At 63.2% G+C, this 41,451-nt stretch carries 33 protein-coding genes and 1 other RNA gene; 12 read left to right on the top strand and 22 right to left on the bottom strand.

The window, feature by feature from the left end; all coding sequences use genetic code 11:
- Window positions 1–241 precede the first annotated feature (241 nt).
- From G3O01_RS45675 to G3O01_RS42060, 10 genes are all read right to left on the bottom strand, one after another.
- Window positions 242–373: a hypothetical protein gene (locus G3O01_RS45675; protein WP_277403088.1), complete on the bottom strand. Its 132-nt coding sequence runs from the start codon at window positions 371–373 to the stop codon at window positions 242–244.
- 135 nt (window positions 374–508) lie between these two features.
- Entirely contained in the window at window positions 509–970 is a 462-nt protein-coding gene (locus G3O01_RS42020) for a peroxiredoxin (RefSeq protein ID WP_205813382.1), read from the bottom strand.
- Window positions 971–1,124: 154 nt separating this feature from the next.
- Window positions 1,125–2,021, bottom strand: coding sequence for a polysaccharide deacetylase family protein (locus G3O01_RS42025; protein ID WP_205813383.1), 897 nt, complete (start codon window positions 2,019–2,021; stop codon window positions 1,125–1,127).
- A gap of 12 nt (window positions 2,022–2,033) precedes the next feature.
- Window positions 2,034–3,080 carry a bifunctional UDP-4-keto-pentose/UDP-xylose synthase gene (locus G3O01_RS42030; RefSeq protein ID WP_205813384.1) on the bottom strand — a complete coding sequence of 349 codons (1,047 nt, stop codon included), beginning with the start codon at window positions 3,078–3,080 and terminating at the stop codon, window positions 2,034–2,036.
- Window positions 3,077–4,024, bottom strand: a complete 948-nt coding sequence (locus G3O01_RS42035) for a formyltransferase (protein WP_205813385.1) — start codon at window positions 4,022–4,024, stop codon at window positions 3,077–3,079. Before G3O01_RS42035 ends, G3O01_RS42030 begins: the two co-directional genes overlap by 4 nt.
- Complete coding sequence (locus G3O01_RS42040; protein ID WP_205813386.1) at window positions 4,021–5,070, bottom strand: glycosyltransferase; 1,050 nt, start codon at window positions 5,068–5,070, stop codon at window positions 4,021–4,023. Before G3O01_RS42040 ends, G3O01_RS42035 begins: the two co-directional genes overlap by 4 nt.
- A 52-nt stretch (window positions 5,071–5,122) precedes the next feature.
- Window positions 5,123–6,274, bottom strand: coding sequence for a DegT/DnrJ/EryC1/StrS aminotransferase family protein (locus tag G3O01_RS42045; protein WP_205813387.1), 1,152 nt, complete (start codon window positions 6,272–6,274; stop codon window positions 5,123–5,125).
- Window positions 6,275–6,515: 241 nt separating this feature from the next.
- A complete protein-coding gene (locus G3O01_RS42050; protein WP_205813388.1) occupies window positions 6,516–6,887 on the bottom strand; it encodes an SMR family transporter in 372 nt (123 codons plus the stop codon).
- A gap of 28 nt (window positions 6,888–6,915) precedes the next feature.
- Window positions 6,916–8,712, bottom strand: a complete 1,797-nt coding sequence (locus tag G3O01_RS42055) for a glycosyltransferase family 39 protein (RefSeq protein ID WP_205813389.1) — start codon at window positions 8,710–8,712, stop codon at window positions 6,916–6,918.
- Between the two features lie 342 nt (window positions 8,713–9,054).
- A complete protein-coding gene (locus tag G3O01_RS42060; protein ID WP_205813390.1) occupies window positions 9,055–9,429 on the bottom strand; it encodes an Mth938-like domain-containing protein in 375 nt (124 codons plus the stop codon).
- A 545-nt stretch (window positions 9,430–9,974) separates the two neighbouring features.
- Here G3O01_RS42060 and G3O01_RS42065 point away from each other — a divergent pair.
- The 6 genes from G3O01_RS42065 (at window position 9,975) to moaE (ending at window position 16,945) form a co-directional block, all read left to right on the top strand.
- On the top strand, window positions 9,975–11,222 hold the full coding sequence (locus G3O01_RS42065; protein WP_346779266.1) for a pyridoxal phosphate-dependent aminotransferase: 1,248 nt from the start codon (window positions 9,975–9,977) through the stop codon (window positions 11,220–11,222).
- A 59-nt stretch (window positions 11,223–11,281) separates the two neighbouring features.
- Window positions 11,282–12,613: a homoserine dehydrogenase gene (locus G3O01_RS42070; protein WP_205813392.1), complete on the top strand. Its 1,332-nt coding sequence runs from the start codon at window positions 11,282–11,284 to the stop codon at window positions 12,611–12,613.
- 22 nt (window positions 12,614–12,635) lie between these two features.
- Window positions 12,636–14,084 carry a threonine synthase gene (gene thrC / locus G3O01_RS42075; protein WP_205813393.1) on the top strand — a complete coding sequence of 483 codons (1,449 nt, stop codon included), beginning with the start codon at window positions 12,636–12,638 and terminating at the stop codon, window positions 14,082–14,084.
- Window positions 14,085–14,892: 808 nt separating this feature from the next.
- The gene (gene glp / locus G3O01_RS42080; RefSeq protein ID WP_205813394.1) at window positions 14,893–16,164 is read left to right on the top strand and encodes a gephyrin-like molybdotransferase Glp; all 1,272 of its coding nucleotides are present in this window, start codon (window positions 14,893–14,895) and stop codon (window positions 16,162–16,164) included.
- 29 nt (window positions 16,165–16,193) lie between these two features.
- The gene (gene moaD, locus G3O01_RS42085; protein WP_205813395.1) at window positions 16,194–16,451 is read left to right on the top strand and encodes a molybdopterin converting factor subunit 1; all 258 of its coding nucleotides are present in this window, start codon (window positions 16,194–16,196) and stop codon (window positions 16,449–16,451) included.
- A gap of 17 nt (window positions 16,452–16,468) precedes the next feature.
- Window positions 16,469–16,945, top strand: a complete 477-nt coding sequence (moaE, locus tag G3O01_RS42090) for a molybdopterin synthase catalytic subunit MoaE (protein WP_205813396.1) — start codon at window positions 16,469–16,471, stop codon at window positions 16,943–16,945.
- Window positions 16,946–17,057: 112 nt separating this feature from the next.
- Here moaE and G3O01_RS42095 read toward each other — a convergent pair whose 3' ends face one another.
- Entirely contained in the window at window positions 17,058–17,618 is a 561-nt protein-coding gene (locus tag G3O01_RS42095) for a group III truncated hemoglobin (RefSeq protein WP_205813397.1), read from the bottom strand.
- A gap of 240 nt (window positions 17,619–17,858) precedes the next feature.
- On the opposite strand from G3O01_RS42095, the gene G3O01_RS42100 reads away from it, so the two are divergent.
- Both G3O01_RS42100 and clpB read left to right on the top strand, forming a co-directional pair.
- A complete protein-coding gene (locus G3O01_RS42100) occupies window positions 17,859–18,356 on the top strand; it encodes an Rrf2 family transcriptional regulator (RefSeq protein ID WP_205813398.1) in 498 nt (165 codons plus the stop codon).
- 367 nt (window positions 18,357–18,723) lie between these two features.
- The gene (gene clpB, locus G3O01_RS42105) at window positions 18,724–21,321 is read left to right on the top strand and encodes an ATP-dependent chaperone ClpB (RefSeq protein WP_205813399.1); all 2,598 of its coding nucleotides are present in this window, start codon (window positions 18,724–18,726) and stop codon (window positions 21,319–21,321) included.
- Between the two features lie 119 nt (window positions 21,322–21,440).
- Here the strand turns inward: clpB and G3O01_RS42110 are convergent, their stop codons facing one another.
- From G3O01_RS42110 to G3O01_RS42125, 4 genes are all read right to left on the bottom strand, one after another.
- Window positions 21,441–21,887: a YidB family protein gene (locus G3O01_RS42110; protein WP_205813400.1), complete on the bottom strand. Its 447-nt coding sequence runs from the start codon at window positions 21,885–21,887 to the stop codon at window positions 21,441–21,443.
- A gap of 160 nt (window positions 21,888–22,047) precedes the next feature.
- Window positions 22,048–22,605, bottom strand: a complete 558-nt coding sequence (locus G3O01_RS42115) for a helix-hairpin-helix domain-containing protein (protein ID WP_205813401.1) — start codon at window positions 22,603–22,605, stop codon at window positions 22,048–22,050.
- Window positions 22,606–22,797: 192 nt separating this feature from the next.
- Complete coding sequence (pbpC, locus tag G3O01_RS42120) at window positions 22,798–25,158, bottom strand: penicillin-binding protein 1C (protein WP_205813402.1); 2,361 nt, start codon at window positions 25,156–25,158, stop codon at window positions 22,798–22,800.
- A 13-nt stretch (window positions 25,159–25,171) separates the two neighbouring features.
- Window positions 25,172–31,228 (bottom strand): MG2 domain-containing protein, encoded by a 6,057-nt coding sequence (locus G3O01_RS42125; RefSeq protein ID WP_205813403.1) that lies wholly within the window; start codon window positions 31,226–31,228, stop codon window positions 25,172–25,174.
- A gap of 176 nt (window positions 31,229–31,404) precedes the next feature.
- Here G3O01_RS42125 and G3O01_RS42130 point away from each other — a divergent pair, with 176 nt between their 5' ends.
- The gene (locus tag G3O01_RS42130) at window positions 31,405–31,821 is read left to right on the top strand and encodes a MerR family transcriptional regulator (protein ID WP_205813404.1); all 417 of its coding nucleotides are present in this window, start codon (window positions 31,405–31,407) and stop codon (window positions 31,819–31,821) included.
- Window positions 31,818–32,228 carry a carboxymuconolactone decarboxylase family protein gene (locus tag G3O01_RS42135; protein WP_205813405.1) on the top strand — a complete coding sequence of 137 codons (411 nt, stop codon included), beginning with the start codon at window positions 31,818–31,820 and terminating at the stop codon, window positions 32,226–32,228. Before G3O01_RS42130 ends, G3O01_RS42135 begins: the two co-directional genes overlap by 4 nt.
- Window positions 32,229–32,432: 204 nt before the next feature.
- Here G3O01_RS42135 and G3O01_RS42140 read toward each other — a convergent pair whose 3' ends face one another.
- The 7 genes from G3O01_RS42140 to trxA form a co-directional block, all read right to left on the bottom strand.
- Window positions 32,433–33,812 (bottom strand): MATE family efflux transporter, encoded by a 1,380-nt coding sequence (locus tag G3O01_RS42140; RefSeq protein WP_205813406.1) that lies wholly within the window; start codon window positions 33,810–33,812, stop codon window positions 32,433–32,435.
- Between the two features lie 2 nt (window positions 33,813–33,814).
- Entirely contained in the window at window positions 33,815–35,572 is a 1,758-nt protein-coding gene (locus G3O01_RS42145; protein WP_205813407.1) for a glycosyltransferase family 39 protein, read from the bottom strand.
- A 287-nt stretch (window positions 35,573–35,859) separates the two neighbouring features.
- Complete coding sequence (locus G3O01_RS42150; protein WP_205813408.1) at window positions 35,860–36,123, bottom strand: type B 50S ribosomal protein L31; 264 nt, start codon at window positions 36,121–36,123, stop codon at window positions 35,860–35,862.
- 169 nt (window positions 36,124–36,292) lie between these two features.
- Entirely contained in the window at window positions 36,293–37,129 is an 837-nt protein-coding gene (locus G3O01_RS42155) for a M90 family metallopeptidase (protein ID WP_205813409.1), read from the bottom strand.
- Between the two features lie 42 nt (window positions 37,130–37,171).
- Entirely contained in the window at window positions 37,172–37,672 is a 501-nt protein-coding gene (locus G3O01_RS42160; protein WP_205813410.1) for a MerR family transcriptional regulator, read from the bottom strand.
- Between the two features lie 149 nt (window positions 37,673–37,821).
- A complete protein-coding gene (rho, locus tag G3O01_RS42165) occupies window positions 37,822–39,084 on the bottom strand; it encodes a transcription termination factor Rho (RefSeq protein ID WP_012400357.1) in 1,263 nt (420 codons plus the stop codon).
- Window positions 39,085–39,371: 287 nt separating this feature from the next.
- Window positions 39,372–39,698 (bottom strand): thioredoxin TrxA, encoded by a 327-nt coding sequence (gene trxA, locus G3O01_RS42170; RefSeq protein ID WP_007586494.1) that lies wholly within the window; start codon window positions 39,696–39,698, stop codon window positions 39,372–39,374.
- Between the two features lie 433 nt (window positions 39,699–40,131).
- Between trxA and ffs the strand changes: the two genes are divergently transcribed.
- Window positions 40,132–40,230: signal recognition particle sRNA small type (ffs, locus tag G3O01_RS42175), an RNA gene on the top strand.
- A gap of 192 nt (window positions 40,231–40,422) precedes the next feature.
- The coding region (dnaX, locus tag G3O01_RS42180; RefSeq protein ID WP_205813411.1) for a DNA polymerase III subunit gamma/tau at window positions 40,423–41,451 on the top strand (1,029 nt) is incomplete at its 3' end.

A 41,451-nucleotide genomic window follows, 5' to 3' on the forward strand; every position in this document is an offset into this window, starting at 1 on the left:
TCAACATTGGCGCGGCCATATTCGGCCGATGCGGCTTGCTCCCCTTCTTGCGCCTGTTTTCGACCAGGCTTTGCAGGCTTCGCCGTGTATTCATCAGGCGGCAACAGATTGCCGAGCTTGCTGGGTGGGGTAGGCAAAGGCATGGTTTCCCTCAAATAAAGCGGGTCACAATTCTTCGCCGCCTGCCGCAAACTGTCGTGCGTTGTGCGCTCGCAATTTGCGTCCGGTGGCGCGTGTCGGATTAGTAATGCCGGTTCGCCTGGTCTTCGATCGGCTCCTTGACGAAAGTGCGCTGCGAACGACGCGAACTGCTGCGCGCAATTAAAAAAGCCGCCGCCCCGGCAGACGGGGCAAGCGGCTCGACTTCGGTCATCGCATTGCGCCTGATGGCTCGCCTCATTGCCGGGATGACTGCCTTGCGGTCAGCGGCGACGAAGACGCGATCTGCAGCGCAACTGCGGAAAAAAGTATGTGAACAGGCACTCATTGCGGCCCAATATAACGCGCCTCAAAGCGCTTGTACAGCCTCCAGAATGTCATCGACGTGACCTGGCACCTTGACGCCGCGCCATTCCTGGCGGAGCACGCCTTCAGCGTCGATGACAAACGTGGAGCGCTCAATTCCCCGTACTTCTTTGCCATACATTTTCTTCAATTTCATGACGCCGAAGAGCGTGCACAGCGTTTCATCCGGGTCCGATACCAAGGTAAACGGCAGTTCGAGCTTGGCCTTGAAGTTATCGTGCGAACGCACGCTGTCGCGCGACACGCCGATGATCTCCGCGCCCGCCTTCTTGAACTTCGGATACAGGTCGCGGAACTGCAGACCTTCCGTCGTGCAGCCGGGCGTGTTGTCCTTCGGATAGAAATACACGACGACTTTCTTGCCGCGCAGGCTGGACAGCGTGAAGTCGCCGCCCGTAGCCGGGGCGGTGAAGTCGGGAACGGGTTGATCGACTGCGATGGGCACGAGGTCCTCCGGTTTGTTATCGACGCTTATCGGTGTCGGCGGCGGCGTGGGCCGCGCGCGTGATTGTCTTCGGGGTTGCTTGCGGGCGCTGCGAGATCTGTCGCGCGACGCATCGGACGAAGCATGTTCGGGAGATGCGCGCACCGCTGCACGGCTAGTCGGGCTGGACGATCAGTTCGCCGGAGCGGCCCGGAATCTCGCCCCACGTCACAGGGTACGACGGCAGGGTGTCGCGGTCTAGCGTGGCATGGTAGTCGCCCATCGTTGCGAACGTGTGGCCTTGCGCGCGCCAGCCGGCGAGCAGTTGCTCGAACACGGGCGCGAGCTTCTGGCCTTCGAGTTCCGCGTGCAACGTGAACACCTGGTCGTGCGGATTGTTCTCGGTGCGCTTGAGCATCCACTGCGCGACATTGTGCGTGTCGATGCCGTCGATCCCGAGCACTTCGTCAAGCGTGGGCAGCGTGGTCGGCATCTGCACATGCGACAGCGTGCGGCCGCCCACGACCGGAAAATACGGCGTATGCCCGCGCCCATCGGACGCGTACTGCATGCCCCAGGCGTCGATCTGCTCGAACGCATGGCCGTTCATCTGCCAGCCCGCCGCGCCGTGCGTGACGGGCGGCATGCCGAAGATGTCGGCGAAACGGTCGTGGCTCTTCTGCATCTGCGCGACGGTCCAGTCACGCGGACGTGAACGCACGTTGTCCTGCCAGTAGACGTGGTCCCACGTGTGGATGCCGCATTCGAAGCCGGCTTCGTGGATCGCGCGCATTTCCGAACGCGCGCGCGCGCCGATGTCGGGGCCGGGCAGCAGCACGCCGTACATCAGCTGCTTCACGCCGTAGTGCTCGACCACGGACGTGCGCGACACCTTCTTCAGAAAGCCGGGCCGCAGCACGCGCCGCATCGCCCAGCCGGTGTGATCCGGGCCGAGGCTGAACAGGAACGTGGCGCGTGCCTTGTAGCGATCGAAGATACGCGCGAGATTCGGCACGCCTTCACGCGTGCCGCGCAGCGTATCGACATCGATCTTCAGGACGATCAGAGCCAAGCGCGACAGCCCTTACTGTTGCTCGACGAGGGCGCGTGCCTCGGCGACATGACCACGGTACGCTTCGAAAATCTTGCGCAGCGCTTCGTCGAACGTCGAGGTCGGCGCCCAGTTGAGTTCCTGCTTCGTGTTGTCGATCTTCGGCACGCGGTTCTGCACGTCCTGATAGCCCGCGCCGTAGTAAGCGCCCGACGACGTTTCGACCAGTTGCACCTTCTTCGCCATCTCCGCGTATTCAGGGAACTCAGCCGCGAGCGCGAGCATCTTGTGCGCGAGTTCGCGCACCGAGAAGTTGTTGGTCGGGTTGCCGATGTTGTAGATCTTGCCCGTGGCGACGCCGTCCTTGTTCTCGATGATCTTCATCAGCGCGCTGATGCCGTCGTCGATATCCGTGAACGCGCGCTTTTGCGCACCGCCGTCGACGAGGCTGATGTTCTCGCCGCGCACGATATGGCCGAGGAACTGCGTCACGACGCGCGACGAACCTTCCTTCGGCGTGTAGATCGAGTCGAGGCCCGGGCCGATCCAGTTGAACGGACGGAACAGCGTGAAGTTCAGGCCTTCCATGCCGTAGCCCCAGATCACGCGGTCCATCAACTGCTTCGAGCACGCGTAGATCCAGCGCGGCTTGTTGATCGGGCCGTAGGTGAGGGCGGACGCGTCCGGGTCGAACTGCTCGTCCGAACACATGCCATAGACTTCCGACGTGGACGGGAAGACCAGATGCTTGCCGTACTTCACAGCCGAACGGACGATGGGCAGATTCGCCTCGAAGTCCAGTTCGAACACGCGCAACGGCTGCTGCACGTAGGTAGCGGGCGTGGCGATCGCGACCAGCGGCAGGATCACGTCGCACTTCTTCACGTGATACTCGACCCACTCCTTGTTGATCGTGATGTCGCCTTCGAAGAAGTGCATGCGCTCGTGGTTGACGAGGTCGCCGAGGCGTTCGGTCTGCATGTCCATGCCGAACACTTCCCAGTCGGTCGTCTCGAGAATGCGCTTGGACAGGTGATGGCCGATGAAGCCGTTCACACCCAGAATCAGGACTTTTTTCATGTGTTACGGGAAGATTGAGTGAGCTGGGTGAATTCGGCGGGGGTGACGACGCGCTCGCTTGTCTGGTGCTGATCGTCGCGCTGATGCCGCAATTCGTGGATCGCAATCACGCGGCCGTCGCCGCATGTCGCAAAAAAGCCATTATCGCCTACGTGGATGCCGGGCGGCAAATCCCCGCCGGGCGTGCCGGGCGAGGCGAGCCGCGCCCGCGCAACCACGAAACGTTCGCCGTCGATATCCGTAAACGCGCCCGGATACGGCGGCGCGACGGCGCGAATCAGGTTGTAGACCTGCTGGGCGCTCTGGCTGAAGTCCAGGCGCCCGTCTTCCGGCTTGCGTCCGCCGAAATAGCTGCCGTGCGCGAGATCGTTCGGCAGATGCGGCGCCTCGCCCTTGAGCAGCGCGGGCAGCACGCGCCATAGCGTCTGTTCGGCGGCGACCGTCACCTTGTCGAACACCTGCGCGGCCGTGTCGTCGGGCAGGATGGGCACGGGCGTCTGCGCGATGATCGCGCCGGCATCGGGCTTGGCCGCCATTTCATGCAGCGTTGCGCCCGTTTCCGTCTCGCCGTTCAGCACCGCCCAGTTGGTCGGCACCCGGCCACGGTACTTCGGCAGCAAGGACCCGTGCATGTTGAACGCGCCGCGCGGCGCGACAGCGAGCAGATCGACGGGCAGCATGTGCCGGTAATAGAACGAAAAGATGAAATCCGGCTGTGTCTTGACGACGAGCGCGCGCAATTCCGGACTTTTCGGATCGGCGGGCGTGACGACGGGAATGCCGTGTTCGGCCGCCACGGAAGCGACGCTGCCGAACCAGATGTTCTCCGTCGGGCTGTCTTCGTGCGTGACGACCAGCGCGACGTCGACGCCGCGCGCGAGCAGCACCTGCAGGCAGCGCACACCGACGTTGTGATACGCGAAGACGACGGCGCGTGGCTTCATCGCTCCATCCCCTGATCGTGTCCGATCACGGGCGCCGGCTGCACGCCTTGCACGACCGACTGGCGCGGCTGCGCGGCGACGGGTTCGCCGTTGCGCTCCTCGAGAATGGTCTGCACCAGATAGCGCGGACGCGCGCGCACCTGCTGATAAATGCGGCCGATGTATTCGCCCAGCAGCCCGAGCGCGAAGATGATCACGCCGAGCATGAAGAACGTGATCGCGAACAGCGTGAACACACCTTGCACTTCCGCGCCGATGATGAAGCGGCGAATCAGCAGCAGCACGAACAGCGCCGCCGAGCCCATCGACAGGATCACGCCGATGAACGACAGCCACTGCAGCGGCACGACCGAAAAGCCCGTCACGAGGTCGAAGTTCAGACGAATCAGGCTGTACAGCGAATATTTCGATTCGCCCGCGAAGCGCTCTTCATGCGCGACTTCGATTTCGACCGGGTTCTGCGCGAACGTGTAGGCGAGCGCGGGAATGAACGTGTTGATTTCGCCGCAGCGGTTGATCGTGTCGATGATGTGGCGGCTGTACGCGCGCAGCATGCAGCCCTGGTCAGTCATCTTGATGCGCGTGATGCGCTCGCGCAGGCGGTTCATCACGAGCGACGCCTTGCGCCGCCACAGGCTGTCCTGTCGCTGCATGCGGATCGTGCCGACGTAGTCGTAGCCTTCGCGCATCTTCGCGCACAGCTTGCCGATTTCTTCAGGCGGATTCTGCAGGTCGGCATCGAGCGTGATGACGATCTGGCCGCGCGACTGCTCGAAGCCCGCGAGAATCGCCATATGCTGCCCGTAATTGCCGTTCAGCAGGATCACGCGCGTGGTGTCGGGGCGGGCACGGAACTGCTCGGCGAGCAGCGCGGCCGATTTGTCGCGGCTGCCGTCGTTGATGAAGATCACCTCGTAGCTCGTGCCGAGCGCGTCGAGCGCCGGATACAGGCGCGAGAACAGCTGGCCGAGGCCCGCTTCCTCGTTGTACACGGGGATGATGATCGAGACTTCGGGCGCGACCGGGCGTGGGTCCGTTTGATTCATTTCCGCTGGGTTTCCGCTTGTTGACCGCTTGGTTGACTGCCTGTTTGGCCGATTATCGGCCGTATTGTTCGCAAATTTCGTTGACGGCGTGGCACACGCGCGCGACGTCGCTTTCATTCATCTGCGTGAAGAGCGGCAGCGTGAGCGTGGTCGCGCCGTAGTGCTCAGCATGCGGATACATGCCTTCCTTGTAGCCCATCGCGCGATACAGCGAGAACAGGTGGATGGCCGGGTAGTGCGTGCCCGTGCCGATGCCGCGTTCCTTCATCTGCTCCATGAACTGCGCGCGTGTCAGCGACAGGCGCGCGAGCGGCAGCGTCACGAGGAACATGTGCCAGTTGCTGTTTTCGAAATCCGCGAGCGGCAGGCCCATGCCGAGCTTGACCGCCGCGCCGCCTTCGAAACCGCCGAAATACGCGCGCGCGAGCTTCCTGCGCTGCGCGTTGAAGCGCTCGATATGCTGCAACTGGCCGAGCCCGACGCGCGCGGCGACGTCCGTCAGGTTGTACTTGCCGCCCAGCAATTCGCAATCCATGCCGTCGAAGCCCGTGCGCACGATACCCTGCAGCCGGTATTTCTGCGCGAGGACGGCTTCTTCCTCGTTGTTCAGCACGAGGGCGCCGCCTTCGATCGACGTCAGGTTCTTGTTCGCGTGGAAGCTGAACGACACGATGTCGCCGAGCTTGCCGATGCGCTCGCCGTTCCACGTCGAGCCGAATGCCTGCGCAGCGTCTTCGATCACGCGCAGCTTGTGCGCGCGGGCGATCGCGTAGAGGCGGTCCATGTCGACGGGCAGGCCCGACAGGAACACGGGAATGATCGCCTTCGTGCGCGGCGTGATCGCCTTTTCCAGCAGATCCAGATCGATGTTGCGCGTGGCCGGGTCGATATCGACGAACACGGGCGTCGCGCCGACTTCGAGAATCACGTTGCTCGTCGAGACCCACGTCGCGGGCGTCGTGATGACTTCGTCCCCGGCGCCCACGCCCGCGATGCGCAGACCGATTTCCAGCGTGGCCGTGCCCGAGTTGAAGGTGCGCACCGGGCGGCCGCCGCAATATTCCGACAACGCCTTTTCGAACGCCTGGTTCTGCGGGCCCGTCGTGATCCAGCCGGAGCGGAGCACGTCGACTACACCGCGGATCGTTTCTTCATCGATCTCGGGACGAACGAACGGCAAAAACGGAACAGATGACTGGGTCATGGATGGTTTTGCTCGATGTAAAAATGGGTCTCAGGCCGCTTATCTTACGAAACACTGACGTTTAGCTTGTGTTGCGCTCAAATTCCTGCGTTTGCGTCGATCTGCGCCTGAATGCGGCGGCGATCATGTGCGAGTTCCGCTGTAATGTCCAGCGTTCGAAACTTTTCAGAAGACATTAGCAGACGCGAGCAGGGTTGCCAGGGGCGTTTCCGCTACGTCGGGGCGGTGTCAGCCGGGGATCTCAGCTGCGCGCCACCAGCACCACGCCGACCAGGATCACGCCAATGCCCACGAGGCGTTGCGCCGACAACACTTCGCCGAACAGATACCACGCGGCGAAGGCGTTCACAACATAGCCCAGCGACAGCATCGGATAGGCGATCGACACGTCCACGCGCGACAGCCCGACGATCCACACGACCACGCTCAGCACGTAGCAGGTAAGCCCGCCGATGATCGGCAACTGCGTCGCGATGCGCCAGCCGATCGGGATGATGTTGGACACCGTGAAGTCGAAATGGCCGATGGCGTTCGTGCCGGCCTTCAGGAGCAGCTGGGCCGTCGCGTTCAGCGCGACGCCCGCGAGGATGCAGAAAAGCGAAATCGGGTTCATCGAAGAAAAGTTCGGGTGAGGAAAGCGGTCATTGCTGCGGCTGTGAGGCAGCGGCGGGTGCCGGGGCGGGTTGGGCCTGCGCGGCGCCAGGCGCGCCGGCATCCGTTCCGGCCGCAAGCGGCTTCTCGACGATCACGCGGCGCGAGTCGCGCGCGACGACGGTCATCGGCAGATGCTGGTCGCTGAATTCCTTGTAGCGGTCGGGCGACATCAGCGCCATCGCGTAACGGTCCGACTTCCAGCGCTCGACCCATTGCGGGATCGTCGGCACCCATTTTTGCGGTTCCACGGAGACGCCAAACGCCAGTTCGTCGGGATGCTCGACCATGATCATCGTATGGTCGATGTAGAACGGCACTGTGTGATCGAGCACGCCGACCGAGTAGAACGGCGTGTCGGCGGGCAGTTTCGCGAGCGCGGCCTTCACATCGGGCGCGAGCGGCGCACCCGACGACAGCCGGCCGAACGCGTCGTGGCCCGTGCCGGCGATCGTCGCGAGCAGCACCCAGCCGATACCGAACGCCGCCGCGGCGCCCGCAATGCCCGTCGGCGATCCGTTTGCGCTCACGTTCGCCGCGTGGCGCGTGCGCCGGTTGATCCAGATCGCAATGAGCGTGAACACGAAGCCGACGGCGAGCGCGGCGTACACCCACGTGCGGAACTCGAGGTACAACGCGTTCGGATTGCGCTTGTCGCCGAGATGCCCCAGAAACACCGCGCCGAAGCCGCCCGCGACGAGGAACAGCGCATAACCCGTCAGATGCCGGTGAAACCGCTCGCGCGTGACGAGGGGCAGATACATGCCGATCACGAGCGCAATCGCGGGCGCGATGGGCAGCGTGTACGACAGCAGCTTCGAGTGCGATGCGCTGAAGAACAGGAAAATGAAGGCCGTCCACACGAACAGCAGCGTCACGGGTGCGAAGCCGTTGGCCTGGCGCGGCATGCGCAGCGCGTGCCGCGCGCTTTGAAACGCGACCGACAGCCACGGCAGGAAGCCGACCAGCATCACGGGCAGGAAGTACCAGAATGGGCCGGGACGGTTCTGCTCGGGCGTCAGATAGCGCCGGAACTGCTGGACGATGAAGAAGAAGTTGAAGAACTCGGGGTTGCGGTCCTGCACGAGCAGGAACCACGGCGTGACGACCGCGAAGAACACGATCAGCCCGCTTACCAGATAGAGGCGCTTCCACAGCGCCCAGTCGCGCGCGATGACGGTGTACAGCACCAGCACGGCGCCCGGCAGGATCAGGCCGACCAGGCCCTTCGACAGCACCGCGAGCGCCATCGATGCCCAGACGAGCCACATCCACAGACGCTGTTCGCGTGCGGCGAGCCCGGGGCGCTGCGCGAGCAGCAGTGCGCACAGCGTGACTTCCATCCAGAACGACAGGCCCATGTCGAGGGTATTGAAGTGGCCCATCAGATACCAGTACGGCGCGCTCGCAAGCACGACGGCGGCGAAGATGCCCGTAGCGGCATTGAACACACGCGCGCCCGTGTAGCCGACCAGCAGCACGCCCACGAAGCCCGTCAGCGCGGTGTAGAGCCGCGCCTGCCATTCGCCGATGCCGAACCACGCGAACGACAGCGCGTTCGCCCAGGTTTGCAGCGGCGGCTTCTCGAAGTACTTGTAGTCGTTGTAGCGCGGCGTGATCCAGTCGTTCGTGACGAACATCTCGCGCGCCATTTCCGCGTAGCGGCCTTCGTCGCTTGGCAGCAGATGGCGCCAGCCGAGCGGTACGAACCAGATCACGGCCAGCGCGAGCACGAGCAGCAGGACCGTCGTGCGATTGAGCGTGAGCCCGGACGGCTTGTCGTTCATGTGTGTTTCAACCTTTGTCGGCGCCGCTGTCGCGGCTTCTTTCTTATCCCGTTCGGACGGCTGTCCGTTGCTGCGGCGCGCAGCGCGCCGGCGTCATGTCGCGGCGCAGATACGGACAGGGCATCGCGGACTCGCGCCGCATCCGGTGCGGCGCTGCCCGCCGGCGCGCATTGTCCCTGCGCGATGCTTATCGCAACCTTATGACGCCGCGCCGCGCGATCCGCTGCCGGCTTACCGGGCCTTACATGGCGGCAGGGCGTCAGGCCACAAGGGGCGCCCGGCCGCGCAGTGTACTTGATCCGGATGACGAGGCATCCGGAATGCCATGGCGATGTCAGGCGTTCAGCCTTCGATCAGCAGCGCCGCAGCGACCTTGCGGCCTTCAGCCATCAGGATGTTGTAAGTGCGGCAGGCGGCCTTGAAGTCCATCGTCTCGACGCCGATCCGGTGCGCGGCGAGCGCGGCCGTGAGACGCGGATGCGGAAAGCGCAGGCGCTCGCCGCTGCCGAAGATGACGACTTCCGGCGCCGGCTCGATCAGCAGCGCGAAGTGCTCGGGTGACAGCGTCTCGAACGACGACACCGGCCACGGGATGACCGGGCTTTGCGGCAACACGATGATGCTGCCCGTATGGCGTTCGAGATTGATATCGACATAGCCAGCGCCGTAGCCCGTGACGGTATTCAGGGCGCCGCTTGAATCCTGGTGTAATTTCAAACTGGTTTTCCGTGGTCGTCGTAAGACATGCAGTCGCGGTTCGACTGGCATGCACAGGCCCGGGTTCAATGCGACAGGGACGGGCGCTGCGCCTGAGCGGCAGCGGCTGCCGGACCTTGCGCACGCCTCGCCGGGTGCCTGCCGCCGCGTGCCGAAGGCTTGCACAGCCTTGCGTGGTGCATTGCGGAACCCGGCCAAAATCCGCTAAATTATAACTTTTTAGCCGCCCGGCGGCTCCCTTCAGGTTCGCGCGCTGCCACAAGCCGCGCCCGCAAGGCTGGCGACTGCGCCTGGCCGTTGCCCGTGGGGTGTCCCGCAGTGACCCGGAAAGCGTCGGCGAAAGGCGCTACCCGAACGCCTGTCCGGCCTCCCGACGGCCCCGACGGTCATGTGCCGCCCACGTTCCGTTTCATGCACTGCGCCTGCCCGCGCCGCGTGGCCGGGACCGCCCGCCGCGCAATCCCGTCTCATCGCTTGCCCGCTGCCCGGGGCGAGCGCTCCGTGGTCCCGCTCACCCGGTGTCCCGCCCATTTACCCAGGATGAAGTGCCCGTCGTGAAACCGATACTCAAATCCAACAAGCTGTTGAACGTCTGCTACGACATTCGCGGGCCCGTTCTCGAACATGCGAAGCGCCTCGAAGAGGAAGGCCATCGCATCATCAAGCTGAACATCGGCAATCTGGCGCCGTTCGGGTTCGAGGCGCCGGATGAAATCATCCAGGACATGATCCGCAACCTGCCCACGTCGTCGGGCTATTCGGACTCGAAGGGCGTGTTCGCGGCGCGCAAGGCGATCATGCATTACGCGCAGCAAAAGGGCGTGGTGGGCGTGGAACTGGACGACATCTACATCGGCAACGGCGCGTCCGAGCTGATCGTGATGGCCTTGCAGGCGCTGCTGAACGACGGCGACGAAGTGCTGCTGCCCGCGCCGGATTACCCGCTGTGGACGGCGGGCGTGAGCCTGTCGGGCGGCACGCCCGTACATTACATCTGCGACGAATCGAACGCGTGGATGCCCGATCTCGACGATATTCGCGCGAAGATCACGCCGAACACGAAAGCGCTGGTGGTCATCAACCCGAACAACCCGACGGGCGCGCTGTACTCGGACGAACTGCTGCTCGGTCTGATCCAGATCGCGCGCGAACACGGCCTCGTGATTTTCGCGGACGAGGTGTACGACAAGATCGTCTACGACGGCAAGACGCATACGTCGATGGCGGCGCTGTCGGAGGACGTGCTCACCGTCACCTTCAACAGCCTGTCGAAGAGCTACCGCTCGTGTGGCTACCGCGCGGGCTGGATGTGGGTGTCGGGCCTGACGGGCGAAAACCGCCGTCGCGCGAAAGACTATTTCGAAGGCCTCGGCATTCTCGCGTCGATGCGCCTGTGCCCGAACGTGCCCGGCCAGTATGCGATCCAGACGGCGCTGGGCGGCTATCAGAGCATCAATGAACTGATCATGCCGGGCGGGCGGCTCTACAAGCAGCGCGAACTCGCGTACGACATGCTGACGGCGATCCCGGGCGTGACCTGCGTGAAGCCCGAAGCGGCGCTGTACATGTTCCCGCGCCTCGACCCGAAGATGTACCCGATCGAAAACGACCAGCAGTTCATCCTCGATCTGCTGCTGGAAGAACGCGTGCTGCTCGTGCAGGGCAGCGGCTTCAACTGGAAGACGCCGGATCACTTCCGCGTCGTGTTCCTGCCGAACGTCGACGATCTCGCCGATTCGATCAACCGGATCGCGCGCTTCCTCGACGGCTATCGCAAACGCCACGCGGCCTGAGCGCGGTTTATCCGCGCCCCGAACCGATTTACCAATCTCTCACTCGAAACACACGCTGCATGGAACCGATCAAAGTTGGACTGCTGGGCTTCGGCACGGTAGGCAGCGGCACCTTCACGGTACTGCGCCGCAACCAGGAAGAAATCAACCGACGCGCGGGCCGCGGCATCGAGATTGCGCGCATTGCCGTGCGCAATCCCGCCAAGGCCACCACAGCGCTCGGCAGCGAAGCGGGCACCGTCGCGATTACCGATGACTTCGGTTCGGTCGTCGACGATCCGTCCATCGACATCATTGCTGAGATGATCGGCGGCACGGGCCTCGCGCGCGAACTCGTGCTGCGCGCGATCAACAACGGCAAGCATGTGGTGACGGCCAACAAGGCGCTGCTCGCCGTGCACGGCACGGAAATCTTCGAGGCGGCGCGCGCGAAGGGCGTGACGGTCGCGTTCGAAGCGGCCGTCGCGGGCGGCATCCCGATCATCAAGGCGCTGCGCGAAGGGCTGACGGCCAATCGCATCCAGTACATCGCGGGCATCATCAACGGCACGACGAACTACATCCTGTCGGAGATGCGCGATCGCGGGCTCGACTTCGCCACCGCTCTGAAGGCCGCGCAGGAACTCGGCTACGCGGAAGCCGACCCGACCTTCGATATCGAAGGCGTGGACGCCGCGCACAAGGCGACGATCATGAGCGCGATCGCGTTCGGCGTGCCCGTGCAGTTCGACAAGGCGTACGTCGAAGGCATCAGCAAGCTGGCCGCGATCGACATCAAGTACGCGGAAGAACTCGGCTACCGGATCAAGCTGCTCGGCATTACGCGCCGCACGGACAAGGGCATCGAACTGCGCGTACATCCCACGCTGATTCCCGCCAAGCGTTTGCTCGCCAACGTGGAAGGCGCGATGAACGCGGTCGTCGTGCACGGCGATGCGGTCGGCACGACGTTGTACTACGGCAAGGGCGCGGGCGCGGAGCCGACGGCTTCCGCCGTGGTCGCCGATCTCGTCGACGTGACGCGTCTGCATACGGCGGATCCTGAGCATCGTGTGCCGCATCTGGCGTTCCAGCCGGACCGTCTGTCGAGCACGCCGATCCTGCCGATCGACGAAGTGACGAGCGGCTACTACCTGCGTCTGCGTGTTGCCGACGTAACGGGCGTGCTGGCCGACATCACGCGCATTCTGGCCGACACGGGCATCTCGATCGACGCGCTGCTGCAGAAGGAATCGGAACAGGTCGACGTGTCGAAGAAGGGCGAGACGGACATCATCCTGATCACGCACGAGACGGTCGAAAAGAACGTCAACGCGGCGATCGCGAGTATCGAGGCGCTGAAGACGGTCGTGTCGAAGGTGACGAAGCTGCGCATGGAAGCGCTGAACTGACGACACCTAAAGAGGCTAGCTCATGAATTACATCTCCACGCGCGGCGCCGGCATCGGCGAGCGCCATACGTTCTCCGACATCCTGCTCGGCGGTCTCGCGAAGGATGGCGGCCTGTATCTGCCGAACGACTATCCGAAGGTGTCCGCGGATGAACTCGCGCGCTGGCGCGCGCTGCCGTACGCGGATCTCGCGTTCGAGATCCTGCGCAAGTTCAGCGACGACATTCCCGACGAAGACCTGCGGGAACTGACGCGCCGCACGTACACGGCACAGGTGTACTGCAACGTGCGCGACGAAGAGAACGCTGCACAGATTACGCCGCTGAAGACGCTGGGCGTCGAAGGCGGCACGCCGCTGTCGCTGCTCGAACTGTCGAACGGTCCGACGCTTGCGTTCAAGGACATGGCGATGCAGCTGCTCGGCAACCTGTTCGAGTACACGCTGGCCAGGCATGGCGAAACGCTGAACATTCTCGGCGCGACGTCGGGCGACACGGGCAGCGCGGCCGAATACGCGATGCGCGGCAAGAAGGGCGTTCGCGTGTTCATGCTGTCGCCGCATAAGAAGATGAGCGCGTTCCAGACGGCGCAGATGTACTCGCTGCAGGATCCGAACATTTTCAACATCGCGATCGAAGGCGTGTTCGACGATTGCCAGGACATCGTCAAGGCCGTATCGAACGATCACGCGTTCAAGGCGCAGCAGAAGATCGGCACGGTTAACTCGATCAACTGGGCGCGCGTGGTCGCGCAGGTCGTGTACTACTTCAAGGGCTATTTCGCGGCGACGAAGAGCAACGACGAGCGCGTGTCGTTCACGGTGCCATCGGGCAACTTCGGCAACGTGTGCGCGGGTCACATCGCGCGCATGATGGGCCTGCCGATCGAGAAGCTCGTGGTCGCGACCAACGAGAACGACGTGCTCGACGAGTTCTTCCGCACGGGGATTTATCGCGTGCGCAAGTCGTCGGAGACGTATCACACGAGCAGCCCGAGCATGGACATTTCGAAGGCATCGAACTTCGAGCGTTTCGTGTTCGATCTGCTGGGGCGCGATCCGAAGCGTGTGCTGCAACTGTTCCGCGATGTCGAGGAGAAGGGCGGTTTCGATCTTCAGGCGAGCGGTGATTTTGCACGCGTGCAGGAGTTTGGTTTCGTGTCGGGGCGCAGCAGCCACGACGATCGCGTCGATACGATTCGCGACGTGTTCCAGCGGTATGACACGATGATCGATACGCATACTGCCGATGGCGTCAAGGTTGCGCGTGAGCATCTGCAGGCAGGTGTGCCGATGATCGTGCTGGAGACTGCCCAGCCGATCAAGTTCGGCGAAACCATTCGTGAAGCGCTCGAACGTGAGCCTGAGCGGCCGGCAGCGTTTAGTGGTCTGGAGGCGCTGCCTCAGCGGTTTGAAGTGCTGGCGGCGGATGCTGAGCAGGTTAAGGCGTTTGTTGCTGAGCGGACACGGTAAGGGTTGTTTTTTTGTCTGCGACGCTGGTTTGGTTTGCTCGTGTTTTTGCTGGCATCCGCGTTTTGTTATTGGTACTTCAGGCGTCGCCCCTGTGCGGGGCGGCACCTACTTTTCTTTGCCGCGGCAAAGAAAAGTAGGCAAAAGAAAGCCGCTGAACACCGCTAGCCCTTGTTCTTGCCCACGGGCCCCCAACGGCCCCGTCCTGTTCGCGACATCGCTCTTCTCGATGCCCGCTGCCAACGCTCTTATTGAGCGCCTCACCCGCTTCACACTCCCGCGTCGCCACACGCGCGATCAAATCTCCCACGTTCTATGGTGGTGAACTGTGTGTAGGCTTTCGCGGCGTATGCACACCACTCCGAACTGAAAAGCACGATCGGTGTCGTAAGAGCGCTGAGGTGTGGAGCACTACGACCGACACACAGTTTGCCACCTGGGCGGCGCAAACCATTCGCTGCCGCCAGCGGCGCTACGGGTGATTGAAGCGGGTGAGGCGTCCGTTCGGAGCGTTGGCAACGGGCGGTGACTGAGAAGTTGCCGTGTGAAGTGGAGGAACTGTTGGGGGCCATCAGGCGGAGGTCAAGAACGGGCGGTGTTAGCCCGCTTTCTTTGCTTACTTTCTTTGCGGCGGCAAAGAAAGTAAGTGCCGCCCCGCACAGGGGCAACGCGTGAAGCAGGCAAGACAAAGCGCAGATGCCAGCGAAAGCGAAAGCAGACCACACAGCGTCGCAAGACAAAAAAACGCCAACTACACGACTCGCCCACCCCCGCTACAATAAATATTTCCTCATCGCTTCCCGAACGATCGATGTCCACTCCATCACCCGCCCAGCCCGCGCCACGCGCACCGATGCTCTCGACAGCCGACGCGCTCGCCACATTGCTCGGCGCGGCCGTGCAAATCGACGGCAAAGAAACGCTTCCAACCCTGGAAGCCATCAACCGGGTGCTTGCCGCCGACGTCGTCTCGCCCCTCGACGTCCCGCCGATGAACACGAGTTCGATGGACGGCTATGCAGTGCGCGTTGCCGAGTTGTCGCAGGGCGAACGGCGTCTGCCCATCTCGCAGCGCATCCCCGCCGGTCACGCGCCGCAGCCGCTCGCAGAGGGCACGGCGGCACGCATTTTCACGGGTGCAACCGTGCCGCCCGGCGCGGATGCCATCGTGATGCAGGAACAGACGGAAGCCGTCGGCGATGAAGTGACGATCCTGCACACGCCTAAAGCAGGCGAATGGATCACGCAACAAGGCGCCGATATCCGCAAAGGTGCAACCATCCTGCCGGCGGGCACGCGGCTCACGCCGCAGGCGCTCGGCCTGGCGGCGTCCGTCGGCTGCGCGCATCTGGAGTTGGTGCGGCGCGTGAAGGTCGCCGTGTTCTTCACCGGCGACGAACTGACGATGCCCGGCGAGCCGCTCAAGCCGGGCGCCATCTACAACTCGAACCGCTTCACGCTGACCGGCCTGCTGCACAAGCTCGGTTGCGAAGTGACCGACTACGGCATCGTGCCCGACAAGCTCGACGCGACCCGCCAGACGCTGCGTGAAGCCGCGCAGGCGCATGATCTGATCCTGACGTGTGGCGGCGTCTCCGTCGGCGAAGAAGACCACGTGAAGCCCGCGGTCGAGGCGGAGGGCCGTCTGTCGATGTGGCAGATCGCGATGAAACCGGGCAAGCCGCTCGCGTTCGGCGCCATCCATCGCGCGGCGACGTCGGATGCGCAAGGCGGCGCGAACGAGACCTTCTTCATTGGCCTGCCGGGCAACCCCGTGTCGACCTTCGTCACGTTCCTGCTGTTCGTGCGGCCATTCCTGCTGCGCCTCGCCGGTGTGCGCACGGTCACGCCGCGGGCGCTGTCGCTGCGCGCCGATTTCACGCAGCAAAAGGGCGACCGCCGCAATGAGTTCCTGCGTGCCCGCGTGAACGCCGCGGGCGGCCTCGATCTGTTTCCAAACCAGAGTTCGGCCGTGCTGACGTCGACCGTCTGGGGCGATGGGCTGATCGACAATCCGCCGAATCATGCGATCAGCGCCGGCGAGACCGTGCGCTTCATCCCGTTTTCCGAGTTGCTGAACTGAACGCGGCCGTCATCCGACCGCTACCGAACATGAAGATCCAGCTGAAATATTTTGCGAGCGTGCGTGAAGCGCTCGGCCGGTCCGACGAATCCGTCGACCTTCCCGAAGGCATCGCGACCGTCGGCGACGTGCGCGCGTGGTTGCGCGTACGCGGCGGCGTGTGGGCCGAGGCGCTCGCCGAAGGCCGCGCGTTGCGCATGGCCTGCAATCATGTGATGACGGACGCCGGCACGCGCATCACCGACGGCTGCGAAGTCGCGTTCTTCCCGCCCGTCACGGGCGGCTAAGCCAGCGAGGACATACGATGACCGTCCGCGTTCAGACAGAAGATTTCGACCTGTCGACGGAAGTGGCCGCGCTGCGCGCGCAAAATCCGAAGGTGGGCGCCGTCGCGTGCTTCGTCGGCACGGTGCGCGATATCAACGAAGGTGAAACCGTCGAGACGATGGAACTCGAGCACTATCCGGGCATGACGGAGAAGTCGCTGGAGGCGATCGTCGAGGCGGCGCGCGAGCGCTGGCCGGGCACCGAGGTGCTGATCGTGCACCGCGTCGGCAAGCTGATGCCGCTCGACCAGATCGTGCTGGTCGCGACGACCTCGAAGCATCGCGGCAACGCATTCGCGTCCTGCGAGTTCGTGATGGATTACCTGAAAACCCAGGCGCCGTTCTGGAAGAAAGAAAAGACGGAAACCGGCGAGCGGTGGGTCGACGCACGCGTGACCGACGATGAAGCGCTCGCGCGCTGGGGACTCGAATCGCTGAATTCGAAAACGGATTAACGCTTATTCGTTGAACGTTTCAAATATAAACGTCAACGCGTTAATCCGGATTCGAAATGTTAAATCGCAATGGCGGATTCGAAATTGTTAAATCCTGACCAATTGCTCAGTTTTAATCGCTATCGCCAGATTTACCGATAATTTTTGCCGGAAACGGCTCGCCACGCGGCCACGAATGTTCGGCCGCGTGCTCTTCGCGCGAGCGGCGGCGGGGCGCAATTCGCTCCAGCAAGGCCTGCTGTTCGGCGGGAATCTGGTAGTCCCAGCCGAACTTGCTCAGCTGCAGGCTCTGCGCGATGCGCAGCGCGGGTTCCATGAAGCGCACGGCGGCAGCCGGTTCATAGCGTGACTCGACCGTGTCCAGGAACAGGAACAGCCACCGGCTGAAATGGCGCGGCTCAAGGCCCTCGAGCGGCATGTGCGCCTGTTGCACGTTGCCGCGATACTGCTTCGCCCCCAGCACCAGCGACCCCCAGAACACACACATTTTCGGCAGATGCTCGTCCCAGCGGCCCGCGAGCTTCTGCTCGAACGCGGGACCGAGCAGTGCGTCGGCCCGCACGCGGTCGTAGAACGCGTAGACGAGCTCGCGGATGTTGTCTTCAGTGGCTTCGGCGTAACGCTTCGCGAGAGGCGCGACAGCGGAAATATCGGAAGAAATATCGGACTTCATATCTGGAACAAAAGTGAGTCGCGGCAAGTCGCGGTATCGCAAACGTTTTGGCGCGCTTGCTCTAAACAAAGAAAAAATGCGCTTAAAACGAAAGTTACCGTTTATAGTTACGCGAAATAACGAGATAAACGTGGCAATAAGATGTGCTTTGAAAGCATGTTATTGCGCGGCCGAAGTACTGGCGTTAGTGGAGCCGGCGTGAACATTCCGCATGCTGACTCCGTCGCGATTTGCCTTTCAATGAGACTGACAGACTATACCGATTACTCGCTGCGCGTGTTGCTTTACCTCGCAGTTCGCTCCGAAGGACTGGCAACGATACAAGACATCTCCGATGCTTATGGCATATCGAAGAACCATCTGATGAAGGTGGTTCAGCGGCTCGCCGAACTTGGCTGGGTCGAGACCGTACGTGGACGCAATGGCGGTCTGCGGCTGTTCGAGCATTCGTCGGCGCTCACCGTCGGCGAGGTGGTGCGGGCCGCCGAGCACGACTTTGCGCTCGTCTCCTGCTTCAACGGCGCCGATACGAGCGGCGCGCATCGCGAGTGTGTCATTCAGTCGCAATGCCGACTGAAGGGCATCCTCGAATCCGCGCGGGCGGCTTTCTTCCGTGAACTCGACAGCTATACGATCCGCGACATCGCGGAACCGGCGTCGCCACTGATGTCGTTACTCGGATTGAAGCCGTCGGCGACAATCGTGCCGATCGTGCCGGCGGTATCGACGGGCACCTGATCGCCGGTTTGCCCGCGGTTGGCGGCACGGGCCGCCCGGGCCGCGCCGCCAACGGATTCCGTCCAGCGGCGGCGTGTCCCGGCTGGCCGGATTTCCCGGCTCGGGCATCCCGGCATGCCCGACGCGACGCGCGCATGCAAGACAGGCGCGCCCGTCTTCGCTTGCGCTGTCCCTTCGCTATTACCCGAACGCACGCCGGGCTACACTTCACTGTGTTCCCGAAGACCTGCGGGACACCCGTACCCATCTCACGTCCCGCACGTTCGTGCGGTTCGCGTGTAAATTCTCTCTCCCCGATGCAAAAAAGCGCTTGAAACCGGCATAAAACGCCTCATTTTGGTGGTAATCGAAATTGGAGGTCTCATAGATGAGAGTCGACAAACTCACCACTAAATTCCAGGAAGCGTTATCCGACGCGCAAAGCCTTGCCGTCGGCCATGACAATCAGTACATCGAACCCGTCCACCTGCTAGCGGCCCTCGTCGCGCAGCAGGACGGCTCTGCGCGCTCGCTGCTGGCGCGTGCCGGCGTGCATGTGCAGGCACTGCAAACGGCGTTGAACGACGCGATCACGCGTCTGCCGCAAGTGCAGGGCACGGACGGCAACGTGCAGATCGGCCGCGATCTCACGGGCCTGTTGAATCAGGCTGACAAGGAAGCGCAGAAGCTCAACGACACCTACATCGCGAGCGAAATGTTCCTGCTCGCCATCGCTGACGATAAAGGCGAAGCGGGCCGTCTGTCGCGCGAACATGGTTTGTCGCGCAAGTCGCTCGAGGCGGCTATCGTCGCCGTGCGGGGCGGCGCGCAGGTGCACAGCCAGGACGCCGAAAGCCAGCGCGAAGCGCTGAAGAAATACACGATCGACCTGACCGAGCGCGCCCGTGCGGGCAAGCTCGACCCGGTGATCGGCCGCGACGACGAAATCCGCCGTTCGATCCAGATTCTCCAGCGCCGGACCAAGAACAACCCGGTGCTGATCGGCGAACCGGGCGTCGGCAAGACGGCCATCGTCGAAGGGCTTGCGCAGCGTATCGTCAACGGCGAAGTGCCTGAAACGCTCAAAGGCAAGCGCGTGCTGTCGCTCGACATGGCGGCGCTGCTCGCGGGCGCGAAGTATCGCGGCGAGTTCGAAGAGCGCCTGAAGGCCGTGCTGAACGACATCGCGAAGGACGAAGGCCAGACCATTGTCTTCATCGACGAAATTCACACGATGGTCGGCGCGGGCAAGGCCGAAGGCGCGATGGACGCGGGCAACATGCTCAAGCCGGCGCTGTCGCGCGGCGAACTGCATTGCGTTGGTGCGACCACGCTCGACGAATATCGCAAGTACATCGAAAAGGATGCCGCGCTCGAGCGCCGCTTCCAGAAGGTGCTCGTCGACGAGCCTAGCGTCGAGGCAACCATCGCGATCCTGCGCGGCTTGCAGGAACGCTATGAACTGCACCACGGCGTCGATATTACCGACCCGGCTATCGTCGCGGCGGCGGAACTGTCGCATCGCTATATCACCGACCGTTTCCTGCCGGACAAGGCGATCGACCTGATCGACGAAGCCGCGTCGAAGATCAAGATGGAAATCGACTCGAAGCCCGAGGAGATGGACCGGCTCGATCGTCGTCGCATCCAGTTGAAGATCGAGCGCGAAGCCGTCAAGAAAGAAAAGGACGAAGCGTCGCAAAAGCGTCTGCAACTGATCGAGGAAGAAATCGAGCGGCTCGACCGCGAATATTCGGATCTCGAAGAAATCTGGACGGCGGAAAAAGCGGCCGTGCAGGGCAGCGCGCAGCTGAAGGAAGAGATCGAGAAGACGCGCGCGGAAATCACGCGTCTGCAACGCGAAGGCAAGCTGGAGAAGGTCGCCGAATTGCAGTACGGGAAGCTGCCGCAACTCGAGCAGCAACTGAAGGCGGTCACGAAGGCAGAAGCTGAAGAGCAGAGCAATCCGACGCGTCCGCGCTTGTTGCGCACGCAGGTCGGCGCCGAGGAAATCGCGGAAGTCGTGTCACGTGCCACGGGCATCCCCGTGTCGCGGATGATGCAGGGCGAGCGCGAGAAGCTGTTGCAGATCGAAGAGAAGCTGCATCAGCGCGTGGTCGGCCAGGATGAAGCGATCAGCGCTGTCGCCGATGCGATCCGCCGTTCGCGTGCCGGTCTGTCGGATCCGAACCGCCCGTATGGCTCGTTCCTGTTCTTAGGACCGACGGGTGTCGGCAAGACGGAACTGTGCAAGGCGCTCGCAGCGTTCCTGTTCGACGCGGAAGACCATCTCATTCGTATCGACATGAGCGAGTTCATGGAGAAGCACAGCGTCGCGCGTCTGATCGGCGCGCCGCCGGGCTACGTCGGTTACGAGGAAGGCGGTTATCTGACGGAAGCCGTGCGCCGCAAGCCGTACAGCGTGATCCTGCTCGACGAAATCGAGAAGGCGCATCCGGACGTCTTCAACGTGCTGCTGCAGGTGCTCGACGACGGCCGTATGACGGATGGCCAGGGCCGTACCGTGGACTTCAAGAACACGGTGATCGTGATGACCTCGAACCTCGGTTCGCAGGTGATCCAGTCGATGATCGGTCAGCCCGAGGAAACGGTGAAGGACGCCGTCTGGGAAGAAGTGAAGCTGCATTTCCGGCCGGAATTCCTGAACCGGATCGACGATGTGGTCGTGTTCCATGCACTCGATCGCTCGAACATCCAGTCGATCGCGAAGATCCAGCTCGAACGGGTGCACGAACGGCTCGCGAAGCTCGACATGCAGCTGGTCGTGTCGGACGCCGCGCTGGAACTGATCGGCAAGGTGGGCTACGACCCGCTGTTCGGCGCGCGGCCGTTAAAGCGCGCGATCCAGCAGGAGATCGAGAACCCGGTCGCCAAGCTGATTCTGGCCGGCAAGTTCGGTCCGAAGGACGTGATCCCCGTCGAGGTGGACAACGGCAAGCTCGTGTTCGAACGGGTCGTGCACTAAAGCGCCATGGGAACGGAGCGTCGCATTGCGGCGCGTCCGTTGCCGATGAAAACAAAAAAGGGCAACGAAGCGATTCGTTGCCCTTTTTTGCGCTGCGCGTCGAGCGCTTGCGCCCAGGCTCAGGCGTTCTTGTTGCCGAAGAGGCCCGCGATCTGGCCGAGCGCACCCAATGCGCCCGACATGCCGCCTGCATCGAGCTTGCCATCGGCGGGCACTTCGCCATTCGGCGTCGCGGCGTTGATCACATGCGGCAGCACTTGCGACAGCAGGCCCGTCACCATCGACGGTTCGACGCCGGCCTTCGCCGCCATGTTCGTGACGGCTTCCGAGCCGAGCACATTGTGCAGCGTATCGGCGGCAATCGGCTGGTTCTCGCCCGTGCCGACCCACGAGCTGATGATGTCGCCCGCGCCGTTTTGCTGGAAGCGCTGGATCAGGCCGTTCAGGCCGCCGGGCTGGTTGTTGACGAATTCGAGCGCCGCCGAAATCAGCGCCGCCTGGCCACCGCCGCCTTCAGGCGACTGGCCGCCGCCGAGCATGGAACCGAGGGTGTCGAGTAGGCTCATGACAATCTCTCTTGAGAAGCCGGCGCGATGAGCGTGAAGCATGCGCCGGCGGGGAACGAAACACCGCGCGAAACGCGGCACCAATATAGTTGAAACAGCGGACGTGAAGCAGTGCGGACGTCAGGCAGTGCGGCCACTGGACGCTGACGGACAGCGCGTCCTATGCGCCCGACGCAGCGGACGCAGCCTTGCTCTTCTTCGATTTCTTCGACTTCGAAGCGGTCGTGTCCGACGCCGTTGCGGGCGCGGATGCCGCCGTTGCTGCGGGCGCCGATGCAGCGGCCGCATCAGCCTTGCTCTTCTTCTTCGACTTCGATGCCTTGCTGTCCGACGCGGCAGGCGCGGGCGCGGATGGCGCCGGCGTTTGAGCCGTCGTCGCAGCAGGCGCGGGTGTGGACTTCGACATCGTGCCTGCAGGGGCTTTGGCGGGCGCGCCCGTCGGCGGCGCCGATGAGCCGTTGATCGTCAGACCCGCCGCTTCGAGATTCTTCACCGACTTCTGACCGATCCCTTTGACACGGTTGGCGAGATCGTCGGCATCCTTGAACGGGCCGTTCTTGGTGCGTTCGTCGATGATCGCTTTCGCATGGACGGGGCCGATACCTTTGACCGATTCGAGCGCGGCCTGGTCGGCGGAATTGACTTCGACGGCGGCCGCGAATCCCGCCGACAGCGACAGCACGAGCGCGGCGCACAGCATCAACAGCTTTTTCAACATGGCAATCACTCCATTGAGGGCAAACAGGTAGCCGGAACGGACGACGCTTTCATTTGAGCAAGCACTGCGTTCAAGCATAGGACAATTTACTGTCCTCTTTGACCGAACGGCGCGCAATGATGCGTGAATTGGCAGCGAATCGGCCGATTTATACCGTTCGAATCGTGACAAGACAATGCGGGCTCACCAAATTTAAAGCTTTTGCCCGTTCGTCGTGCTGTCTTGCCGGGTTGATGTCAGTGAAGCGGGAGAGGGCTGCGGCGCGCTGGCGCCATGCGCCGCGCCCGGTTTGCGAGCGCGCGCCGCCGCGCCACGCACTTCGAAGCGCACCGAATCGGCGCTCGATCCATCTGCATTCACGAGTTCGAGCACGTGACGGCCAGGCCATGGCAGCCATTGCACACGCTCGTCGCGGCCGAGCGGCTTGCCGTCGAGCCGCCAGCTGCTGCGTCCGGACGAGCCACTCGCGCGTTCGAACACGATGCGCTGGCGTGTGGCGGGAATGTCGGGGTCGAGCGCAAACAGCGTGCCGTCCGTCGGCGAGCCGATGCGCGGCGCAGCGTTCGAAGACGTTGCCGTCGCATTGCGCGATCCGCGTGTCGCGATGGTTGCGTTGTCTGCGGAATGGGCGGTCGCGGCCAGTCCGACGCTCGGCGTTTGCGTGCCGTCGACGAACCACTCGTTGCGCGCGGGCTCGATGTTGCCGTCGAAGGTCACACGCGTTTGCACCACGCCGACAGGCACGCGCGGCGCGACGCTCGGCACGCGCCGGTGCAGATAGCCGACGATCGCGGCCCAGATCGGCGCGGCGCCCGTCACGCCGGATACATCCCACATCGGCTGGCCGTCGGCGTTGCCGACCCACACGCCAACGGTATAGCGCGACGTGTAGCCGACCGTCCAGTTGTCGCGCATGTCCTTGCTGGTGCCCGTTTTCACCGCCGAGAAAAAGCGCGTCGCGAGCGGGCTGTCGAAACCGAACGTGCGCGTGCGCGCGTTGTTATCGGCCAGCACGGTGGTGATGATGTAGCTCGCGTCGGCGCTGAACACGCGCTGTTGCGGAACTGTTGCAGTCGTCGCGCGACGCGGCATATCGAACGTCGGCGCGGCGACGCCGCCGTTCGCAAGCGCGCGATACGCATTGGTCAGCGACAGCAGCGTCACATCGGCACTGCCGAGCGCGAGCGAAAAACCGTAGTAATCGCCGCTCTGTTCGAGTGGCAGGCCGAGCGCGGTGAGCGTTTTCGCAAAGCGATGCGGCGTGACCATCACGAGCGTGCGCACGGCAGGCACGTTCAACGACGAACCGAGCGCGGTGCGCACGCTGACCCAGCCCTTGAAGTCCTTGTCGTAGTTTTGAGGCATGTACAGACCGCCGCCCGCCGCGAGATCGAGCGGCGCATCATCGAGCAGCGATGCCGTGGTGAGCCGCCGTTCGTCGATCGCCTGCGCGTAGAGGAAGGGCTTGAGCGTCGAGCCCGCCTGGCGGCGCGCGAGCGCCGCATCTACGTCGCGCGCGCCCGACAATCCGCCCGACGAACCAACCCACGCCAAAACTTCGCCCGTCGCATTGTCGAGCACGACGACGGCGCCATCATGCACGTTACGCGGATGCGCGGGCGCATTGAGTTCGATCAACGTGCGCGTGAGCGTATCGGCGGCAAAGCGCTGGAGTCTGGCGTCGAGCGTGCTGGTCACGCGCGCGCCTGCAACGGGATGCGTTTCGCTCGCGATGCGGCGTGCAAAGTGCGGCGCCAGCGTCGGTGCATCGGGCGAGATGGAGAGCAACGCAGGAGCGGGGCGCGCGAACGCGAGCTGCACGAAGGCAGCGAGATTCACGCAGCGTTCGGGTGCCTGCATGTCGCGCAGAATGCGGCACGCGCGCTCACTGACCTTCGCGTACGGCGCGTTCGGCGCGCGGATCAACGCGGCGGCGACGGCGGCCTCGCGTTCGTCGAGACCGGAAGGCGCCTTGCCGAACAGCGTGGCCGACAGCGCAGACAGGCCGATCGTTTCGCCGCGAAACGGCACGAGGTTCAGATACGCTTCGAGAATCTGGTCCTTGCGCCACATGCGTTCGAGCCACAGCGCGCTCACGGCCTGATTCGCCTTCTGCGCGATCGAGCGTTGCCCTGAATGCTGCGGATCGTCGTTGAGCAGACCTGTGAGCTGCATCGTCACCGTCGATGCACCGCGCGTGCGCGTGTTCCACAGATTCGCCCATGCCGCCGCCGCCGCGCCGCGCCAGTCGACGCCGCTGTGTTCGTAAAAGCGTTTGTCCTCCGATACGACGATCGCTTCGCGCAGCGCGGGCGACACATCCGCGAGCGCGACCCAGTCGCCGCGCCTTTCGGCTTTGTCGATACGCGTGCGCTGCAGTGGCACGCCATCGCGCGACAGCAGCAGCCAGTCGGAACTGCGCCACTGCGTGCGCACGTCGTCAAAGTTAGGCAGTGCGTGCGCGGCGAGCGGTTCGCCGAGCAGCGCAACGCACAGCGCGATGCGAGCGAACGCGGTCGACCAGCGTGTCTTCGCGTTCGGATTGTTCGACATCGCGCGTACCTCCTTACTTCGCAGCCGCTGCAGGCTTCACGACGACGGGCGCATTCGGCAGCACGCCGAACGTCGACGGCGCGTAGAGCGCTTCGACGCGCGTCGGCGGCAAGCCGAATGTGCCGACGTTGTTCAGCCGCACCGTGTACTCGACCGAGAACTTGCCCTTCGGCACGTAATCGTAATACGCACGATAGCCGTCGAAGCCGCGCTCGACGAACGCCGGCCACGCTTCGCCCTTGGACTTTTCGCCTTGCGTCGCAGCTTCCGAATCGCGGCCGAGACCCGAACCGAGGATCGTCGCGCCCGCCGGAACGGGATCGTTGACGACGACCCAGGTCATGTCGGTCTGCGCATCGATATCCAGATGCACGCGCACGACGTCGCCGCGCGTGTTCACACCTTTTTCGGCGGGATCAATCGGCGTGACGGTCTTCGTGATCCGGTAGCCCGCCGCGAACGGCGCTTTGAGCGCGACGGCCGCAAGACTTTCGATCGTCGCCCAAGGCTTGCCTGTGCCGTCGTGCGTCAATGTCAGCGAGACAGGCGCGCTGCGCGATTCGGGCGGCCACGGCAGCAACTGGCTGCGCGTATCGGACGTCTTCGTGATGGCTGTGGCCGACGCATAGTTCGTCGCGGCGGACGCAGGCTGGCTCCACGAAATCGTCTTGTCGGTCGCGCCGAGTTGCAGCTTCGTTTGTCCCGTCACAGGCGTACTTTCGAACACCTGCGAGAAGCGCTGCACGGCAATCGAGCCCCACAGGTTCGCCGTGGTCGTCTGCCATGCGCCGTTCTTCTGCAATGCGAGAAGGCCTGCGACGAGACGCGGCATCTCATCCTTCCAGCCCGGTAGATCGACGAACGTGAGCGCGGTGCGCGCCGCGTTCGTTTCCGTACCGGACATCAGCCACCAGAGATCGTCACTATCGGCCGTCGAGAAGGTGAGACGCGTGCCCTGATACGTGAGCCGCGCGCGGATGATCTGCTCGACCTGCGCGAGCTTCTCGTCACGTTGCGGAATATCCTTTACGCGCGAGAGCACCGCGTAGTAGTCGAGCACGGCCGACGTCGGCCATTGGTTCGGCGCGATTTCAATCGAACCGAGCATGCTTGCGCGCGCGGCGCCGTGACGCGACAGCGCTTCGAGCGCCGCGAGCTTGCGCAGGTCGAGATCCTTGCGCGGCGCCCAGAAGTTGCGCTCCAGCCTGCCTTCGACAAAGCTGACCAGACCGCCTTCGAGTTTCGCGCGCAGATCGTCGGGCAGGGCGAAACGCGGATCGAGCTTCGCGGCTTCATCGGTGACGGAGAGCAGGTACGCGGTGAGAGTCGTGCTACCCGTGTTGCCGCTGTCGTCGCCGGGCGGGAAGTAGTTCGCGAGACCGTCCTTGTCGAGATAGACGGGCATGCGCGCGACCACGCCTTGCCAGCGCGTGGCGTCACGCAAGCCCTGCGCAACCGACGTCTGCTGTTCGAGGCAGCTATACGGATAACGCTCGAACCAGCGGCGCACGCCGGGCAGACCGTCCGACAGCTTCGACTGCAGCGACACCGCGATACCGCCGCGCAGCGCGCCCGCTTGCGTGGCGGTCGCGTTCGGCGGCGCGGCGACGGGCAGCGAGAACGTGCCGTCGATCTGCGTGAGCGTGGCCTGTTGCACCGTAATCGGGATGGCAGCCGTGACGCGTTGCGTGACCTTCAATGCGTCCGACGCATGCGCCGCGCCTTGTTCCGCTGCGCTGACGTTCCACGTGAGCGCGGCCGGATTCGCTTCAGACAGACCGTCGGGCGGCGTGACCGTCCATGCGACTTCGCGTGCCGAATCGGCGGCGAGATCGACGGTTTGCGGCGGCAGCGACAGACCCGGTACGTTCGGCGTGACGACGACTTTCATCGCGCGCGTGGTCGTGTTGCGCAGCGTGAACTGCGCGCGGAACTGGTCGCCTTCGCGCACCAGCGGCGGCAGGCCGGAGATCAGTTGCAGATCCTGCGTGCTGCGGATCGACGTGCTGCCCGTGCCGAACGTGCCGTCGCCGACAGCAGCGATCGCGACGATGCGGAAGCTCGTCAGCGCGTCGTTGAGCGGCACATCGACAAATGCTTCGCCGTTCGCGTCGAGCGTCACGCGCGGGTTCCACAGCAGCAGCGTGTCGAACAGTTCGCGCGTCGAGCTATGTCCGCCGCCGCCGCCCGCAGGCACAGCCTTGCGCCCAAAGTGACGGCGTCCGACGATCTCCATCTGCGCGGTCGCCGTTTCCACGCCGTACGCGCGCCGTTGGAGCATCGCGTCGAGCAGGTCCCAGCTATCGTTCGGCATCAGTTCAAGCAATGCTTCGTCGACGGCGGTCACGGCGATCTGCGTGCCGGCGGGCGCGGGCTTGCCGCCCGGCATCTGCACGCGCAACTTCACATGCGCCTTGCCGCGCACCGTGTACGACTTCGCATCGGGCGTGACCGTTACGGAGAGCTTGTGCGCCGCCGTGCCTACCTTGATTTCGGCAAGTCCGTAGCGGAAAGCGGGCTTCGACAGATCGACGAGCGGCGTCGGCGCTTCGTAGTAACGGCCTTCGTACCAGAACGCACGCGCCCATTCGAGCGGGGCTTTCCAGCCCCACGTGAAGAACGAATACCACGGCACTTCGTGCACGCGGCCGCGCAGCGCGAGCACAGACACGTACACATTCGGTCCCCACGCCTCGTTCACTTTCAGTTCGACGGTCGGGTCCTTACCGTCCAGCTTGACGACGTGCGTTTCGACGATGCCTTCCCGCTCGACTGCCACGAGCGCGGTCGCGAAGCGGAAGGGCATGCGCACCTGGAAGCGCGCCGTCTCGCCGGGTTCGTACGCGCTCTTTTCGGGCAGCACGTCGATACGGTCGGTGTTTTCGCCGCCGAACCACAGGTCTTCCTCGCGCGTGACCCACACCGACGTCGTCGCTGTCGACGCATGGCCTTCGCCGTCCTTCGCGGTGACGACGAGATCGACGTTGCCGGCTTCCTTGAGCTTCGCGTCGCAGATCATCAGGCCGTGGTCGTCGCTCTTGCCGCTGCACAGCGTGCCGAGGTCTTTGGTTTCGGTGTGGTTGTCGTACGCATAGAAGCCGCCGACCATGCGCTTGCGCGACGTGATCGTGATACGCGCAATGCCGCGCACGTCGAGCGGCACGCCCGCGCGCGGTTTGCCTTGCAGATCGACGGCAAGCGCCTTCACCGGCACTGAATTGCCGACCGACACCCATTGCCCCGATTTCACGCCCGCGACGACGGCGGCGGGCCACAGCGTCGCGTTGCCGCTGATGGTCTGCACTTCGCCATTTGGGTCGGCAAAGGTCGCTTCAAGGGCGAGGCGCTTCGGCGCATCCACTTGCGGCAGGTTCTTGATGCTCATGCTGCCAGCGCCGTTCCGATCGAGCGTGACGGGTTCCTTGTCGGCGATCAGTTTCGACGTGTCGTCGTCGGCGGCCTGTTCGCTTTCTTCGTCGTCGGAAGACGATGCATTGGCCTCGTTGCGCTTGCGATACGGCGCGAAGCTGAATTCCGGATAGGTGCCGGCGAAAGCGGGCGTCGTGCTTTTCATCAGCGCCGACACCTGCACGGGCAGGCCCGATGCGCCGCCGCCCGACATGTAGTCGATCTGCAGCGTGACGGGCGCTTCGCTCGCGGCGACGAGCGGATGGTTCTTCTCATCGCGCACGGCAATCGTGCCTTTGAACACAGGCAAGCGAAACTCTTCGACGCGGAAGCTGCCCGACGAATAACTGTGCCGCGCCGAGTGGGCGCTGCTGTCTTCGTCGCCATCGTTGTTCGATGTGTCGTCGCCCGATGCCGCGTTCGCATCGCCGTCATCGAGCGACACGGTGTATTCGCCGAGCTTTGCCGCCGCGGGAATCGCGAAGGTCGAATCGGACGTGTGGTCGGCGGCCCATTTGAGCGGCATGTGCCACGTTTGTCCGCTACCGAGATGGCGGATCGTCAGGCGAGTCGGATACGTCTTCGGGAACGCGAGCCCGTGCATCGTCTCGACGCGGATCATGTGCTTCATCGACACCGTTTCGCCCGCGCGCAGCAGCGTGCGATCGAACACGGTGTGCGCGCGCACGGTCTGCTCGAGGCTGGTGTCGGTCGGCACGTTGAAGCGCCATGCCTCGATGCCGCGATTCCAGTCGGAGCGTACGAAGGCCATGTCGTGGCCCGTCTTCGGATCGTCGATGCGTGCCGATACGAAGAAGCCCTCGAAGCTGTCTTCCTTGCATTCGTTGCGTGACGTCAGCGCCTGGTTGATCGTCAGCACGCCGTGCGCGTCGGTCTTGCCGGAGGCGAGTTCGACGCCGTTGCAATCGCTCACGTGCACATCGGCGTTCGGCACGGGCTGGCCTTTGTCGAGCGTCGTCACCCACACGACGCTGTTCTCGCGTCCCTGCTTGAAATGCACGCCGAGGTTCGTGACGAGCACGGCGGTGCGCACGTACATCGGCGCTTTCTTGCCGAGCAGCGACGTGCCGAGCGCGGGCGACGCCAGTTCGATCACATAGAAACCCGGCTTCGTGACCGGCACGCCGACTACTTCGAATGGCCGCAGTGCTTTGGGATCGGCTTTGGGCAACGCGAGCGTCTCGACATTCGACTGGCCGGCGAGCAGCGACAGCGAACGGATGTCGATCAGCGGATTCTTCTTGTCTTCGGCCGGATCCGCGTCTTCGCTCCTGCGCGGCACGATCACCGGATGCGGATTGCGCGCGAGCAGTTGCGGCATCTGCTCGTTGATCGACTGGCGGCTCATGATGAAACCGTCGAAGCGGTCGACGTTGCGCATCCAGCGGCGAATATCGCTATCGGCATCGACGCGCATTTTCGTGAACTGCGCGTTGCCCGCGTTGAGCCCGGCAATATGCAGATCGGCTTCGACGTTACGCAGCGTGACGGGCACGAGCGCGGGCATGTCCGGTTCCGCGAAGCGCTCGATGATGCCGAAGGTGCCCGACGAAAACTTCGCGAGCGGCGGTAGCGGCGCCGTGGCCGTCTTGAGCGGGAACAGGTCCACGTTGGTCAACGCGCGGCCGCTTGCGTCCTTGAGATTCGACGGCAGTTCGATGGTCAGGTCGGCGCGCTCGGGCAGCGGCGCGGCGAATTCGACTGCCGTGGTTTGCGGGTCTTTGTCGTCGGGTGAGAAGGTCGGCTTGATTTCGCCGTTTGGTCCCTTGATGCGGATTTTTTCCGCGTCGGTGCGCAGGATGGGCGCGTTGAACTGCACGCGCAACGGCCGCAACGGCGTGCACGGCGCCTTTGCGTTTTCGCGTTCGCAAGTAAAGCTTGCGGCGAACGGTTCGCGCACGTTGAAATCGAAGCGGCGTTCGACGTCGTTCGCAATGCCGCTCGGGCTCGCGACCCCCTTGCCATAGACCAGTTGTGCCTTCGTGCCCGACGGGAGCGCCTGCTGGCATTGCAACGTCAGCACACGTGTCGCTTCCTTCTGCAAGCGGAAACGCTTGAGCAGTTCGGTGCGCATTGCTGCATCGACATTCTTTACGGGAATACGATTGCCGAGTCCGCTCGATTCACACCAGACATGCTGACGCACCGACGCATCCGTCGCCGGGCCGTTCAGCCTCAGGACAAACGCCTGGTCCTCCTCGATTTCGCCACCGTACGGCTGCACGCTCTGCACGAACGGGCCACCCGTCTCGAACGCGTAGTGACGCGGCCCCGTCAGCGCATGGCCCGATGAAGATTTCAACCCATCGTTCAGATCGACGGAGCACGCGACGCCAGGTGGCAGATCGGCGGTGAAGTCCCACGCCCAAGTCTTGTCGTCGATCCAGCGCGGCTGGCCGGCGCTCGCCGTTGCGTCATTGCATTTGATACGCGCGGGCGCAGGCAGATCGGGTGCACCGAACGCGACCATCGATTCGTCGAACTTGACGACCACCTGGCGGACCTGCGCGACTTTGCCTTGCGGCGAAACCTGCGTGATGCGCGCTGCATCGGCGCGCCATGTAAGCGTGCCGAGAAGACCGAGCATCGCAGCCGCTGCGACTGCCCATATCGCTTGACGTTTGATGGTGCCGCTTTGCATCGACTGCGCTCCCGGTGTCATTTTTCTTTCTTCAATTGCTTTCAATTGGCAGCCGATTCTAGCCGATGCTTACGACGTTCCCAACCTGCTTCCCGGGTAGGATGGCGCTGACATTCGTCCTGTGTCAGATAGCACTTGACTTAGAGTTCACTCGAAGTCCTAACCTGAGTTTCGTCATGTCAAAAGCTCTCACCATCGGTCAGGTCGCCGCGACGAGCGGCGTTTCCACGCATACGCTGCGCTACTACGAGCAGGCCGGGTTGTTACGGGCGATCGGGCGCACGGACGCGGGGCATCGTCTGTATTCGCCCGCCGATCTCGACTGGCTGCAGTTCGTGATGCGCCTGAAGGCGACGGGCATGCCGATCGCCGGCATGCAGGCGTTCGCCGCGTTGCGTGCCGAAGGTGACGCGACCTTTGGCGCGCGGCGCGAGATGCTGATCGCGCATCGCGACGCCGTGCTCGCACGCATCGCCGAGTTGCAGAGCAGTCTTGACGCGATCACCGACAAGATCGCGTTCTACGAGATGGCCGAGCGTGAGGTGGCATCGACAGGACATATCGACAACTCATTCGTAAAGGACTCGCCATGAATCGCACACACGACGATCGCTACGCACGCGGCTGGGACAAGCTGAAGGAAATCGACGGAACGGCAGGGGAGAAGGTGGTTGCGTCGCTCGCGCCGATTGCGCCGGATTTCGCGCGGCTGTTGATCGAGTTTCCGTTTGGCGATATCTACAGCCGTCCGCAGCTCGATCTGCGGGCAAGGGAAATCGCGACGATAGCGGCGCTGGCTGCGCTTGGGAATGCTCAGCCGCAGTTGAAGGTGCATATCGAGGCGGCGTTGAATGTTGGCTGCACGCGTGACGAGATCGTCGAGGTGTTCATGCAGATGGCTGTTTATGCGGGATTTCCGGCTGCGTTGAATGCGCTTTTCGCGGCCCGTGAGGTGTTCGGGCGGCGGGATGAGGAAGCGGCGGTAGAGGCTGCTGCGTGAGTTGTTGCTGGTCGTTGGCGGTGGGGAAGGAGGTCTTAAATGCAACTAACTGTCTGTATTTCATCTCGACTCCAACAGTAGGCTCGGCGGCACGCGTAAAAGGCCCAGTCTCTAAGGGGAGATCGCCGACGGATGACAACGAAGGGTGCTGCCACGTCGCCGGGCAGCACGCTTATGCGTGCGGCGGCGTGCTGGCGTAACCGCTCAAGCGGCGCGATCCGCCTGCTGCACGCTAGCCATACGCACGGACCGCGCGCTGATCGTCCGCAGATACAAAGCGAGACCGATGCCCGCAATCAGCAGACTCGCTGTATTCGCGAGCCAGAAGCCACGCGCGCCAGTAAACGAGTCAGGCACCCAGCCGCCGACGTCGAAGCCGAGCGCATAGCCGCCGCCCAGGCCCACGCCCCACAACGCGACGGCATAGATTACCGTCGGCACGACAGCCACGCGATACGCGCGCAGCACGAATGCCGACGTGATCTGCAGCGCGTCGCACAGATGGTAGAAAACGACGATCAGCACGAGCGGCATGGCCGCCTGCGCGACCTGCGGGTTAGGCGTGTAGCCCTCGATAATGACCGGCCGCAGCGCAAGCACGATCACGCCATAGCAGCACGCAAGCGCAACCGCCATCACGATGCCATGGCGCGCAAGCGTGCGAGCCGCCTCGAAGCGCTGCGCGCCGAGCGCTTGCGCCACCAGCGTCGACGTGGCGATGCCGATCGACAGCGGCGTCATGTAAAGCACCGCGCCGATATTGCCTGCAATCTGATGTCCCGCCAGCGTCGTCGTGCCGAAACGCGCGATGAAAAGCGCCATGAACGTGTACGACGTGACTTCGATCAGATACGACAGTCCCATCGGCACGCCGAGCTTCAGTTGCGCGGCCTGACGCCGCCACACGGGCCAGCAGAAGTGCCTGAAGATCGCGAACGGCCGGAACACGTCGAGCTTCGACATCACCGTCATGCCGACGATCGCGAGCGTCCAGTTGATCGTGATGCTGGCGAGCGCGGCGCCCGGACCACCAAGCGCGGGCAGGCCGAACTTGCCGAAAATCAGCATCGTGTTGAGCGGCAGCTTCAGCAGCAAGGCGCCGATCTGCAGGATCATCACGAGCCGCGGCTGCCCGACGGCATTCGTCAGCGAGCTATAGACGCGAAACGCGAGGCTTGCCGGCAAACCGAACGCGAGTATCTGCAGATAGGACACGGTGCGCTCACGCAGCGCTTCAGGCGCGCGTGCAAGCTGCAGCAACGGGTGAGGAAAGTACAGAATCAGAAAGCCGATCAGCGCCAGCGCCAGCGCGAGCCACAACGCCTGGCGCACTTCCTCGCCGATTTCCTCGTACTTCGCCGCGCCGTACAACTGGCCGGCTATCGGCTGCAAGGCCGTGAGGATGCCCGTCAGCCCGATGTACACGGAAATATAGATCGACGAACCGAGGCCGAGTGCGGCCAGATCCGTCGCCGAGAAGCGGCCGACCATCGCCGTGTCGATCACGCCGAACGCGATGATCGCCAATTGGCCGATCAGCACAGGCCACGCAAGCCCGGCGATTTTCCGCACATCGGCGAACATGGTCAGTCGCTTTTCTTCGGACGCCACGGGCGGCGCTTGACGGGCGGCTGCGGCCGGTCGATGCGCACGTACAGGCGGAAGCGCTCGTCACGGTCGGCGACGCGGCGGCCTTCCCAGACCAGCTTCCAGACGAAGTTCGACATCGCGCTGGGTTCGCCGAAGTCCTGCGTGTCCTGGCGCAGGATCACGTCGCAGTCTTCATTGAACGAAAAGTGCATGTCGCCGAAATAGGCGAAAGTCGCGATCTGCGCATCGCCCAGACGCACGGGCGAGATGCAGTTGTAGTCGGACGGCAGATGCGCGGCGATCTGCTCGGCCACGTCTTTATACGTCCGGCTGTAGTTGACGACGGGCAACCACAGCGTCATCAGCAGGACCCACATCAGCGTCGTACCCGCGCTCGACAGCACGACGCTGCGCCACAGCACCTTCGGATGCCGCGCGACGCGCCATTGCACCAGCGCGAACCAGCACACGGTCACGGCGACCGCGCACACGAACGAGAGGATCTTGAACTGCGGCGTGAACCCGGGCGCAAGACGCGACAGGTTGCGCGCCAGCTGATGCGGATAACCCGTCATGCCCGCGAGCCACACCAGCCACACAAACGTGCCGAGCACGGTGAAGCTGAGCACCGCGAACCAGTCGATCGCGTTGATCGCGCCGCGCTTGAGCGTCGGCAGCGCGAACGCGGCGATCACGGCGAGCGCGGGTGTCAGCAGGATAAACAGGCGGTTCGAGCCGTGGCTTTGCAACACGACGAGAATCAGCAGCGGGGCGATCACCGACAACGGAATCGCGATGTGCGGCGCGCGCCGCAGCCCGGCCCAGCTGAACCACGCCCAGATCGCGAGCGGCCATGCGGGCCACGCGTAGAGCGACAGGTTCTTCAGCGCGTAAAGCAGGGTCGAGCCGTACGGGCCGGCGAACGCCTGCAGACTGCCGCGCATCCATTGATGGAGGAACCAGACGGCATCGTCGGGATAAAGCGCGATGGCCGTGAGCGGCCAGACCACCGACAGCGCCAGCGCGACGGGCAGACCGGCCAGCATCAGCGTGCGCCAGTGCGTCTCATGCACGATCACCATCATCGCGAAGGTGCCGATCAGCAGCGCGCCGACCAGCACAGGACTGCTCGTCAGCGTAACGAGGCCGACCGCGGCACCCCAGATCAGCGCACCCTGAACAGGCCGGTCGAGCATCCGGACAAGGCCGTAGACGAGCATCGCGATGCAGACGAACTGCGCGATCTGCGGCGTGGTTTCGTGGCCGCGCTCGGCAAGGCCGAACGTGGCGAGCAGGATCAGCAGCGCGCCGTCGCCCAGCGTGCGGCCGAAGTCGCGCGGTTCAGGCTCGCCGCCGAACGCGTATTTGAACGGCTGCACTTCGGCCCGGCGACCAAGCAGATAGGCTGCGTACCAGACGAACGCGCAGGCCGCGCAGAACAGCAGACCGGTGAACACGCGTGACGCATTGCTCGCATCGACGAGCGGATCGAGCACACGGATCGCGCTTGCGCCGAGCCAGTAGCCGAGCGGTGCGTCCGACGTTATGTATTTGCCGACCAGATTCGGCAGCAGCCAGTCGTGCAACGAGCCGTTGGCCATCGTCCACATGACGCCGAAGCCGGCCGCATCCTCGTTTTTCCACGGATCGCGCCCGAACAGGCCGAACGACGCATACACGACGCAGATGGTGAGCAGCAGCCAGCGCGGCAGCGCGCTGGTAGCGGAGGCGGTGAGGCGAACGACAGATCTCATGCGGTGTTCGTGTGGGGCTGCGCGCGGGGCAGCCGTGAGTTATTGGTGGAGCGCAGGAGGCGTCTCGGATTCAGGCATGCGGCATTGTAGACGGGTGGCGCGCTGTGCGTCACACCTGGCCTTACGGGCGATTGCATGAACGGAGAAGCAGGGCACACGGGTCTGGCGGTTTTTGACGTGGACCAGGCGGCGTTTCCACAAACCTTTCAGCGACAAAAAAGGGCAGCGTAAGCTGCCCTTTTTGCATCGTAACGGCCCGGACGGGAGTCGGGGCCTGCACGAAAATATTACTTGCCGGCCTTGCCCGAAGCGCGGGCGCCGAACTTCTTGTTGAACTTCTCGACGCGGCCTGCCGTGTCCATGATCTTTTGCTGGCCGGTGTAGAACGGGTGCGATTCCGACGAGACTTCGATCTTCGCCAGCGGGTATTCCTTGCCTTCGAACGTGCCCGTTTCACGCGTCTGGATGGTCGAGCGCGTCACGAACTTGAAGTCGATCGACATATCGACGAACAGGACTTCGCGGTAATTCGGGTGAATGCCTTCTTTCATGGTCTTTCCTTTAATCTGGCGGTAGCCAACCCGGGAGCCGGAGAATTCCGCAACCGCGAGCCACTTGCCTAAGGTCGAAAAACGGCGATTATGCCAGAAAATCAGACCTTTGACGATGGTTGCGGAGGTTTTTTCGCATGGTGGCGACAGGCTGTACGCCCGTGAAGTGTCACGCTCCCGTGCCTTCGAGCGCGCCCGTGCGCGCCGGATCCTGCCTGTAATAGCGCGCGAGCAGCCGGTATAGCTCCGGATATTCCGCCTCGAACTCACGCGGCTTCACAAACAGCGCCTCGCTGCATACGGCAAAAAATTCCGACGGATGGTCGGTTGCATACGGATCGATCAGCGATTCGCGCTCGAAGCGCGCCCAGCGACGCTCCGTCACAGCGTCCACTTTTGCGCAGAACTGGTCGTAGGCGTGATCGAAGACGTCGGCCCATTGCGCGGCATCCAGCGGCGCATGCAGCTTGCGAAAAAGCGGCGGGTGCCCGTCCGCTTCGCCCGTCACCATGTCGATCTTGTGCGCGAACTCGTGAATCACGACGTTGTAGGCGTCAGTGCCATCCGTCATCTGCGCGTCTTCCCACGACAGGATCACCGGGCCGCCTTCCCACGCTTCACCGCTCGCGTCGTGCTCGACTTCGTGCACGACGCCGTCTTCGTCTTCGACCGTCTTGCGGATCACGAACTCGCCCGGATAGACGATCACTCCGACCCAGCCGCGATACAGCTCCAGCCCGAGATTGAGCACGGGCAGGCAGGCCTGCACAGCGATCGCGACGGTGATCTGATCGGTCAGTTCGAGATCGTGTGCCGTCGAAAACTCTTTTTGCGCGATGAACAGGCTCGTCATGTCGCGCAGGCGCAGCAGATCGGCGGGTGCGAGATGCGACAGGAACGGCAGGCCGTTGAGCGTCGCTTGCCAGAGCGCGTCGTCGATTGCGTGCGTACGCAGCGCGCGATCGCGGCGGCGCGTGCCGAGCCAGCTTGTGAGTTTCGAAAACATCGCGTAGTTGTCTTCGTTGAAGTGATCGATGTCGTGCGGCTTTCAGGCTTTGGCGCTCTTGCTGCGTTTGATCGCAGCCGCCGCACGCCGTTTCTGGATCAGCTCGTCGGCGCTTTCGCCGGCGAGACGCCGCTGCACGTAGTCCAGATCGCCGCTCAGTTCGGCTTTCAGTTTCTGCGCTTCCTTCAGCTCGCGCTGCACGGATTCGATCCGCGCATCGAGCGATTCGACCTGTTGCGCGAGCCCATCGCGAATCTGCTGCAGCGATTCCGTCGAATAGCCGCGCCGTCCGCTCTCCGTGTCTTCGAGCGGCCGCTTCAGCATTTCGGTGATACCCGCGAGCGAAAATCCGAGCGCCCGTAGACGCAGGATGCGCGAAAAACGTTCGATGTCGCGCTCGTCGTACAGACGATAACGGCCTTCGCTGCGGCTGGGCGTGACGAGGCCGCGTTCCTCGTAGTACTTGAGGGTGCGCGGTGTGACGTTCAGACGTTCGGCGGCGTCGCGTACGGTGAGCAGAGTGGGAGAGTCGGCGGTCGGCATGGTGATGCTTCACTGGTCGGCGTGAAGCATTATAGAGAAACGTGTCCGCGCGCATCGATGCGCGGGCAGATGTCGAAAGGGAGCAGGGCGCGAAATGAAAAACGCCTGCGCGAAGGCAGGCGTTTTGCGAATCCAGGTGCGAAGCGAGCTTAGCCGCCGCGACGCATCATGTCGAAGAACTCGGCGTTGTTCTTCGTCTGGCGGATCTTGTCGAGCAGGAATTCCATGGCTTCGACTTCGTCCATGTCGTGGATGAACTTGCGCAGCACCCAGATCTTTTGCAGGATCTCGGGCTTGATCAGCAATTCTTCACGACGCGTGCCGGACTTGTTCAGGTTGATCGACGGGTAGACGCGCTTTTCCGCGAGACGGCGCTCGAGGTGCACTTCCATATTGCCCGTGCCCTTGAACTCTTCGTAGATCACGTCGTCCATGCGGCTGCCCGTTTCGATCAGCGCCGTGCCGATGATGGTCAGCGAACCGCCTTCCTCGATGTTACGTGCCGCGCCGAAGAAGCGCTTCGGACGTTGCAGTGCGTTGGCGTCGACACCGCCCGTCAGCACCTTGCCCGATGCAGGCACAACCGTGTTGTACGCACGCGCGAGACGCGTGATCGAGTCGAGCAGAATGACCACGTCGTTCTTCATTTCGACGAGGCGCTTGGCCTTTTCGATCACCATTTCGGCGACCTGGACGTGACGCGCGGCCGGTTCGTCGAAGGTCGACGCGATGACTTCGCCCGCTACCGAGCGCTGCATTTCCGTCACTTCTTCAGGACGCTCGTCGATCAGCAGCACGAACAGGATGACGTCCGGATGGTTCTGCTTGATCGCATGCGCGATGTGCTGAAGCATCACGGTCTTACCGGACTTCGGCGACGCGACGAGCAGGCCGCGCTGGCCTTTGCCGATGGGCGCGATCATGTCGATGATGCGGCCCGTGACGTTTTCTTCGCCACGCATCTCACGTTCGAGCAGCAGCACCTTGTTCGGGTGCAACGGCGTCAGATTCTCGAACATGATCTTGTGCTTCGAGGCTTCCGGCGGCTGGCCGTTGACCTTGTCGACCTTCACCAGCGCGAAGTAGCGCTCGCCGTCTTTCGGCGTGCGGACTTCACCTTCGATGGTGTCGCCCGTATGCAGGTTGAAGCGGCGGATCTGCGACGGCGAGATATAGATGTCGTCCGTGCTTGCGAGATACGAGGTTTCCGGCGAGCGCAGGAAGCCGAAGCCGTCGGGCAGCACTTCGAGCGTGCCGTCACCGAAGATCGTTTCGCCCGTTTTGGCGCGTTTTTTTAGAATGGCGAACATCAACTCCTGCTTGCGCAGGCGGTTCGCACTTTCGATCTCGAGACCATTGGCCATCTCGATCAATTGGGACACGTGCAGAGTCTTAAGCTCGGATAAATGCATACGGAGAACCCGCAGAGAAGGTGCGACCTGAAATGAAATCTGGGAGGAGAAGTGAGCGGAACCGCTCAAGGACTTACTCGTCTTGTCGACGTTTTATAGATTCTAGCATAGCACACGCCAAAACCAGCCTGCGCGGCCGGTTCTTTAATGGCGCATGATTCTTGTTGTCATTGTTGTCCAGCGACAACAAGAATCATGCGGCTCGCTTCATGCACGACCTTGCTTCATGGCCGATGCATTGCGCGAGCCTGACAGCGCGCATCTACTGCGCGCGTGCCGTGTACTGATTACAGATTGCCGTCGAGGAACGCGGTGAGTTGCGACTTCGACAATGCGCCGACCTTCTGGGCAGCCACTGCGCCGTTCTTGAAGAGGATCAGCGTGGGGATGCCGCGCACGCCGAACTTGACGGGCGTGGACTGGTGTTCGTCGACATTGATCTTGGCGATCTGCAGGCGATCAGCGTAGTCCTTCGCGACTTCGTCGAGGATCGGCGCGATCATCTTGCACGGGCCACACCATTCTGCCCAGAAATCGAGCAGCACGGGTTTGTCGGATTTGACGACGTCCTGTTCAAACGACGCGTCGCTAATATGCTTGATGTGTTCGCTCATTTGTGTGAATACCTCTTTCGGTTCGAGGCCTGCTTTAATTGCCCGCCACGATACAACAGAATCAGAAAACTTTCCGTTCGTTTTGCCACAGGACAAACCATGTAACGCACCGCGGGAAGTATCGTGGGGACACACTCGAGAGGGCGGACTGGCTTGGCTTTGCGGATCACTTGAACGTCAGTTTAGCCTAAATTGCTATGCGTTGCCCGTCGTGATAGTACGCATACCGACGGTAGGGTTTCATGCCGCGCCTTGCCCGAATCATGTCGCGCATGGCGACTCGTGCAAAGCGCAGCGGCGCCCTCGTGACACGACATATGTGGAGTCCCCGTGCACGAACACAAGAGGGCAGCGACGAACTTTCCGCGATCTTTCTTCAGCTTTTGCCGAGAGCCTCTCGCATGGCGCAGCGAGCAGTGTTAGAATACGACGTGACGGGCCTCCTCGCATGGAGGGGCGGTCAACCTGGTCAGGTCGGGAACGAAGCAGCCACAGCCGTTTTCCGCCAGTGCCGAGGGTCGGGCTCGTCACCTTCCTTTTTCTCATCTGTCTTACTTCCCACCGTATTCCCCTTCGTCTGCGTCGTTCGAAACGCGGCACGTCCTATCGCGATCGTAGCGAAAATCAATGAAGCGTCAGAGCGCTGTCACGCCTTGTCTGTGTGGGCTGTCGAGCGCGTTATCGATTCGTCTTTTCGCGTCGGTCTTGCTGATACAATTTCCGGATGACCTATCAAGTTCTCGCACGCAAATGGCGGCCGAAGGATTTCGCTTCGCTCGTCGGACAGGAGCACGTGGTGCGCGCGCTCACGCACGCGCTCGATGGTGGCCGTCTGCACCACGCCTATCTGTTTACCGGCACGCGGGGCGTCGGCAAGACGACGCTCTCGCGGATCTTCGCGAAGGCGCTCAACTGTGAGACGGGCGTCACGTCCACGCCGTGCGGCGTGTGCCGTGCGTGTCGCGAGATCGATGAAGGCCGTTTCGTCGATTACGTCGAGATGGACGCGGCGAGCAACCGCGGTGTCGACGAAATGGCGGCGTTGCTGGAACGCGCGGTGTACGCGCCCGTCGATGCGCGCTTCAAGGTGTACATGATCGACGAAGTGCACATGCTGACGAACCACGCGTTCAATGCGATGTTGAAGACGCTGGAAGAGCCGCCGCCGCACGTCAAGTTCATCCTCGCTACGACCGATCCGCAGAAGATTCCCGTCACGGTGCTGTCGCGCTGTCTTCAGTTCAACCTGAAGCAGATGCCGGCAGGGCATATCGTGTCGCATCTCGAGCGCATTCTCGGCGAAGAAAATATTCCGCATGAAGCGCAGGCGCTGCGTTTGCTCGCGCGCGCCGCGGACGGCTCGATGCGTGACGCGCTGTCGCTGACCGATCAGGCGATCGCGTATTCGGCCAACCAGGTCACCGAGGAAGCCGTGCGCGGCATGCTCGGCGCGCTCGATCAAAGCTATCTGATCCGTCTGCTCGACGCGCTGGTTGCTGGCGACGGCGCGGCTGTGCTGTCGGTCGCCGACGAGATGGCGTTGCGCAGCCTGTCCTTCTCGACCGCATTGCAGGATCTCGCGAGCCTGCTGCACAAGATCGCGTGGGCGCAGTTCTCGCCGTCGTCCGTGCTGGAAGAATGGCCGGAAGCTGGCGATTTGCGTCGTTTCGCGGAGTCGATGAGCCCGGAGCAGGTGCAACTGTTCTATCAGATCGCGACGATCGGTCGAAGCGAACTGGGCCTCGCGCCCGAT

Origin of the sequence: Burkholderia sp. Ac-20365, assembly GCF_017104715.1 — a bacterium.
Lineage (GTDB): Bacteria > Pseudomonadota > Gammaproteobacteria > Burkholderiales > Burkholderiaceae > Paraburkholderia.

Excerpts from the sequence above, each read along its gene's own strand:
- G3O01_RS45675 (WP_277403088.1), bottom strand. The coding sequence starts at position 373 with ATGACCGAAGTCGAGCCGCTTGCCCCGTCTGCCGGGGCGGCGGCTTTT.
- G3O01_RS42030 (WP_205813384.1), bottom strand. The coding sequence starts at position 3,080 with ATGAAAAAAGTCCTGATTCTGGGTGTGAACGGCTTCATCGGCCATCAC.
- G3O01_RS42035 (WP_205813385.1), bottom strand. The coding sequence starts at position 4,024 with ATGAAGCCACGCGCCGTCGTCTTCGCGTATCACAACGTCGGTGTGCGC.
- G3O01_RS42040 (WP_205813386.1), bottom strand. The coding sequence starts at position 5,070 with ATGAATCAAACGGACCCACGCCCGGTCGCGCCCGAAGTCTCGATCATC.
- G3O01_RS42045 (WP_205813387.1), bottom strand. The coding sequence starts at position 6,274 with ATGACCCAGTCATCTGTTCCGTTTTTGCCGTTCGTTCGTCCCGAGATC.
- G3O01_RS42050 (WP_205813388.1), bottom strand. The coding sequence starts at position 6,887 with ATGAACCCGATTTCGCTTTTCTGCATCCTCGCGGGCGTCGCGCTGAAC.
- G3O01_RS42055 (WP_205813389.1), bottom strand. The coding sequence starts at position 8,712 with ATGAACGACAAGCCGTCCGGGCTCACGCTCAATCGCACGACGGTCCTG.
- G3O01_RS42070 (WP_205813392.1), top strand. The coding sequence starts at position 11,282 with ATGGAACCGATCAAAGTTGGACTGCTGGGCTTCGGCACGGTAGGCAGC.
- thrC (WP_205813393.1), top strand. The coding sequence starts at position 12,636 with ATGAATTACATCTCCACGCGCGGCGCCGGCATCGGCGAGCGCCATACG.
- glp (WP_205813394.1), top strand. The coding sequence starts at position 14,893 with ATGTCCACTCCATCACCCGCCCAGCCCGCGCCACGCGCACCGATGCTC.
- moaD (WP_205813395.1), top strand. The coding sequence starts at position 16,194 with ATGAAGATCCAGCTGAAATATTTTGCGAGCGTGCGTGAAGCGCTCGGC.
- moaE (WP_205813396.1), top strand. The coding sequence starts at position 16,469 with ATGACCGTCCGCGTTCAGACAGAAGATTTCGACCTGTCGACGGAAGTG.
- G3O01_RS42095 (WP_205813397.1), bottom strand. The coding sequence starts at position 17,618 with ATGAAGTCCGATATTTCTTCCGATATTTCCGCTGTCGCGCCTCTCGCG.
- G3O01_RS42100 (WP_205813398.1), top strand. The coding sequence starts at position 17,859 with ATGAGACTGACAGACTATACCGATTACTCGCTGCGCGTGTTGCTTTAC.
- clpB (WP_205813399.1), top strand. The coding sequence starts at position 18,724 with ATGAGAGTCGACAAACTCACCACTAAATTCCAGGAAGCGTTATCCGAC.
- G3O01_RS42110 (WP_205813400.1), bottom strand. The coding sequence starts at position 21,887 with ATGAGCCTACTCGACACCCTCGGTTCCATGCTCGGCGGCGGCCAGTCG.
- G3O01_RS42115 (WP_205813401.1), bottom strand. The coding sequence starts at position 22,605 with ATGTTGAAAAAGCTGTTGATGCTGTGCGCCGCGCTCGTGCTGTCGCTG.
- pbpC (WP_205813402.1), bottom strand. The coding sequence starts at position 25,158 with ATGTCGAACAATCCGAACGCGAAGACACGCTGGTCGACCGCGTTCGCT.
- G3O01_RS42125 (WP_205813403.1), bottom strand. The coding sequence starts at position 31,228 with ATGCAAAGCGGCACCATCAAACGTCAAGCGATATGGGCAGTCGCAGCG.
- G3O01_RS42130 (WP_205813404.1), top strand. The coding sequence starts at position 31,405 with ATGTCAAAAGCTCTCACCATCGGTCAGGTCGCCGCGACGAGCGGCGTT.
- G3O01_RS42135 (WP_205813405.1), top strand. The coding sequence starts at position 31,818 with ATGAATCGCACACACGACGATCGCTACGCACGCGGCTGGGACAAGCTG.
- G3O01_RS42140 (WP_205813406.1), bottom strand. The coding sequence starts at position 33,812 with ATGTTCGCCGATGTGCGGAAAATCGCCGGGCTTGCGTGGCCTGTGCTG.
- G3O01_RS42145 (WP_205813407.1), bottom strand. The coding sequence starts at position 35,572 with ATGAGATCTGTCGTTCGCCTCACCGCCTCCGCTACCAGCGCGCTGCCG.
- G3O01_RS42150 (WP_205813408.1), bottom strand. The coding sequence starts at position 36,123 with ATGAAAGAAGGCATTCACCCGAATTACCGCGAAGTCCTGTTCGTCGAT.
- G3O01_RS42155 (WP_205813409.1), bottom strand. The coding sequence starts at position 37,129 with ATGTTTTCGAAACTCACAAGCTGGCTCGGCACGCGCCGCCGCGATCGC.
- G3O01_RS42160 (WP_205813410.1), bottom strand. The coding sequence starts at position 37,672 with ATGCCGACCGCCGACTCTCCCACTCTGCTCACCGTACGCGACGCCGCC.
- rho (WP_012400357.1), bottom strand. The coding sequence starts at position 39,084 with ATGCATTTATCCGAGCTTAAGACTCTGCACGTGTCCCAATTGATCGAG.
- trxA (WP_007586494.1), bottom strand. The coding sequence starts at position 39,698 with ATGAGCGAACACATCAAGCATATTAGCGACGCGTCGTTTGAACAGGAC.